Annotated in this window: 51 protein-coding genes and 3 pseudogenes (1 of these 54 cut by a window edge); 27 read left to right on the top strand and 27 right to left on the bottom strand. The window is 71.6% G+C overall.

The genetic code is table 11. From position 1 onward, the window contains the following. Positions 1-463: the 3' portion of a uracil-DNA glycosylase gene (locus ABT070_RS39590; protein ID WP_351767794.1), read on the top strand. It extends 299 nt beyond the left edge of the window; 463 of the gene's 762 nt are visible here — the last part of the coding sequence; the start codon falls outside the window, past its left edge; the stop codon is at positions 461-463. A gap of 7 nt (positions 464-470) precedes the next feature. Here ABT070_RS39590 and ABT070_RS39585 read toward each other — a convergent pair whose 3' ends face one another. Beyond that, positions 471-1,928, bottom strand: coding sequence for a LamG domain-containing protein (locus ABT070_RS39585; RefSeq protein WP_351767778.1), 1,458 nt, complete (start codon positions 1,926-1,928; stop codon positions 471-473). Positions 1,929-1,985: 57 nt separating this feature from the next. Further along, on the bottom strand, positions 1,986-2,684 hold the full coding sequence (locus tag ABT070_RS39580; RefSeq protein WP_351767777.1) for a GntR family transcriptional regulator: 699 nt from the start codon (positions 2,682-2,684) through the stop codon (positions 1,986-1,988). 152 nt (positions 2,685-2,836) lie between these two features. Between ABT070_RS39580 and ABT070_RS39575 the strand changes: the two genes are divergently transcribed. The 5 genes from ABT070_RS39575 (at position 2,837) to ABT070_RS39555 (ending at position 8,855) form a co-directional block, all read left to right on the top strand. Then, on the top strand, positions 2,837-4,315 hold the full coding sequence (locus tag ABT070_RS39575) for an NCS1 family nucleobase:cation symporter-1 (protein ID WP_351767776.1): 1,479 nt from the start codon (positions 2,837-2,839) through the stop codon (positions 4,313-4,315). 14 nt (positions 4,316-4,329) lie between these two features. Continuing rightward, positions 4,330-5,109 carry an aspartate/glutamate racemase family protein gene (locus tag ABT070_RS39570; RefSeq protein WP_351767793.1) on the top strand — a complete coding sequence of 260 codons (780 nt, stop codon included), beginning with the start codon at positions 4,330-4,332 and terminating at the stop codon, positions 5,107-5,109. 256 nt (positions 5,110-5,365) lie between these two features. Next, positions 5,366-5,626 carry a hypothetical protein gene (locus tag ABT070_RS39565; protein WP_351767775.1) on the top strand — a complete coding sequence of 87 codons (261 nt, stop codon included), beginning with the start codon at positions 5,366-5,368 and terminating at the stop codon, positions 5,624-5,626. Positions 5,627-5,701: 75 nt separating this feature from the next. Further along, the gene (locus ABT070_RS39560; protein WP_351767773.1) at positions 5,702-6,433 is read left to right on the top strand and encodes a DUF7873 family protein; all 732 of its coding nucleotides are present in this window, start codon (positions 5,702-5,704) and stop codon (positions 6,431-6,433) included. Positions 6,434-6,965: 532 nt separating this feature from the next. Next, on the top strand, positions 6,966-8,855 hold the full coding sequence (locus ABT070_RS39555; RefSeq protein ID WP_351767771.1) for an FUSC family protein: 1,890 nt from the start codon (positions 6,966-6,968) through the stop codon (positions 8,853-8,855). A 100-nt stretch (positions 8,856-8,955) separates the two neighbouring features. Here the strand turns inward: ABT070_RS39555 and ABT070_RS39550 are convergent, their stop codons facing one another. Beyond that, the gene (locus ABT070_RS39550) at positions 8,956-9,930 is read right to left on the bottom strand and encodes an endonuclease/exonuclease/phosphatase family protein (RefSeq protein WP_351767770.1); all 975 of its coding nucleotides are present in this window, start codon (positions 9,928-9,930) and stop codon (positions 8,956-8,958) included. A 288-nt stretch (positions 9,931-10,218) separates the two neighbouring features. Between ABT070_RS39550 and ABT070_RS39545 the strand changes: the two genes are divergently transcribed. Next, the gene (locus tag ABT070_RS39545) at positions 10,219-10,866 is read left to right on the top strand and encodes a DUF899 domain-containing protein (RefSeq protein ID WP_351767769.1); all 648 of its coding nucleotides are present in this window, start codon (positions 10,219-10,221) and stop codon (positions 10,864-10,866) included. A gap of 154 nt (positions 10,867-11,020) precedes the next feature. Next, positions 11,021-11,197: a DUF8839 family protein gene (locus tag ABT070_RS39540; RefSeq protein ID WP_351767768.1), complete on the top strand. Its 177-nt coding sequence runs from the start codon at positions 11,021-11,023 to the stop codon at positions 11,195-11,197. 4 nt (positions 11,198-11,201) lie between these two features. Here the strand turns inward: ABT070_RS39540 and ABT070_RS39535 are convergent, their stop codons facing one another. The 3 genes and pseudogenes from ABT070_RS39535 to ABT070_RS39525 form a co-directional block, all read right to left on the bottom strand. After that, positions 11,202-13,115 (bottom strand): ABC transporter ATP-binding protein, encoded by a 1,914-nt coding sequence (locus tag ABT070_RS39535; RefSeq protein WP_351767767.1) that lies wholly within the window; start codon positions 13,113-13,115, stop codon positions 11,202-11,204. 300 nt (positions 13,116-13,415) lie between these two features. Next, the gene (locus tag ABT070_RS39530; RefSeq protein ID WP_351767766.1) at positions 13,416-13,862 is read right to left on the bottom strand and encodes a hypothetical protein; all 447 of its coding nucleotides are present in this window, start codon (positions 13,860-13,862) and stop codon (positions 13,416-13,418) included. A gap of 263 nt (positions 13,863-14,125) precedes the next feature. Beyond that, positions 14,126-14,851, bottom strand: a pseudogene (locus ABT070_RS39525) (ATP-binding protein); the annotation flags it as partial. Positions 14,852-15,092: 241 nt separating this feature from the next. On the opposite strand from ABT070_RS39525, the gene ABT070_RS39520 reads away from it, so the two are divergent. From ABT070_RS39520 to ABT070_RS39510, 3 genes and pseudogenes are all read left to right on the top strand, one after another. Further along, positions 15,093-15,953: a Sco1979 family transcriptional regulator gene (locus tag ABT070_RS39520; protein ID WP_351767764.1), complete on the top strand. Its 861-nt coding sequence runs from the start codon at positions 15,093-15,095 to the stop codon at positions 15,951-15,953. After that, positions 15,954-16,229: a DUF397 domain-containing protein gene (locus ABT070_RS39515; protein WP_351767763.1), complete on the top strand. Its 276-nt coding sequence runs from the start codon at positions 15,954-15,956 to the stop codon at positions 16,227-16,229. A 192-nt stretch (positions 16,230-16,421) separates the two neighbouring features. Further along, positions 16,422-17,072: pseudogene (locus tag ABT070_RS39510) on the top strand (SAM-dependent methyltransferase). A gap of 83 nt (positions 17,073-17,155) precedes the next feature. Here ABT070_RS39510 and pdxR read toward each other — a convergent pair. Next, positions 17,156-18,601: a MocR-like pyridoxine biosynthesis transcription factor PdxR gene (gene pdxR / locus ABT070_RS39505; RefSeq protein WP_351767762.1), complete on the bottom strand. Its 1,446-nt coding sequence runs from the start codon at positions 18,599-18,601 to the stop codon at positions 17,156-17,158. A 47-nt stretch (positions 18,602-18,648) separates the two neighbouring features. Between pdxR and ABT070_RS39500 the strand changes: the two genes are divergently transcribed. Beyond that, a complete protein-coding gene (locus ABT070_RS39500; protein ID WP_351767761.1) occupies positions 18,649-19,176 on the top strand; it encodes a carboxymuconolactone decarboxylase family protein in 528 nt (175 codons plus the stop codon). 62 nt (positions 19,177-19,238) lie between these two features. Here the strand turns inward: ABT070_RS39500 and ABT070_RS39495 are convergent, their stop codons facing one another. From ABT070_RS39495 to ABT070_RS39485, 3 genes are all read right to left on the bottom strand, one after another. Beyond that, the gene (locus ABT070_RS39495; RefSeq protein WP_351767792.1) at positions 19,239-20,726 is read right to left on the bottom strand and encodes a glutamate synthase subunit beta; all 1,488 of its coding nucleotides are present in this window, start codon (positions 20,724-20,726) and stop codon (positions 19,239-19,241) included. A 179-nt stretch (positions 20,727-20,905) separates the two neighbouring features. Further along, positions 20,906-21,385 (bottom strand): anthrone oxygenase family protein, encoded by a 480-nt coding sequence (locus tag ABT070_RS39490; protein ID WP_351767760.1) that lies wholly within the window; start codon positions 21,383-21,385, stop codon positions 20,906-20,908. A 124-nt stretch (positions 21,386-21,509) separates the two neighbouring features. Continuing rightward, positions 21,510-22,241: a DUF2293 domain-containing protein gene (locus ABT070_RS39485; protein ID WP_351767759.1), complete on the bottom strand. Its 732-nt coding sequence runs from the start codon at positions 22,239-22,241 to the stop codon at positions 21,510-21,512. Between the two features lie 318 nt (positions 22,242-22,559). On the opposite strand from ABT070_RS39485, the gene ABT070_RS39480 reads away from it, so the two are divergent. Both ABT070_RS39480 and ABT070_RS39475 read left to right on the top strand, forming a co-directional pair. Next, a complete protein-coding gene (locus ABT070_RS39480) occupies positions 22,560-23,201 on the top strand; it encodes a nucleoside/nucleotide kinase family protein (RefSeq protein ID WP_351767758.1) in 642 nt (213 codons plus the stop codon). A gap of 251 nt (positions 23,202-23,452) precedes the next feature. Beyond that, positions 23,453-23,887: a CBS domain-containing protein gene (locus tag ABT070_RS39475; RefSeq protein WP_351767757.1), complete on the top strand. Its 435-nt coding sequence runs from the start codon at positions 23,453-23,455 to the stop codon at positions 23,885-23,887. A gap of 50 nt (positions 23,888-23,937) precedes the next feature. Here ABT070_RS39475 and ABT070_RS39470 read toward each other — a convergent pair whose 3' ends face one another. Further along, a complete protein-coding gene (locus ABT070_RS39470; protein ID WP_351767756.1) occupies positions 23,938-25,065 on the bottom strand; it encodes a magnesium and cobalt transport protein CorA in 1,128 nt (375 codons plus the stop codon). Between the two features lie 281 nt (positions 25,066-25,346). Here ABT070_RS39470 and ABT070_RS39465 point away from each other — a divergent pair, with 281 nt between their 5' ends. Continuing rightward, positions 25,347-26,141, top strand: a complete 795-nt coding sequence (locus tag ABT070_RS39465) for a methyltransferase (protein WP_351767755.1) — start codon at positions 25,347-25,349, stop codon at positions 26,139-26,141. Between the two features lie 138 nt (positions 26,142-26,279). Here the strand turns inward: ABT070_RS39465 and ABT070_RS39460 are convergent, their stop codons facing one another. Continuing rightward, on the bottom strand, positions 26,280-27,209 hold the full coding sequence (locus ABT070_RS39460; RefSeq protein ID WP_351767791.1) for a carbohydrate kinase family protein: 930 nt from the start codon (positions 27,207-27,209) through the stop codon (positions 26,280-26,282). 209 nt (positions 27,210-27,418) lie between these two features. Next, a complete protein-coding gene (locus ABT070_RS39455) occupies positions 27,419-28,327 on the bottom strand; it encodes a pseudouridine-5'-phosphate glycosidase (RefSeq protein ID WP_351767754.1) in 909 nt (302 codons plus the stop codon). Between the two features lie 98 nt (positions 28,328-28,425). Here ABT070_RS39455 and ABT070_RS39450 point away from each other — a divergent pair, with 98 nt between their 5' ends. After that, complete coding sequence (locus tag ABT070_RS39450) at positions 28,426-28,869, top strand: VOC family protein (protein WP_351767753.1); 444 nt, start codon at positions 28,426-28,428, stop codon at positions 28,867-28,869. A 121-nt stretch (positions 28,870-28,990) separates the two neighbouring features. Here the strand turns inward: ABT070_RS39450 and ABT070_RS39445 are convergent, their stop codons facing one another. The 3 genes from ABT070_RS39445 to ABT070_RS39435 all read right to left on the bottom strand — a co-directional run bounded on the left by ABT070_RS39445 (position 28,991) and on the right by ABT070_RS39435 (position 31,911). Continuing rightward, positions 28,991-30,310 (bottom strand): MFS transporter, encoded by a 1,320-nt coding sequence (locus ABT070_RS39445; protein ID WP_351767752.1) that lies wholly within the window; start codon positions 30,308-30,310, stop codon positions 28,991-28,993. Between the two features lie 68 nt (positions 30,311-30,378). Next, on the bottom strand, positions 30,379-30,933 hold the full coding sequence (locus tag ABT070_RS39440) for a methylated-DNA--[protein]-cysteine S-methyltransferase (RefSeq protein WP_351767751.1): 555 nt from the start codon (positions 30,931-30,933) through the stop codon (positions 30,379-30,381). Positions 30,934-31,038: 105 nt separating this feature from the next. Next, a complete protein-coding gene (locus ABT070_RS39435; protein WP_351767750.1) occupies positions 31,039-31,911 on the bottom strand; it encodes a glycerophosphodiester phosphodiesterase in 873 nt (290 codons plus the stop codon). Between the two features lie 273 nt (positions 31,912-32,184). Here ABT070_RS39435 and ABT070_RS39430 point away from each other — a divergent pair, with 273 nt between their 5' ends. The 7 genes from ABT070_RS39430 (at position 32,185) to ABT070_RS39400 (ending at position 40,970) form a co-directional block, all read left to right on the top strand. Beyond that, positions 32,185-33,048: an MHYT domain-containing protein gene (locus ABT070_RS39430; protein ID WP_351767749.1), complete on the top strand. Its 864-nt coding sequence runs from the start codon at positions 32,185-32,187 to the stop codon at positions 33,046-33,048. A gap of 87 nt (positions 33,049-33,135) precedes the next feature. Next, positions 33,136-35,280, top strand: coding sequence for an excinuclease ABC subunit UvrB (gene uvrB / locus ABT070_RS39425; protein ID WP_351767748.1), 2,145 nt, complete (start codon positions 33,136-33,138; stop codon positions 35,278-35,280). Positions 35,281-35,440: 160 nt separating this feature from the next. Continuing rightward, complete coding sequence (locus tag ABT070_RS39420) at positions 35,441-36,019, top strand: TerD family protein (RefSeq protein WP_020131883.1); 579 nt, start codon at positions 35,441-35,443, stop codon at positions 36,017-36,019. 55 nt (positions 36,020-36,074) lie between these two features. Continuing rightward, entirely contained in the window at positions 36,075-38,090 is a 2,016-nt protein-coding gene (locus tag ABT070_RS39415) for a TerD family protein (protein WP_351767747.1), read from the top strand. A gap of 225 nt (positions 38,091-38,315) precedes the next feature. Then, positions 38,316-39,317, top strand: a complete 1,002-nt coding sequence (locus tag ABT070_RS39410; RefSeq protein ID WP_351767746.1) for a TerC family protein — start codon at positions 38,316-38,318, stop codon at positions 39,315-39,317. Between the two features lie 125 nt (positions 39,318-39,442). Continuing rightward, positions 39,443-39,757 (top strand): hypothetical protein, encoded by a 315-nt coding sequence (locus tag ABT070_RS39405; RefSeq protein ID WP_351767745.1) that lies wholly within the window; start codon positions 39,443-39,445, stop codon positions 39,755-39,757. Positions 39,758-39,869: 112 nt separating this feature from the next. Beyond that, positions 39,870-40,970, top strand: a complete 1,101-nt coding sequence (locus ABT070_RS39400; protein WP_351767744.1) for a calcium:cation antiporter — start codon at positions 39,870-39,872, stop codon at positions 40,968-40,970. On the opposite strand, the gene ABT070_RS39395 is transcribed toward ABT070_RS39400, so the two are convergent. Beyond that, positions 40,960-42,231, bottom strand: a complete 1,272-nt coding sequence (locus tag ABT070_RS39395; RefSeq protein WP_351767790.1) for an MFS transporter — start codon at positions 42,229-42,231, stop codon at positions 40,960-40,962. The two genes, ABT070_RS39400 and ABT070_RS39395, sit on opposite strands and share 11 nt — an antisense overlap. 103 nt (positions 42,232-42,334) lie before the next feature. Further along, positions 42,335-43,381: a S66 family peptidase gene (locus tag ABT070_RS39390; protein ID WP_351767743.1), complete on the bottom strand. Its 1,047-nt coding sequence runs from the start codon at positions 43,379-43,381 to the stop codon at positions 42,335-42,337. A 98-nt stretch (positions 43,382-43,479) separates the two neighbouring features. Between ABT070_RS39390 and aroQ the strand changes: the two genes are divergently transcribed. Then, the gene (gene aroQ, locus ABT070_RS39385; RefSeq protein ID WP_351767742.1) at positions 43,480-43,953 is read left to right on the top strand and encodes a type II 3-dehydroquinate dehydratase; all 474 of its coding nucleotides are present in this window, start codon (positions 43,480-43,482) and stop codon (positions 43,951-43,953) included. Between the two features lie 37 nt (positions 43,954-43,990). On the opposite strand, the gene ABT070_RS39380 is transcribed toward aroQ, so the two are convergent. The 4 genes and pseudogenes from ABT070_RS39380 to ABT070_RS39365 form a co-directional block, all read right to left on the bottom strand. Beyond that, the gene (locus ABT070_RS39380) at positions 43,991-44,743 is read right to left on the bottom strand and encodes an amino acid ABC transporter ATP-binding protein (protein WP_351767741.1); all 753 of its coding nucleotides are present in this window, start codon (positions 44,741-44,743) and stop codon (positions 43,991-43,993) included. Continuing rightward, on the bottom strand, positions 44,740-45,672 hold the full coding sequence (locus ABT070_RS39375; protein ID WP_351767740.1) for an amino acid ABC transporter permease: 933 nt from the start codon (positions 45,670-45,672) through the stop codon (positions 44,740-44,742). Before ABT070_RS39375 ends, ABT070_RS39380 begins: the two co-directional genes overlap by 4 nt. Continuing rightward, positions 45,669-46,553: an ABC transporter substrate-binding protein gene (locus ABT070_RS39370; protein ID WP_351767739.1), complete on the bottom strand. Its 885-nt coding sequence runs from the start codon at positions 46,551-46,553 to the stop codon at positions 45,669-45,671. Before ABT070_RS39370 ends, ABT070_RS39375 begins: the two co-directional genes overlap by 4 nt. A gap of 297 nt (positions 46,554-46,850) precedes the next feature. Then, positions 46,851-47,030, bottom strand: a pseudogene (locus ABT070_RS39365) (MBL fold metallo-hydrolase); the annotation flags it as partial. A 36-nt stretch (positions 47,031-47,066) separates the two neighbouring features. On the opposite strand from ABT070_RS39365, the gene ABT070_RS39360 reads away from it, so the two are divergent. Continuing rightward, entirely contained in the window at positions 47,067-48,569 is a 1,503-nt protein-coding gene (locus ABT070_RS39360; RefSeq protein WP_351767738.1) for a recombinase family protein, read from the top strand. A gap of 81 nt (positions 48,570-48,650) precedes the next feature. On the opposite strand, the gene ABT070_RS39355 is transcribed toward ABT070_RS39360, so the two are convergent. Next, positions 48,651-49,451 carry a hypothetical protein gene (locus tag ABT070_RS39355; RefSeq protein WP_351767737.1) on the bottom strand — a complete coding sequence of 267 codons (801 nt, stop codon included), beginning with the start codon at positions 49,449-49,451 and terminating at the stop codon, positions 48,651-48,653. A 290-nt stretch (positions 49,452-49,741) separates the two neighbouring features. On the opposite strand from ABT070_RS39355, the gene ABT070_RS39350 reads away from it, so the two are divergent. Further along, positions 49,742-50,056 carry a hypothetical protein gene (locus tag ABT070_RS39350; protein WP_351767736.1) on the top strand — a complete coding sequence of 105 codons (315 nt, stop codon included), beginning with the start codon at positions 49,742-49,744 and terminating at the stop codon, positions 50,054-50,056. A 73-nt stretch (positions 50,057-50,129) separates the two neighbouring features. Here ABT070_RS39350 and ABT070_RS39345 read toward each other — a convergent pair whose 3' ends face one another. Genes ABT070_RS39345 through ABT070_RS39335 form a run of 3 tightly spaced genes read right to left on the bottom strand, consistent with a single transcriptional unit; the run spans position 50,130 to position 52,112 of the window. Further along, positions 50,130-50,753 carry a hypothetical protein gene (locus tag ABT070_RS39345; RefSeq protein ID WP_351767735.1) on the bottom strand — a complete coding sequence of 208 codons (624 nt, stop codon included), beginning with the start codon at positions 50,751-50,753 and terminating at the stop codon, positions 50,130-50,132. A 9-nt stretch (positions 50,754-50,762) separates the two neighbouring features. Further along, positions 50,763-51,413, bottom strand: coding sequence for an MBL fold metallo-hydrolase (locus ABT070_RS39340; RefSeq protein WP_351767734.1), 651 nt, complete (start codon positions 51,411-51,413; stop codon positions 50,763-50,765). A gap of 9 nt (positions 51,414-51,422) precedes the next feature. Beyond that, a complete protein-coding gene (locus ABT070_RS39335; RefSeq protein WP_351767733.1) occupies positions 51,423-52,112 on the bottom strand; it encodes a maleylpyruvate isomerase family mycothiol-dependent enzyme in 690 nt (229 codons plus the stop codon). 223 nt (positions 52,113-52,335) lie between these two features. On the opposite strand from ABT070_RS39335, the gene uvrA reads away from it, so the two are divergent. Beyond that, positions 52,336-55,416, top strand: a complete 3,081-nt coding sequence (gene uvrA, locus ABT070_RS39330; RefSeq protein ID WP_351767732.1) for an excinuclease ABC subunit UvrA — start codon at positions 52,336-52,338, stop codon at positions 55,414-55,416. A gap of 144 nt (positions 55,417-55,560) precedes the next feature. On the opposite strand, the gene ABT070_RS39325 is transcribed toward uvrA, so the two are convergent. Continuing rightward, positions 55,561-56,059 (bottom strand): PfkB family carbohydrate kinase (locus ABT070_RS39325; protein WP_351767731.1); only part of this gene is annotated, 499 nt, incomplete at its 5' end.

The following is a 56,059-nucleotide window of genomic DNA, read 5'->3' as shown; positions in this document are numbered from 1 at the left end:
GGAACTCTACGGCGTGCGGATCACGTCGCCCGTGCACTGTGCTCCGCCCGCCAACAAGCCGACCCCGGGGGAGCGGGACGCCTGTCGGCCCTGGCTCGTGGAGGAGCTGAGGTTGCTGCGGCCGACGTTGCGCGCGGTCGTCGTACTCGGCGCTTTCGGTTGGCAGGCGGCGCTGCCCGCGTTCGCCGAGGCGGGCTGGACGGTGCCCCGGCCGCGGCCCCCCTTCGGACACGGGACCCGGGTGCGGCTCGCCGGTCCGGGCGGTCCGGGCGATTCGGGTGGTCCGAGCGATTCGGGTGATTCGCGTGGTCCGAGGGGGCCGGGTGGTCCGGGAGTCGTCGGCGGTCTCGATGTCTTCGGGTGTTTCCACGTCAGTCAGCGCAACACCTTCACCGGCCGGCTCACCCCCGAGATGCTGCGCGATGTTTTGCGCACGGCTGCGGGGGCGGCGGGGCTGTCGTGAGCGCCGGTCAGACGACGCGTGCCGCGGTGACCGGCCGTGACGCGACCGGGTAGGCCTTGTCCCGGGCGGTGTTGACGCTCCAGCGGTAGCGGGAGAACTCTCCGGTGGTGTCGGAGGCGTAGAACATCATGTGGCCGATGCCGACGCCCTCGAACTGTTCCTCCGCGACGAGGCCGACCATGCGGGTGTCGGGGTACTTGGGGTAGTTGGTCAGCGCGTACACGCCGTGCGGTTCGGCCGTGCAGTCGACGACCTCGACGGCGTACTGGGTCTCGCCGGTGAAGTCGGCGACTCCGCTGAAGACGCCCTTGACCTCGCGGACCATGACGATGTGGCCGGTGTTGTCCTCGACCTGACCGTTGTAGTCCACCGCGATCAGATCGCCCGGGCGGAGGTCGGCGATCTTGCGGATCTGCTGGAAGCGCGGGCCGGCGGTGCCGGCGGTGAAGGCCTGTCGGTAGTCGGCGGCCTCGGGGACGCGGTCCTGGAAGTACTGGGTGAAGTAGGCGTCGGTGGCCCATCCGTAGGTGTGTTTCAGTGCCCAGGTGACGAAGGACGAGCAGCGGGCCCGGGCGATCCAGCTCGGCAGGTCGTCGGGTGTGCCCCAGGTGACGGTCGAGGGGGAGCCGATCAGGTAGACGTTGTTGAGGCGGGCCGTGCGGCCGCTGATCAGGGAGATCTCGTCGGCGCTCAGGGCGCGGCCGTATGCGCGCACCTCGTCGACGGAGCCCTTGAGGTGGTTCACGTAGGCGCCGTTCCAGCGGGCCCGGCCTATGTTGAAGCCCTGGGTGGCGGCCCAGGACAGGGTGGCGTCGGCGGTGCCTTCGAGTACGCCGTTCACGTACAGGTGGACTCGGGCGCCGTCCCACACTCCGCTCAGGTGGGTCCACTTGCCGGGCGTGGGGGTGGTGGTGGCGAGGGCGGAGATCTTGACGCTCTGGTCCTCGGCGCGCACCTTGAACGCCCAGGCGCCTGCGGTGTCGTCGTACTGGAGCAGGAAGCGGCTGCAGCCGGTGCCGTCCTGGCTGACCGCCGTGTACATGTTGGTCAGGGCTGCGTCGTCCGCGAGACGTACCCAGGCGGAGACCGTGAACGGGTTCGTGGTGTCCAGCACGGAGACCGTGGCGGCGTGGGCCGCGTCCAGGGTGAGTTCGCCGCCTGCCCGCAGGGTGGTCCAGCTCGCGCCGGTGCCGGGGGAGACGGGGTGGTCGTGGCCGGAGCGGTCGGCGCCGGAGCCGTCCAGGGGCCAGTGCCCGGTGAGGCCGGCGGGCAGGTAGCCGGCCGCGAGGAGGCGCTGGTACTGGACCATCTGCTCGGCCTGGGCGAGATGGGGTGCGGCGACCGGTGTGAACGGGGTGTCCAGTGGGGCGTCGGCGGCCGCGTTCCCGGCGGCGCCGAGCACGCCGGTCACCGCGCCCGCCCCCACGAGTGCGGCTCCGCTCAGCAGTCCGCGTCTGCTCACCATGGTTGTTGTCCCCGTTCCGTTCGGCGTGTGTGCGCCTTCGGACACCTGTCCGAAGGGTCAGGGGATTCTAGGCGGAGCGTGATCGGGGGAGGGTGGCGCTGCCGGGAGGTTCGCTTCGCCGAACAGGTGCCGGACCGTGGAGCGGTAGTTGGCCTGCACGTGGTTCAGGGCGTGGGCGCGGGCGCGGGCCGGGTCGCCGGAGGCGATGGCGTTGTAGAGGTCCTGGTGTTCGGTGAGGAGTTGGGGCCATTCCTCGTTGCGCCGGGTGAGCCATTGCAGGCGTCCGGCGACGGGTTCCATGACCGAGATCAGCAGGGTGTTGCCGGCCATGGCGAGGAGCCGGTCGTGGAAGCGGGTGTTGATGTCGGTGATCGCCTCGGCGTCTCCGGCGTCGGTGGCGTTCGCCGCGCTCGCGAGGAGTTCCCGTAGTTGTGCGAGGTCGTCCGGGGTGGCCCGGGCGGCGGCCAGTCCGGCCGCGTACACCTCCAACGCCTCGCGCAGTTCGAAGAGTTCCTTCACGTCGGTGGGGCTCAGCGGTCGTACGACCGTACGGCGTGGGGTCTCGAACAGGACGAAGCCCTCGGCGACGAGTGCGCGGATGGCCTCCCGGACCGGGACCCTGGAGACGCCGAACCGGTCGGCCAGCTCGCGTTCGACGAGTCGGTCTCCGGGACGCAGCCTGCCGGCGATGATCTCCTGCCGCAGGGACCCCAGGACGCGCTCGCGCACCGCTCCGAGGGGTTCGATCTTCGTCATGGGCCCATCTTCGTCGATGCGAGGGGGCTTTTACGGAGCCGTAACGGGACGGACATCGGTCGGAACGCTTGACGACGGGACCATGTCCGCAGTTTGGTATACCAAATGATCCGGCAGTAGTCCTCCTCCGTCCCCTCGCCCATGGAGGCCCCGTGTCCCTCGCCGACCGTGCCGAAGCCACCGGCGCACCAGTGTTCGTCCCCGACCCCCGGCTCACCAACGAAGACCTCGCGCCCGCGGAGAAGCGGAACTGGAAGGTCTTCGACCTCTTCGCCATGTGGATGTCGGACGTCCACAACCTCGGCAACTACACCTTCGCCGCCGGACTGCTGGTCCTCGGCATGAACGTGTGGCAGATCTTCACGTCCCTCCTCGTCGGCTTCGTGCTCATCTACGTCGGCATGAACTGGATGGGCCGGATCGGCCAGCGGCACGGTGTGCCCTTCCCGGTGGTCAGCCGCATCAGCTTCGGCGTCTGGGGCGCCAACATCCCGGCCCTCATCCGCGCCGTGATCGCCATCATGTGGTACGGCATCCAGACCTACCTCGCCTCCGTCGCCGTCAACGTGATGCTGCTGGCGGCCTGGCCGGGCCTGGAGTCCTGGACGCACAGCTCCTTCCTGGGCCTCGACGCGCTGGGCTGGCTCTCCTTCGTGTCCCTCTGGTTCGTCCAGGCGATGATCATCAGCCAGGGCATGGAGTCCGTGCGCAAGTTCCAGGACTTCTGCGGCCCCGCGATCTGGCTGGTGATGATCGCGCTGGCGGTGTGGGTGCTGTCCAAGGCGGGCTGGACCATCTCGCTCACCTCCACCCCGCACCCGGTCTCCGTTGGGGAGCAGTGGCGGCAGTGGTTCGGCGCGATCGGGCTGATCCTCGCCACGTACGGCACGCTGATGCTCAACTTCTGTGACTTCTCCCGCTTCGCGCCCGACTACAGGACGGTCCGCCGCGGCAACTTCTGGGGACTGCCCCTCAACTCGACGGCCTTCGTGGTCGTCTCCGTGATCGTCACCGCCGGCTCGCTCGAGGTGTTCGGCGAGGCCATCACCGACCCGGCGGAGCTGGTCGCGAAGGTCGGCAACACCTGGGTGCTCGTCCTGGGCGCACTGACCTTCGCCATCGCCACCATGGGCGTCAACATCGTCGCCAACTTCGTGTCGCCGGCGTACGACCTCGCCAACGTCTGGCCGCAGAAGATCACCTTCAAGGTCGGCGGCATGATCAGCACGGTCGCGGCGCTCGTGGTCACCCCGTGGAACCTGTTCTCCAACCCCACGGTCGTCAACTACTTCCTCGGCGGGCTCGGCGCCTTCCTCGGCCCGCTGTTCGGCGTGATCATGGTCGACTACTACTGGGTCAAGCGCGGCCGCGTCGACATGAACGAGCTGTTCGACGCCACCCCCGGCTCCCGCTACTACTACCGCAGGGGCGTCAACCCCAAGGCGCTGTGGGCGTTCCTCCCCTCCGCGGCGGTCGCGGCGGTGCTCGCGCTGGTGAAGACCTTCAGCGATGTGGCGCCGTACTCCTGGTTCATCGGGACGGCCCTCGGGGCCGGGCTGTACGTGCTGCTGTGCCGCGGTGAGCGGACCGCCGGGTCCGTGGCCGCCGCCGAGAAGCCCATGGAGGTCTGAGGGGCGTGCGGAACGTGCGGATCGTCGTCACCAACTGCAACACCACGCAGGAGATGACCGAGGAGATCGTGCGAGGCGCCCGGGCCGCGGCAGGCCCGGGCACCACCGTGACCGGACTGACCCCCGCCTGGGGGCCCGAGTCGGCGGAGGGCTGGCTCGACAGCTTTCTCTCCGCCGCGGCGGTCATGGACGCGCTGCGGACCTACGACGGGCCGCCCTACGACGCCGTCGTCATGGCGGGCTTCGGTGAGCACGGACGTGAGGGCGTACGGGAGCTGGTGGACGTGCCCGTCGTCGACATCACCGAGGCCGCGGCGCATCTGGCCTGTCTGCTGGGGCGCCGGTACGGGGTCGTGACCACGCTGGAGCGGTCCTGCGGCCAGATCGAGGACAGCCTGGAGCTGGCCGGGGTGGGCCGCAACTGCGCCGCCGTCGTCGGCACCGGGCTCGGCGTCCTCGACCTGGGCGACCGCGACCGTACCGGGGCGGCCTTCCTGGCGGCCGCCGAACGGGCCCGGGCGGCGGGGGCCGAGGTGCTGGTCCTCGGCTGCGCCGGGATGACGGGACTGCAGCGGATGGTGGGCGACAAGCTGGGCCTGCCGGTCGTCGATGGCGTGGGCGCCGCGGTGAAGCTGGCCGAGGGACTCGTCGGACTGGGGCTGACGACCAGCCGGACGGGCAGCTTCGCGAAGCCGGTGCCGAAGCGGAGGGTGTGGCGGGCCGAGCCGCAAGGACACGCCCTGCGGATCGGCGAGGCGCCGGACCGGGGGGACCCTTCCTGTCCGGGTGAATAACCGTTGGACAACCCCGGGCCGCGCTCGCCAGGCTCCCTCCCATGCGCAGCACCTGCCTCGGCCGGTTCACGGGGGCGGACTTCCAGCGGCCTCGCCGGAAGTTCCGGCGGGCCCTCGGAGGTCCGTCATGTCCCGTACCGTCCACCACGTCCGTCTCCGGCACCGCGTCCACCCCGACCGACGGCCGTCCCGGTGTCCGGGCCTCGGCCTCGACACCGGTCACCGTCTCACCGAACTCCGTTATAGCGTCCAGGAGTTGGCCCGCGCGCGACACGAGCGGCGGCGACCCTTGCCCGACCCGCTGGTGCGCGCGTTCCGCGCCTACACATTCCCCCGGTCCCTGAACCAGCGGATCGCCGGCCCGTACGAGTCCCGTGCGCGGGCCGCGCTGTCCGTGTTCCGCTCGACCGCGCGCAACCACCTCCGCGCCGCCCCGCCGGGCGCGCTCCTCGCCGTGGCCGAGGACCTGGATCACCCGCCGACCCGCCACCGTCACCAGGACGTGTGGGACGGCTGAACAGGGAAGGGCCGGCCGTCTCTTCGGTCGATAACCCTTTGGGGTGATGGTGCTGGAGCCGCTACCGTGCTCGGCGTGGCGAAACTCAATCAGATCATCGCAGTCGAGAAGGGCATCAAGTCCAAGGCCCACCAGGACTTGAGCACGGCTCAGCACGGACTCCAGAAGCCCGCGCTGCTGGCCGGTATCTCGCGCACCTACCAGCCCAAGGACGAGGAGGGCGAGCAGCTGCCGCCCGAGTCGACGCGGGTGCAGGTGAAGGCCGAGGACGTGCTGCGGGAGACCGCGGCCACGCTGACCCGGCTGTTCGACGTGACCGCCACGAAGGACTGGGCCAACTGCACCGCCCGCGCCGACGTGACGGTCGACGGCCGTGTTCTCGTCGCCGAAGTGCCGGTGTCCTACCTGCTCTTCCTCGAGAAGCAGCTCGTCGACCTGACCGCCTTCGTGCGCAGGCTGCCCGTGCTCGACGCCTCCGAGTCCTGGGCGCAGGACCCGTCCACCGACGCGTGGAAGACCGAGCCGGTACGGACGCTGCGCACCAAGAAGGTGCCGCGTAACCATGTGAAGGCGGAGGCGACCGACAAGCACCCGGCACAGGTCGAGGTGTACTACGAGGACATACCGGTCGGTTACTGGACGACCGTGAAGTTCTCGGGAGCCCTTCCCGCCCGCCGGGTCAACGAACTCCTGGCGCGCCTGGAGAAGGTGCAGCAGGCGGTGAAGTTCGCCCGGGAGGAGGCGAACGGCACCGACGTCGTCGACCAGCGGGTCGGTGACGCCGTGTTCGGCTATCTGTTCGGGTAGCCTTCGAGACTCCCCGGTCCTTCGTGACCGGGGTGCGCGAGGAGCGCAAGCTGAACCTGAAGCTTGTCGTGACGAGCGAACCGTACCCGCCGAGAAATTCAGGGACGGATCGCGATGAATCTCAGACTCTTGCTCCAGACTCAGCATTCGCCGCCGATCGCCGGAGCGACCGGGCCCAGGCCCCCGGACGTCGAATTGCCGGTTCAAGTCCGGCCCGCGCAGCTCGATGCGCGGTGGTCCAAAGGCAGGACGCGACGACATCACGACTGACCTGGGTCCTCAAGTGCGCCGGTGTGCGACATGGGCGGCTCCACAGGGGCCGGGGGCAGGCTACGCCCCCGGCCCCGCTCCCGTTTCCGGCCTTGCGTTCATAAAGAACGCGGAATCCGGGCCAGGCGTCACCTCGTCGAAACACAACCGCCCCCACCTCTCCAGGACCGCCCCGTACCGTGGACACCACAGCTCACAGCTGACAAGCCCCGGCCACCGTCGCCCGAAGGCACACCCCCGCCCTCGCCCCGACAGGAGCTCCGTGTCCCCGCGCCCGCACCTTCCCGCTCGCGCACTCCGTCCGCTCGCCGCCCTGCCGCCCTGGCTCGCCCACGCCCTGCGCGCCCAGCGCGGGCCCGTTCCCTGGAGCGCGGTCACGCGTGGGGCGCTGGCCGCCGGGCCGCTGCTCCTCGTGTCCGTCCTCGTCGGCCGGATCTCACTCGGGGTGGTCGCCGCGATCGCCGCGATGCTCGCCGGGATCAACGACCGGCCCGGCAGCAGGCGGACCGCCGTGAAGCGGCTCGGAGCGCCCGCGCTCGTGGGTGCGGGAGGACTGCTCGTCGGGACCTACGTCGGGGATCACGTCGGCGCCGTCGCGCTGACGGCCGTCCTCACCGGGCTCGGGCTCCTCGCCGGAGGGATGAGCGCCATCGGGCCCGTCGCGTCCGGCGCCGGGACGCAGCTGCTGGTCGCCTCGGCGATCGGCGCCGGGATGCCGGTCGCGGACGCCGGGTGGACGCGCGCCCTCGCCTTCCTCGCCGGCGCGGGCTGGCTGCTCGCGCTGCGGCTCGTGCTGCCCACGCCCGGCTCGATGACCGGCGACTTCCGGTTCGACGGTGAACGGGACGCGGTGGCCCGGGTGTACGACGCCGTCGCGGAGCTGCTCGACGCCACCGGGACCGAGCACGCCACCGCCCGCCGCGCCGCGCTCACCGCGGCCCTCGACCAGGCCCAGGACGCCCTCGCCGGACCCCGGCTCCGGCGCGGTGCGAGCTCCGCCTCCGAACGGCGGCTGCGCGCCCAGTACGCCGCCGCACTGCCGCTCGCCGAGGCCGCGACCGCCCTCGCCTGGGCCGCGGAGCGCCTCTCCGAACGGGCCTCGGCCGGGCCCCGGCGGCTCGCCGCCGCCGTCCGCGAGAACACCCACACCGGGCCGCTGCCCGCACCCTCCCGGTCCGCCCCCGCGCTGCGCGCCCTCGACGACGCCCTGCTGCACGCCGCCGACGCCTTCGACCAGGGCGGCGGCGGCAACCTGCACGCCCGCCGGCGCGGCGTCCGCGACCTGCTGCGCACCGGGTTCGGCGCGGGCGGCCGCGAGTACGGGCTGCGGGTCGCCCTCTCCTTCGGGGCCAGTGCCGCCGTCGCGCAGGCCCTGTACCACTCCCAGTGGTACGGCCGGCACACGCACTGGTACTGGCTGCCCGCCACGGCCGTCTTCCTGGTCAAGCCCGATCTCGGGCCCCTGGTGTCCCGGGTGCTGTGCCGGGCCGCGGGGACCGTGCTCGGGGCGCTGCTCTTCGCCGGCTTCGCCGCCGTGCTGCCCCGGCCGGAGGGGCTCGTGGCGCTGGTCGCCCTGTGCGGCGCGCTCATCCCCGTGTCCACCCGGCACTTCGCCGCCCAGACGGCCGTCGTCACCGTCCTGGTGCTGTCCCTGGTGATGGTCGGCGGAGAGCCCCAGGCCTCCGCCGGCCGGATCGTGGAAACCCTGCTGGCCTGCGCGATCGTGCTGATCGTCGGGCATCTGCCGATGCCGGGGGAGCGCGGCGGCCAGGTACGTGCCCGGCTCGGCGCCGCCGCGGGCGCCGCGCACGCCTACCTCGCCCATGTGCTCGACGGCTCCGACGACCGCGCCGCCCGCTGGACCCTGCGCCGCGAGGCCTACCGGGCCCTCGCCGAGGCCCGCACCGCCATCGCCCTCGCCGCTCACGAGCTGCCCGCCCTCGCCCGGCACACGGAGGGCACGGACGAGGTCGCGGCCGTCCTCGAACGGCTCGTCGACACGACCACAGCCTGCGCCGTCCACCTCGACGACAGCGGACGGCTCACCGCACGGCACCGGGAGCGGCTCGCCGAACTCCTCGACGAACTCGCGGCGGGGCGGGAACGGGTGGGGCTGCGGGCGCCCGTGCCGGACCTGCCGGTGGCCGGGTAGCCCTGCGCTGCGCTTCCCTGTGCTGCGATTCCCTGCCCTTCCCCGCGCTGCCCTTCGCTGCTATCTCCTGCGCTGCCCTTTCCCGCGTTTCCCTGTTCCGTCAGTCGATCCGCACCCATACCGGCGCGTGGTCCGACCCCGGTTCGTTCCTGCGCGCCGCCGGATCGAGCCCCACCGAGGGGAGCCGCAACGCCTCCTGCGACCCCGGATCCGTATCCGTGCCCGTATCCGTGCCCGTGCCCGCCGACGTCAGCCGGTGGACCAGGCGGTGGCTCGTCAGTACGTGGTCGATCAGCTCGCGGCGACCGGAGTTGATCCGCGAGTAGCGGCGGTCGGCGGGGATCAGCGGGGCCACGTCCCACAGGCGGGCCGCGTCGCCCCGGTCGGGCGTCTCGAACCCGCGGGTGCCGATCTCCGAGCCGGGCGGGCCGAGCAGGATCTGCGTGGTCGCCGCCTGCACCTCGTCGTTCAGGTCGCCCAGCACCGCCACGTCCCGCTCGCGGCCGTCACCGGCCAGCAGGTCGTCGGCGAGCGCGCGCAGCGCCGTCGCCTCGGCGGCCCGACGGTAGAGGGCGTAGGCGCCGTAGCGGGCCCGTTCGCCCTCGTCGCGCGGGAAGAAACGATCACCCGGGTAGGACAGCAGCTTCGACTTCAGATGGGCCACCGCCACCCGCAGCGGCCCGGCCGACGTGACCGTCTCCACCGCGAGGAAGCCGCGCCCCGCTCCGTCCGAGACGGCCCCCGAGTCGTCCGCCTGCACGGGGCGCAGTCCCGCCGGGTACGCGCGCGTGTCGGCCAGTACCTCCAGGGGCGTACGGCTGATCACACCGACCCGGATGCCCCGGCCGTCGGGGTGCGCGGACAGTGCCGCGTGCCAGGTGCCGCCCACCGTCTCCAGCAGGTCCGCCAGCGCCTCGGGCTCCCCGACCTCCTGCACGCCGAGCACGCCCGGGTCCAGCGCGGTGACGACGGCGGCGAGCGCGGCGAGTTTCGTCTCGTAGGCGGCCTTGTCCTTCGGACCGAACGGTCCGCCGGGCCGGTACAGGTTCTCGAGGTTCCAGGTGCCGAGGAGCATGCCGGGCTCCTTCCAGGAGGTGTCCTGGGGCCAGAGTGCCCGTCCCGTCGGGCCCGGCGACAGGCTCGGGACAAGATGCGCGCCATGGCTCACTCGCGGGCACGACACCGTCGTACGTCGACGCGACGACGTCTTCTCCGCCGCTCTCCCGGACGCCGGTGTGCGTTCCCGCGCCGCGGCCGGGGGGACGCCGTGTCCCGCTCGGTGAGGTACGTTCCGCGCCGGCGATGAGTTCCGCGCCGCACGCGAGTCACCCCTTCGACGGACCGTCACACAGGAGGGGCAGCCATGGTGCATCCGGAGCTTCCGGAGATCGTCTCGCGCGAGGAGTGGCGCGCCGCGCGCGAAGAACTGCGGGTCAAGGAGGAGGCGGTGGCACGCGCGCGTGACGCGCTCGCCGCCGAGCGGCGCGGGCTGCCCGTGTCCGAGGTCGCCAAGGAGTACGTCCTCGAGGGCGGCGACGGCAAGGCCGGGCTCCTCGACCTCTTCGACGGCCGCCGGCAACTCGTCGTCCACCACTTCATGTTCGCCCCCGAGTGGCGGACCGGCTGCCGCTGCTGCGCGGCCTTCCTCGACCAGGTCGGTCACCTGGCGCACCTGAACGCGTACGGCACCTCGTTCGCCGTGGTGTCCAGGGCGCCGTTCCCGAGGATCCTGCCGTTCAAGGCGCGTATGGGCTGGGCGGTGCCCTGGTACTCCTCGTACGACGACGACTTCAACGGTGACTTCGAAGCGACGGTGGGACGGGACGGCGGCCTCGCCGAGCGGCCCGGAGTCAGCTGCTTCCTCCGGGAGGGCGACCGGGTCTTCCACACGTACTCGGTGTTCGAGCGCGAGCTCGACCGGCTCGGCCCGGCCATGAGCTTCCTGGACCTGACGGCGCTGGGGCCGCCGAGCGGCGCGCGGGTCCGCTACCACGACGAGTACGAGTGCTGACACGGAGCGTGCCCGAGATGTTCGTAAGGTGACCGGATTCTCACACTCTGCGTTGAACGGGTGTCAACTACGTCTCAGTCCCGCAACCGGCCGAGGCCTTCGACCTCCCCAGAGCGTTAACTCCTACAAGTACGACGCTGATCGGAGGTGCGAGATGGTGAACGGGCGGACCGTGCTCGAACGCTTTCCCGCGGGTGGGCCGCGGGGCTCGTGGCCGGCGGAGGAGTTCGCGCACGCGCGACGTATGGAGGGTCTGGCCGCCGAGGTCGTCATGGACCTCGCCACGGACACGTTCCTGGTGGTCGTCCGGGGCGGCGACACCGCGCGGTGAGCCGTCAGCCCGCCTGTGACGGGGCGGGCACGTGCGCCGTGAACTGCTCGGCCTGAAGCGTGTACAGCTCGGCGTAGACGCCGCCGCCCGCCAGCAGCTCGTCCGGGGTCCCGGACTCCACCAGCCGGCCCTGGTCCAGGACGTGCACCAGGTCCGCGTGCCGGACCGACGCCAGCCGGTGGGTGATCAGCACGACCGTCTGGCCGCTGTCGGCCAGCGCGCGGATCTTCTCGAACACCTCCAGCTCGGCCCGGGCGTCCAGGGCCGCCGTCGGCTCGTCCACGATCAGGATGCGCCCGCGCCGGTACGCCGCCCGGGCGATGCCGAGGCGCTGCCACTGACCTCCGGACATCTCGTGACCGCCGCTGAAGTGGCGGGCCAGCAGGGTGTCCAGCCCGCGCGGCAGGTCGTCGACCACCTCCTGGGCGCCCGCCTCCGCGATCGACGCGGCCAGCCGTTCCTCGGTGAGCGGCGCGGCGGAACGGCCGATCGAGACGTTGACCCGGGCCGTGAACGGCCACCGCTTGAAGTCCTGCGCCACCATCGCGATGCGCTCGGCCAGCTGGTGCCGGTCCGCGTCCGCCGCGTCCACGTCGTCCCACAGGATCCGGCCCCGGTCCGGCTTGTAGAGCCCCGCCAGCAGCTTCACCAGGGTCGTCTTGCCGGAGCCGTTCTCGCCGACGAGCGCGATGATCCGGCCGAGGGGGAGCGAGAGGCTGACGTCGTCGAGGGCGGGACGCGCCGACTCGCCCGGATAGCCGAACGTGACGTTCTCGAAGCGGATCTCGCGTGGCTCCTCCGGCAGGGCCGCGCCGCCCACCGGGATCGCCCGTTCGGCCGCCTCCACGTAGAGGCGTTGGAGGTCGCCCACGAACAGGGCCTCCTCGTGCAGCTGGTTGACCTCCAGGACGAGGGTGTTCAGGCTCGCGGAGCCGCCGCGGATCGCGATCACGGCCGTGCCCGCCACCGCCAGCGCCATCGTCCCGGTGAGCAGCAGCCCGCCCAGCGTGGCGTACGTGGCCAGCGTCGCCAGGCCCGTCCAGGTCGCCGCGAACAGTCCGGTGCGGGCCGCGAGCCGGGCCAGCCGGGCCTGCTCCGCCTCCGCCGTCTCCGACATCGCGCGGAAGTGCCGCAGCAGGAACGGGCCGACGCCGTGGACGCGGATCTCCGGCGCGGCCGCCGGTTCGGTGAGGAGCTCGGCTATCAGGTGGCCCGCGCGCGCGTGCTGCACCCAGGTGTGGAAGGACTCGTAGCGGCGCCGGGCGTTGGTCAGGGCGCTCCAGGCGCTCGGCAGCGTCATCGTCACCAGCAGCGGCAGCAGAAGCGGGTGCAGGACCGTGAGGACGCCCGCCGACGCGGCCAGCGAGATCATCGCGTTCACCACGCGCGTGCCGTGACTGATCATGTAGCGGCTGGACCGGGCTCCGTACTGCGCGGTGTCCAGCAGCTTGTGGAAGGCGTGGTCCTCGATCGCGGCGAGCTCGACGGCGGCGGCCCGTTCCAGGTACAGCTCGGTCGCCACCCGCTCCACCTTGGGCTCGAGCCGCCCGGTGGCATACGTCGACGCGGCCCGCAGCAGCGCCCCGATCAGGAGGACGACGGCCATGGCGGCCAGCGCGGGGGCGGCGCCGCGCAGGCGGTCCTCGATGGGGCCGCCGGTGAGGAGCCGGCCCAGCACGGCGTTCATCGCGAGCAGACCGATGGCCTGCGCCACGCCCCGGGCGATCTCGGCGGACAGTACGATCCGGGCGGCTTTCGGGTCGGCCCGCCGGGCCAGAAGGAGGCTGGTGCGCAGGAGGGACGGCAGCCGGGTGACCATGGCGCGGAAGTTCAGCTCCAGGAAGGCGTCTTGGTGCTGGTTCCAGCCCGTGTCGTAGCGCAGCGGGCCGCCGAAGAGCAGCCGCTCCGACTCGGACACGTCACGCTCGTCGGAACTCTGGGGTTTCCGTGCCCTGTCCGTCTTCCGTGCCGTGTCCGTCTGCGGCGCCTTGTCCGTCTCCGGTGCCGTGTCGGCCTCTCGTGCCTGGTCCGCCCCCCGTGCCGTGCCGGCCTCTCGTGCCTCTCCCACCGTCGGCGTCCCCCGATCGCGATAGTCGACGAACGGCCACTATCGCGGGACGAGACGGGTGAGGGGCAGGGCGTGGGGCGGGAGAGCCGGGACGCGCGGGCGTGCGCCGGACGGCCCTGGGATCGGCTTCGGCTCGGGGAGGGCGGCGGGCTAGGCGCTGATCGCCCGTGACCAGGTGGGCGTCGTGCCCGTGAGGCGGCACAGGGCCAGGTAGAGGGGGATCGGCGGGGTGTACGGAAGCGTGCCGTCCGGCCGGTGGATGAGGCCGGGGATGTGCGGGGAGTCCGGCAGGAGCGCACCCGTGGCGTAGTGCGCGGGGGCGGGCCACTCCAGGGCGTAGTCGGAGTCGGAGGGCACCAGCCACCACCAGCGCGCCTCGTCGGCGTAGACGCAGCCCACGCGCGGCAGGCGCGGCATGAGCAGCGGGCCGAGGCGGGCGGGGACGGAGACGGCGTCGCAGCCCAGCGGGGCCGTCATGCCGTCGGGCACGGCCAGTCGGCGCGGGGGCTCGGGGGCGTGCGTGCCGACCGGCCCGCGCCGGAGGCGGACGAGTGTGTCGAGGGTCAGCAGCGGAGTCCTGCCGGGGACCGCGCTCATGCCCTTCCCCGCTCGCGGCCGTGCTCGAGCGGGAGGGGGCCGGCGGAGTGCCCGGCCGGCCGTGCGTCGCGGCCGGCCTCGTACCCGGCGTGGCCGCCGGCGGCGCGGTGCCACTGCGGCCCGACGCGCGGGGCCGGACCGTCGGGTGCGGGTGCGGGTGCCGGTGCGGGTTTGGCGGAGGTCGCGGCGGGTGCGGCCCGCGGCACGGGGTGTGGCCGTCGGGCGGCCCGGCCGGCCATGGCGCGGTACCACTGCTCGGCCTGCTCGTCCTCGTCACCCGGGCCGTCGGACGGCGCCGGCTTCGGGCGGGAGCCCCAGCCGAGGTCGTTGCGGGGTCCGGCCGGGTCGGTGTGCGGTTCGGCGGGACCGTCGTGGAACTCGTCGAGGGTGTCGAGGAGCTCGGCCAGGTCGGCGTGGTGCGGTGCGGCCGTACCGAGGCTGTTGCAGGGTTCGGCGGGATCGCGGGGAGCGTCGGCCTTGCGGGTCAGGTCGGCCCAGACCAGCAGGCCGGGCCCGTGTTCCTGGGCGCCCCAGGCGTGACAGAGGGCTTCGACGAGGAGCAGTCCCCTCCCGTGCTCCTCCTCGGGGCGCTGCGGGGAGGGATGGGGGTCACCCGGCGCGCATCCCTCGTCGCGCACGGCTATGCGGACCAGGTCGTCGCCGTCGTGCAGCTCGCAGACGACGACGTCGCTCGCGGTGTGCACGATCGCGTTGGTGACCAGCTCGGATATGACCAGGGCGGCGGTGTCGCAGGTGTCCTCGCACACCGACCAGCCGGTCAGCCGGGCCCTCGTCAGGCGTCTGGCCTGGGCGGGGGAACCCGGATGGGCGGCCAGTTCGAATCGGAACCGGCGCTCGGCAGCGGCCTGGTCTGGGCCTGCTCCCGCGCTGGCACCGAGACCCTGGGGGCGGCCTGCGGCGGCGTCTGTTCCTAAGGGCGCGGACGGAATCACGCTTGCCACTATCTCCCCGCCGTGAACACTTGGCAAGTGTCACTCTGAAAAATGCAGAGTGCTGTGTGACGCGGTGGGGGGCCGTGGCACACTGCTCGCAACAGCACGTTGAACGGCGCCAATTGGGATCGCTGAAGATCCGTACGGATTCGTACAGACCTTCGAATCGATCGTCGAGTGGCGCCGTAAGGCTGTCGGGATTCTTTTCGTGACCGGCCGGGTCGGGGCTCGTGCGGCCCCCGCGCGTGACCGGCCGGGCTCTTCGTGGAGGTGGAGCGTGAGCGAACCGCGGTCCGCGCCGACGGTCGGGCAGGTCGTCCTCGGTCGGCGCCTGCTGGACCTGCGGGAACGCGCCGGGCTCAAGCGCGAGGAAGCCGCCCGTATCCTGCGCGTCGCGCCCGCCACGGTCCGGCGCATGGAGATGGCCGAGGTCAGCCTCAAGATCCCGTACCTCCAGCTGCTGCTGAAGGCCTACGGGGTCACCGACGAGGAGGCCGAGGGCTTCGTCCAGCTCGCCGAGGACGCGAACAAGCCGGGCTGGTGGCAGCGGTTCCACGACGTCCTGCCCGGCTGGTTCTCGATGCACGTCAGCCTCGAGGGCGCCGCCGCCCTGATCCGCCAGTACGAGCCCCACTTCGTGCCCGGCCTGCTCCAGACGAAGGACTACGCGCGCGGCGTCCTGAAGTCCGGCGCCATCGGCCAGACCCGCCCGGAGGACATCGAGCGCCTCGTCGACCTGCGCATACAACGCCAGGACCTGCTCACCCGTCAGGACGCGCCCCGGCTGTGGGTCGTGATGGACGAGACGGTGCTGCGTCGCCCGGTCGGCGGCCCGGAGGTGATGCGCGCGCAGATCGACACCCTGCTCGAGGCCGCGAGGCTGCCCAATGTGACGTTGCAGGTCGCCCCGTTCGAGAACGGGCCGCATCCGGGCACGTACGGGCCCTTCGTGCTGTTCCGATTCGCCATGCCGGAGCTTCCGGACATGGTCTACAGCGAGTACCTGACCGGCGCCGTCTATCTCGACGCCCGCAGCGAGGTGGCGACCCACCTCGAGGTCATGGACCGCATGGCGGCGCAGGCCGCTACAGCACATCGCACGAAGGAGATCCTCCGGGATCTCCGCAAGGAGTTGTGAATGAATCACATCAGGATCCAGTCCAGGCCGAGGGTCCGCGCCCAGCGGATCTACAACGGCATGCCCGCCCGCGAACTGGGCAGCGAGGGCTGGCACAAGCCGTGGAGCGGCGGCAACGGAGGCAACTGCCTGGAAGCGATGAAGCTCGCCGACGGCCGGATCGCCGTCCGGCAGTCCACCGACCCCGACGGGCCGGCGCTGATCTACACCTCCGACGAGATGACGGCCTTCATCGAGGGCGCCAAGGCGGGGGAGGCGGACTTCCTGCTGTCCTGAACGGACCTGTCTGGCACCTTTTGCTCAGCTCACCCCCCACCCGTCCTTTCCCCACCGGTCCTTCCCCATCCCCGCTCACCCGTCCTTCGTCCTTCGTCCTTTTCTTCGCTCACCCGCCCTTGTCTTCGCTCAACTTCCCTAATTTGGTAATGACTTGAACAGTATCCGCGTCTCATGCTTACGGAGTGCCTCATGACCGGGCAGGACCCCACCGGAGCCGTCGAGACCGACACCGGCAAGCCCCGTCCCGCACGGATGTACGACTGGTACCTCGGGGGGAAGGACAACTGCCCGGTCGACGTGTGGGGGTACCGCCCATGCCTTTGAGGCAGTGGGGGAGGGCCGGCAGATGCTCGCCCTCGACCCGCGCGTGCCGGTGATGGCACGAGTCAACCGGGCCTTCATGCACCGCTCCACCCGCCGGCCGGCCGAGAACGGCGTACGGCGGTTCCTGGACCTCGGCCGGCCGGTGGCGCTGTCACCGGTCGCGCCGCTGCACTTCGTCTCCGACGAGGACGGCGCGCACGAGCCGGTGGCCGGCTGTTCGCCGCACTGCCCTCCGGCAGCTGTCTGATGACGACCCATGCCACCGCCGACTTCTCCCCGCAGGAGTCGGCGGCGGCCACGGCGAAGCCGAAGGCGGCGGGCGTCACCCTCGCTCTGCGCTCCCGCGAGGAGTCCAGCCGCTCCCGCGAGGAGTTCAGCCGCTTCTTCGACGGGCTCGACCTGGTCGAACCCGGCGTCGCGGTGGTTCCCGAGCGGCACCCCGAGCTCGGCGAACCGGTGCCGGGGCAGGACGACGGCGTGATCCCCGGCCGCGGGGCGGTGGGCCGCACGCGCTGAGGTTCGCCGTATCCGGGGCCGTGCGCGCCGTGGGACGTCCTCGGGACGCCCCACGGCGCGCCTCGTCCGGGGTCGGGCGCGCCTCACCCGGACGCGGAGCGCCACCGCGCGTCCGGCGGCGGCAGGATCCGGCACAGCGCGTCCAGCGCCGCCCCGTAGGCGTGCTCCGCCGGGGTCGCGTAGCCGACGACGAGTCCGTCCTCCGGCGCCATGTCGGTCGCCGGATGCCGGAAGGCGGCCAGGCCGTCCAGGGCGACGCCCTGCCAGGCGGCCGCCTTGAGCGCGGACCGCTCGGTGCCGGGCGGCAGCCGCAGCACCGCGTGCAGGCCGGCCGCGATCCCGGTGACCTCGACGTGCGGCGCCTGCGCGGCGAGCGCCTCGACCAGCCGGTCCCGGCGACCGCGGTACCGCTGCCGCATACGCCGCACATGACGGTCGTACGCCCCGGACACGATGAGGTCGGCCAGGCTCAGCTGGTCCAGGACGCTCGCCCAGGCCTCCCGCTCGCCCTTGGCCGCGAGGACGCCGTCGACATACCGCTCGGGCAGCACCATCCAGCCCAGGCGCAGCGCGGGCGACAGGCTCTTGCTGACCGAGCCGACGTAGATCACCCGTTCGGGATCGAGCCCCTGGACGGCGCCGACGGGCTTGCGGTCGTAGCGGAACTCCCCGTCGTAGTCGTCCTCGACGAGGACCCCGCCACGCGCGCGTGCCCAGTCGATCACAGCGGTCCGGCGGCTCGCGTGCAGGGGACCACCGGTCGGGAACTGGTGCGCGGGGGTGAGCAGCACCGCCCGCTCCCGATCCAGCCCCTCCACGCGCGCCCCGTCCGCGTCCAGCGGCAGCGGAGTCGTCCGCACGCCCGCCGCCGCCAGCAGCCCCCGGTGGAAGTCCAGGCCGTACGCCTCCACGGCCAGCGGACCGCGCGGGAGCCCGCCGCCCGGGGCGAACAGGAGACGCAGCGCATGGGCGAAGCCCGAGCAGATCACGATGCGCTCGGGCTCGGTGCGCACACCACGCGCGCGTGCCAGGTACTCGGTGAGGGCCTCCCGCAGTTCCCGGCGGCCGGCGGGGTCACCGGGACCGAACGCCTCGTTGGGTGCCTGCTGGAGGGCCCGCCGGTAGGAGGCCAGCCAGGCCGCGCGCGGGAACGACGACGCGTCCGGGGTGCCCTGCCGCAGGTCGTGCCGGGGGCCACGCGCGCGTGGCGGCGCCTTGACGGGCGTGCGCTCGGCGGGCCGCAGGGGCCCGGTCCGGTCGGCGACCCGTGTGCCGGAGCCCTGCCGGGCGGTCAGCCAGCCCTCCGCGACGAGTTCCGCGTACGCGTCGGCCACCGTGTTGCGCGCGACGCCGAGGTCGGCGGCGAGTGAACGGTACGGCGGCAGCCGGGTGCCGGGAGGCAGGCGCCCGCCGCGTACGGCCTCGCGCAGCGCCCGGATCAGAGCGGCCCGCCGACCGCCCGGACCGGCCAGCTCCACATGCAGGTCGGCGCCGATCCGCTCCGCGGAATTGACCCACGAATCCACCATGGAAATGCACCCTACAGGGGGTCTTTCCGGCCCGTAGGTTGAGGGACATGACGACGAACGCGACGACGGACACGACGACCGGCACGACCGGCACGACCGGTACCGGTGCGGCGGCGGTGGCCGGACGGTCCCGCCTCGACTTCGGGAAGGCCGCGGGCAAGGCGTTCCGCGCCCTCATCGGCTTCGACGCCGCCGCCCGCGAGGGCCTCGACCCGGCGCTCGTCGAACTGATCCAGATCCGCGCCTCGCACCTCAACCACTGCGCCTACTGCCTTCACCTGCACACGAGCGACGCCCGCAGGGCCGGCGAGAGCGAGGAGCGGCTGCACATGGTCGCCGTCTGGCGCGAGGCCCGCCACTTCTTCACGCAGAAGGAGCAGGCGGCCCTCGCGCTGACGGAGGCCGTCACGCTGGTGGCCGACGGCGGCGTCCCGGACGAGGTCTACGCCGAGGCCGCCGCCCGCTTCGACGAGCGGGAGCTCGCGCAGGTGCTGGCCCTGATCTGCACGATCAACACCTGGAACCGGGTGGCCCTGGCGACGGGGAAGCTGGCCGGCACGGACGAGCGCCGCTGAGACGACCCGGCCGGGCGCCGCCCCGGAGCCCGGCCACCCGGCGCCGGTCGCCGCGTCCGGGACTAGGTGCTCATCGGACGGTCGTACGGGCCGATCGGCGTCGGCAACCGTGAACTCCCCGTCAGATGGCGGTCGACGGCCGAGGCCACCGCCCGCCCCTCCGCGATGGCCCACACGATCAGCGACTGCCCACGCGCCGCGTCCCCCGCGGCGAACACGCCGGGGACGTTCGTCGCGAAGTCGGCGTCCCGCGCGATCGTGCCGCGCGGCTCCAGCGTCAGCCCCAGCTGCTCGACGAGCCCGTCCTCCCGGTCGGGCCCGGAGAAGCCGAGGGCGAGCAGCACGAGGTCGGCGGGGAGCGCCCGCGCGGTGCCGTCCACCGGCCTGCGCCGCGCGTCGACCTCGACGAGGTGCAGCGACTGTACGTGGCCGGCCCCGTCGCCGGTGAAGCGGAGCGTGGACGCCGCGAACAGCCGCGCGTCCGCGTCCGCCGCCGGCGCCGACTCCAGATCGCGCGCCTCCTCGTGCGCCGCCGAGAGCCGGTAGATCTTCGGATACGTCGGCCACGGGTCGGTGTCCTCGTCGCGCTGCGCACCGGGCTGCGCGTAGATGTCCAGCTGGGTCACGGACGCGGCGCCCTCGCGCACCGCCGTGCCCAGACAGTCGGCGCCCGTGTCGCCACCGCCGACGATGACGACGTGCTTTCCGGCGGCGGACATCGGGGACGACTCCAGGTCCCCCTCGCCCACCCGGTTGGCCAGCGGCAGATACTCCATCGCCTGCTGTATGCCGGTCAACTCCCGCCCCGGAACGTGCAGTTCCCGCCAGTCGGTCGCCCCGGTGGCGATCACCACGGCATCGTGGCGGATCCGCAGATCCGCGGCCATGACATCGCGCCCGATGGTGGTCGAGGTGCGGAACTTCGTGCCCTCGGCCCGCATCTGCTCGATCCGGCGCTCCAGGTGGTGCTTCTCCATCTTGAAGGAGGGGATCCCGTACCGCATCAGTCCGCCGATCCGGTCGTCCTTCTCGTAGACGGCGACCGTGTGCCCGGCCCGGGTCAGCTGCTGTGCCGCGGCGAGCCCGGCGGGCCCGGAACCGATCACCGCGACCGTCTTGCCGGACAGCCGGTCCGGCGGCCGCGGCGGCGTGAGACCGTCAGCCCAGGCCCGGTCGGCGATGGCGACCTCGACGTTCTTGATGGTGACGGCCGGCTGGTTGATGGCGAGGACGCACCCGGCCTCGCACGGTGCCGGGCACAACCGGCCGGTGAACTCGGGGAAGTTGTTCGTCGCGTGCAGCCGGTCGCTCGCCGCCCGCCAGTCCTCCCGGGACACCAGGTCGTTCCACTCGGGGATCAGGTTGCCGAGCGGACAGGCGTCGTGACAGAACGGGACGCCGCAGTCCATACAACGGTCGGCCTGCTTGCTCACGATGGGCAGCAGCGCCCCGGGGACGTACACCTCGTCCCAGTCCCGCACCCGCTCCTCGACCGGCCGCCGGGGCCAGTCCTCGCGGGGCGTGGTCATGAATCCCTTGGGATCGGCCATGGGCGTCTTCCTCGCGTACGCGTACGACAGGCCGAGCGTCATCGGGCGGCACTCTTCCGGCCACGATACGTCGCGTCGGCCGCCCGTGCAGAGCGGCGGACAGCGCTTTCCGCGGTGGGCGTCCGGTACGTCGCCGGTGGGCGTCCGTTACGTCGCCGGGCGTCCGTGTCCGCGTCCGGTCAGACCAGGGCCAGGACGTACACGACCGCCGAGGCCCCGGACGCGACCGCGCGCACGTGGTTCCACCGCGTCCACTCACGCAGATAGGCCGGCCAGTACGTGACGGCCTCCGGCGTGCCCGGGTCCAGCTTCGCCAGTGCCTCGTTGCGCGGCACGTTGGCCGTCACGGTCACCCCGAACGCGCCGCACAGGTACAGCGCGCTGCCCAGCAGCAGGTGGACCGTGCCCTCGTCCGGCCACAGCACGAAGGTCACCACGGCGATCACCGCGCACACCGCCGCCGCACCGAGGAACAGGACCATGAACACGGGGGTCGTCGCCGAGGAGTTGATCGCGTTCATCGCCGCGACGCCCTGCGCGGGCGGCAGCGCGGCGAGCCCCCGCATCACCAGGACCGAGAAGGCGCAGAAGACCCCGGCCATCAGCCCCGCGGTCAGAGTGCCCGCCAGCGCGAGCGCCTCATAGGGTCCATCGATCATGACAACGTCAACTCCCACCCGTAGTGCCGAGATCCTGCCCGGGTCCGTCCCCCACCTCAAGTGAAATCCCGTTTCATGATCGGCGACCATGGCCGAAACCCGCCGGGGCATGTGCGGACGTCCATCAAGGTCGCCGTTCGGACTCCCGAACCGTCTCGTACGTCCCGTCGCCTCCCTCCCGCCACATCCGTATCCGGGCCTCCACGTCCGCCGCGATCCGCCGGCGCGCCTCGTGCCGGGGCATGCCGCTCATCAGCAGCCGGTCGTACGGCGTGTCCAGATGCCGTACGGACGCCACGACCGCGGAGACGACGGCTCCCTCGGACAACGCCCGCCCGGCGGAGCTGCGTCCCACCCGGCCACTGCCCCGCAGGGAGGCGTGCGCGGCGATCCCGCGCGCCCGGTCTCCCGGGCAGCCGGGAAGCAGCCGCAGGATCTCCGCCGCGAACGCCTCCGCGAAGCGCTCGTCCTGCGCCGCCCGGCGCCGCGCGTCCCGGGCCCGGCGCCGCCGCCGTGACTCGGCGTCCGCCAGGCACCGCTCCTCGGCCCGCGCGAGCGCCGCCTCCTCCACCAGGACGCCCTGGCGCTCGTAACGCCCCTTGCGCCGGTTGAACCGGACCACCACCGCCGACAGCCCGCTCTCCTCCCGCGACCTGCGGGTCAGCGCCGTGTCACCGCGCGGCAGGAACACCAGGTGTCCCAGATCGGCGCAGTCGAGGCAGCGCGGCGCGGCGTCCTCGAGGACCAGCATCGGCAGCGGCCCGCGACGGCACCCGGCGCAGTACTTGCGCCGGAGCGGCTGGACGACGAGGAACCCGGTGCGGGGCGCGGGAGCGGTGAGGGCTGCGGCTGCCATACGGCCTTCATGCCCCCTGGCGCACACGGCAGCACCTGGCCACCGGCCCGTGGCCGGATGAACGGCGGCCGATGCAAATGGCCGATGAACGGCGGCCGATGCAAGCAGCCGGTGCTAATGGCCGATGGCGGGCGCCGATGGAAGTGGTCGATGGAGGCGGCCGCGGGGCTCAGGTCGCGGACGAACGATGGCCGCCGGGTGCAGGTCGCCGGACGCAGGCCACAGCGGGCGAGGCGGGCGAGCCGGGGACGAGGGGACCGAGCCGGGGGCGAGGGGCACGTCCGCCGCGGACGTGGTCGGACCGGCGTTTGACGCATCATGGGCCGGGTGCGACTCGAAGCGATCACCTGGGAACGGCTCGGCGACCTCCTCGCCGAGCGGCTGCTCGACCTGAAGCCCGACGACGGCATCCGTTGGCCACGCATCGCCTTCGACGCCGCCCCGGCCGCCCGTCCCGGAGACCTCGCCGAGCGGGTCGCCGGGGCACTGCACACCCGTGGCCGCCCCTCACGGGTCGTGGACACCCACGGCTTCCTGCGCCCCGCCTCCCTCCGCCTGGAGTACGGCCGTCACGATGTGGACGCCTACTACGACGGCTGGTTCGACACCGGCGCCCTGTGGCGCGAGGTGTTCGATCCCCTCGAACCCGGCGGCGACGGACGGATCCTGCCCGATCTCCGGGACCCCGTCACCGACCGTGCCACCCGCAGCCCCTACGTCCCCCTTCCGCCCGGCGGCTTCCTGCTGCTGCACGGCCCCTTTCTGCTGCGGCACTGGTTCCCCTTCGACCTGACCGTCCACGTCCTCCTCTCCCCGCCGGCCCTGCGCCGGCGCACCCCGGAAGCCGACCGATGGACGCTGCCCGCCTTCGAGCGATACGTCCAGGACACCGATCCGGCCGCCGCGGCCGATGTCCTCGTCCGCGCCGACGACCCCCGCCATCCGGCCTGGGGCGGCTGACCCGTAGCCGGCGAACCGCGGGACGACACCGCTCTGTTCCGAGGGGCCGCGGGAGCCGGTGGGGGCCAGGGGGAGCCAGGCGGGAGCCACGGGGAGCCGTGGGGGAGCAGCGGGGGAGCCGTGGGGCGGAACGCCGATGCCTGCTGCCGTGCTCCGGGTGCGGGCGCAGGGTGGCGCGGCAAGAATGAAGGGCGCCGGGACTAGCGGTGCCCCCCGTGCCGCGCCGGCCGTCCGGCACCGGGAGATACTTCATGACCACCGCCGCAGACATCATGCACCGGGGCGCTCAGTGGATCCCCGCCCACGAGACCCTCGACCGCGCCGCCCAGCTGATGCGCGAACTGAACGTCGGCGCGCTGCCCATCAGCGACGAGAACGAGCGGCTCTGCGGGATCCTCACCGACCGGGACATCGTCGTCGGCTGCGTGGCCATGGGGCACGACCCCGCCAAGGTCACGGCAGGCGAGATGGCCCAGGGCACACCGCGCTGGATCGACGCGGGCGCCGACGTCGGCGAGGTGCTCCAGGAGATGCAGGAACACCAGATCCGCCGGCTGCCCGTCATCGACAACAAGCGCCTGGTGGGCATGATCAGCGAGGCCGACCTCGCCCGGCACCTGCCCGAGGAGCAGATCGCCACCTGGGCCGAGACCGTCTACGCCAGGTCCGGCCCCGTCCGGCACTGACATCCGGCCCCGTCCGGCACTGACAGCGTTGCCCCGGCCGGAGCGGTCGCTCAGAGCCAGCCGTTGCGCCGGAAGCCGCGGTAGAGGACCCAGCAGGCGACGGATATCACGCCGAGGACCAGGGGGTAGCCGAACCTCCAGTGCAGCTCCGGCATGTGGTCGAAGTTCATGCCGTACACCCCGCAGACCATGGTCGGCACGGCGATCACCGCGGCCCAGGCCGTGATCTTGCGCATGTCCTCGTTCTGCGCGACCGTGACCTGCGCCAGGTGCGCCTGAAGGATCGAGTTGAGCAGCTCGTCGAAGGCGGCGATCTGTTCCGTGGCACGCAGCAGGTGGTCGGAGACGTCCCGGAAGTAGGCCTGTATCTCCGGATCGATCACCCGGACCGGCCGGTCCGCGAGGTCCAGCAGTGGACGACCGAGCGGTACCACCGCCCGTTTCAGCTCGAGGAGTTCACGCTTGAGCTGGTAGATGCGACCCGGATCCGCCCGTGCGCCGTTCGCCGCGAAGACGTCCGTCTCGACCTTGTCGATGTCCTCCTGTACGGAGTCGATGACATTGAGGTAGTCGTCCACCACATGGTCCGCGATCGCGTGCAGCACCGCCGAAGGCCCCTTGCCCAGCTGAGTCGTGTCGGACTCCAGCTCCTCGCGCAGCGGGCCCAGCGAACCGTGCCGCCCGTGGCGCACCGTGATCACGAAGTCCCGGCCGACGAACACCATGATCTCGCCGGTGTTGACCACCTCACTGGTCTCGGTGAGCTCCTCGTGCTCGACGTAGCAGACCGTCTTGAACACCGCGAACAAGGTCTCCCCGTACCGCTCGACCTTCGGTCGCTGATGAGCCTCGACGGCGTCCTCGACGGCCAGCGGATGCAGGTCGAAGAGCTCGGCGATGCCGGCGAACTCGTCGTTCGTCGGCTCGTGCAGGCCGAGCCAGACGAAACCGTGGCCGTGCTTGCGCACCCGTTCCACCGTGTCGACCAGATCGCCGCCGCGCGGGGCCCGGACGCCGTCCCGGTACGCCACGCAGTTCACCACCGAGGAGCCCAGCGGGGACCGCGCGGGGTGACTCAGGTCGACCTTCGGACGTCGCCGGGCCAACCGCGCCACCCTGCGCAGGCCGCCGACCCCTCCGAGGCCGGTGACCTTCCGCAGATTCCCCGCCATGGTCATCTGGGTCTCCTTGCGTGTATCTCCGCGGACCGCGCTCCCGCGTCCTGGCGCGCCAGTCTGCCAGGCCCGCGTATGCCGAGGGTAAGCCTGTGGAAAGGGGTGGTTCCGCCGTGTTCCCGCCTGTGGACGACGGGTACCGCGGACCGTTCGCGGGACGGGTGACCGGCCGTTCCCGGTACGGGTTCCCGGTGTCGCCGACCGCACCGGGCCGGGCTGTCCCGTACCCCGTCCCGGCCGCGTCGACGACCTCCGCGGAGCGGGACAACTGGGATGATCGGCGCATGACGCGATCCGACGGGTACCTCCTCGACAACCGGCAGCCCGAGACGGGGGAACGCTTCGACGCCTTCGCCGCCCTCTTCGACGCCACGACGTTCCGTCACTTCGAGGCGCTCGGGGTCGGGCCCGGCTGGCGCTGCTGGGAGGCCGGCGCCGGCGGCACCTCCGTGGTGTCCTGGCTGGCGAAGAAGGTCGGCCCGACGGGCAAGGTCCTCGCGACCGACATCGACACCTCCCTGCTGACGTCGCCCGCCCGCCCGCCGGTCGAGGTGCGCGTCCACGACCTCGGCACCGAGGAGCCGCCGATGGAGGGCTTCGACCTGGTGCACGCCCGGCTCGTGCTGGTCCATGTGCCGGACCGGGAAAGGGCGTTGCGATCGATGGTCACATCCCTGCGGCCGGGCGGACGGCTCCTGATCGAGGACGGCGACCCCGCCCTCCAGCCCCTGCTCTGCCCCGACGAACGCGGTCCCGAACAGCAACTGGCGAACCGCTTGCGGCACGGCTTCCGCAAGCTCCTGGCCGGCCGGGGCGCCGACCTCTCCTACGGTCGCAAGCTCCCGCGTCTGCTCCGCGAGGCCGGGCTCCGCCGGGTCGAGGCCGACGCGTACTTCCCCGTCACCTCACCCGCCTGCGCGGCCCTGGAGTCCGCGACGGTCCGCCAGATCCGCGCCGGACTCGTCAAAGCGGGCCTCGCGACCGACGAGGACATCGACCGGCATCTGGCGAACGTCGCGTCCGGGGGCATGGACCTGGCCACGGCGCCCATGATCTCGGCGTGGGGACGCAAGGGATAGGGCGTGGGGACGCAAGGGGCAGGAGAGGGAAGCGGGTAGGAGGCGTGCGCGGTGACGGCGTGCGGGGCAGACGGCGTCAGCGGCGGGCGGGGTGGGACCCGCCGGAGGCGACCCGGTTCGCCGCCCGGCGCGGAGCCCTCAGCCGGCGTGGGCCCGGTACGTCGCCGTCGTCGCGCCGTCGCCCCGCGCGGGTGGTCTGCCGCCCACACGTTCCACCGCCCTGGCCCCCGCCCGGCACCCCTCGGCCGCCGCGGCACCCGTATCGGCGCCCGCGAGCAACGCGGCGAGGAACGCTCCCGTGAAGGCGTCGCCGGCCCCCGTGGTGTCCATGGGCGTCGCCGGAGCGGCGGGGACACGGGCGAGCACAGCGCCGTCACGGGCCACCAGCGCGCCGTCGGCGCCCTCCTTGGACACCACCAGCGGGACCAGGCGGCTCAGCGCGGCCGCCGCGCCCGCCCCGTCGAGCAGCCCGGTCAGCAGACAGGCCTCGGCGCGGCTGGGCAGCAGCACGTCCACCCCCTCGACCAGGGACAGCCAGCGGTCGACGCCCAGGTCCACCAGGAAGCCCGCCGACGCCGGATCGAGGCTCACCGGCACTCCACGCGCGCGTGCCGCCGCCTTCGCCGTACCCACCAGCGCACGCCCGGACTCCGAGAACAGCAGGTAGCCCGACAGGTGCAGTCGGCCGACCCCGTCCAGGAGCCCGTCCGACCAGTCGCCGGGCTCGAGCCGCAGGGACGCGCCGCTGTCGGTGAGGAACGTCCGCTCGGCCGCGGCACCGGTGTCGACCAGGCAGATCACCGTCCCCGTGGTCGCCTGCGGGTCGACGACGAGCCGGGGCCGCACCCCGCAGGCGGTCAGTTCCCGTTCGTGCCAGGCCGCCGACTCCGCGCCCACCCGGCCGAGGAGCCGTACGTCCGCGCACCCCCAGTGCGCCGCCCAGCACGCCACGTTGGCGCCCGCCCCGCCCGGCAGGGTCCGGATCACGGAGGCCGTGTCCGTGCCCGGAGCGAGCGGGCCGTGATGGCGGGCGACGATGTCCGTCACGACGTCCCCGACGACCAGCAGCGCCCCGCTTCCCGAGTCGCCGGCCGCGGTCGCCCCCTGCGCCCTTCCGCCCGGGCCGGAGCGCGAGCCCCTCCCCGTCCCCGGATCCGGCCCCGGATCACACCGCGACCCCGGCCTCGCATCCGCCTCCGCCTCCGCATCCGCATCCGCTTCCCGGATCGGCTCGCCGGGGTCGCCCCGGCCGCCGTCCGTCCCGTCCGGGCGCGCGGTCATGCCTCGGCCCACGCCGTCGCGATCCGCGCCGCCAGTCGCACATTGCCGCGCACCGCCGCCAGATTGGCGCTCAGGGACGCGCCGTCGGTGTGCCGGACCAGGTAGTCGAGCAGGAACGGCGTGACGCCCTGGCCGGTGACGCCGGCCTCCTCGCACGCGTGCAGCGCGTCGGCGAGCACACGCGCGTGCAGCTCGGGATCCAGCTGCTCCTCCTCGGGGACCGGGTTGGCGACGATCAGCGCGGACTGCGGTACGCCGAGCGCGTCCTGAGCCCGCATCACGTCGGCCACCTGCCGCGGGGACCGCACCGTCCAGTCCACGGGATGTCCCGAGTCGGACAGGTAGAACCCCGGGAAGCGCTCGGTGCCGTACCCGGCGACGGCGACGCCCAGTGTCTCCAGCCGCTGGAGGGTCGCCGGCACGTCCAGGATCGACTTCACCCCCGCGCACACGACCGTGATCCGGGTGCTCGCCAGCAGGCCCAGGTCGGCCGACTCGTCCTGGGTGACCGTCCACTCCCGGTGCACCCCGCCGAGCCCGCCCGTCGCGAACACGCGCACCCCCGCGAGCGCCGCCAGCAGGGCCGTGGCCGAGACGGTGGTCGCCCCGCTCGCCCCCGAGGCCACGGCGAGCGGCAGGTCGCGATGGCCCAGCTTGCGGAACCCGTCCTCGTTGGCGACCCGATCCAACTGGTCCTTGTCCAGGCCGACATGGGGCCGTCCGTCCAGCACGGCGATCGTCGCCGGCACGGCGCCCTCCGCCCGTACGACCGCCTCCAGCTCCAGCGCCACCTGGAGGTTGCGCGGGCGGGGCAGCCCGTGCGAGATGATCGTGGACTCCAGGGCCACCACGGGTCGACGCGCGTCGACCGCGTCCCGCACCTCTTCCGACACCACCAGCACCACGCGCCCGCCTCCTGTCCGTCGGTCTCCCCTCATCTCTGGCGGGCGGCGCGCCCGGTCAAACCCTTGCGGCCTGTGGGGCAGGACACCAGCCTGGACGTATGACGGACAACACGACACGTCTCGACCACGTCGTCCTGTGGGTGCACGACCCGATCGCCGCCGCCGACTTCTACGAGAAGGCCGTCGGCCTGGAGCCCGTACGGCTCACCGAGTTCGCCGCCGGCGAGGAACCGTTTCCCTCCGTACGCGTCAACGACGAGGCCCTCCTCGACCTCATGCCGTTGTCGATGGCCGAGCGGATGAGGATGCTCCCCGGCGCCGCCGAGAGCGCGGGGCACCCGGTGAACCACGTCTGCCTCGCCCTGCCGCAGGGCGGCTTCGACGCGCTGCTCGCCCGCCTGGAGGAGCGCTCCGTCCCGGTCTCGGACGTCTCGCAGGGATCCTTCGGCGCCCGCGGCGAGGCCACACGCAGCTTCTACTTCCGTGACCCGGACGGCAACGTCATCGAGGCACGGCACTACGACCGACCTCGCCACGACTGACCCTGCCCCGACTGCCGTACCTCGGCTGTAGTACCTGCGGCTGCCGTACCCCGGCTGCCGTTCCCGCGGGTGCCGTACCCGCGACCGGCACAGCCGGCTGTCGTACCTGCAGCTGTCGTACCTACGGCTGTCGTACGCCCGGTGGGCTGTCCGCGACCGTCCCGGTCCTGTCCTCGTTCCTGCTCCCGGTCCGGGTGAAGAGCACCAGGGCGGCCAGCGGGACGAGCAGAACCGCCGCGGCGAGGTTGAGCCACGCGTAGCTCGCCTGCGCGACGATCAGCCCCGCGAGCGCTCCGCCGAACCCCGCCGAGGTGTTCATGGTGAGGTCGGAGAGCCCCTGGGCGGCGGCCCGCGCGGACTGCGGAACCGCGTCCGTCAGCAGCGCGGAACCCGACACGAGCCCGGCCGACCAGCCCAGCCCCAGCACGAAGAGCCCGGCGGCGGTCTGCCCGTGGCTGCCGCCCGCCGTCCCCGCCAGGAACATCGCGACGGCCAGCAGCCCGGCCGCGAGTCCCGCCACCGAGAGCCGTCCCACCCGGTCCGCCAGCCGTCCCATCAGCGGCGCGAACGCGTACATGCCCGCGATGTGCCCGCTGATGACCAGTCCGATCAGATCGATGCCCGCGCCGTGGTGGGCGAGGTCGAGCGGGGTCATCGACATGACCGAGACCATCGTCGTGTGCGACACGGCCACCGTCACCAGCGCGAGCCGTGCGCGGGGCGAGGCGGAGACGGCAGCCAGCCCGGCGCGCAGGGAACGGGCCTGCGGGGACCGCTCCTCCTCCGGCGCGAGCGCGCGGGCCGTCAGCAGTGGGTCGGGGCGCAGCAGCACGGCGACCAGGACGGCCGATATGACGAAGATCCCGGCCGCCCACAGGAAGGGGCCCGCCGCCGCGGGTATCCCGAGTCCGGCGACGCTCCGGCCGGCCGGCGCGGCGATGTTCGGGCCCAGGACGGCGCCGATGGTGGTCGCCCACACCACGTTCGAGATGGCCCGGGCACGCCGCTGCGGTTCGGCGAGGTCGGCGGCGGCGAACCGCGCCTGGAGGTTCGCCGAGGAGGCCGCGCCGAAAGCGGCCATGCCGCACAGCAGCAGGGGGTACTTCCCGGCCCGCGCCGCCACCACGACGACACAGGCGCCCAGAGCGCCCACCAGATAGGCCAGCACCAGCCCGGGCCGGCGCCCGCGCGCGGTCATCAGCGCGGCCATCGGCATCGACAGCACGGCCGTACCGGCGACGGTGGCGGTGGGGGCGAGTCCGGACAGTGCCTCGGTGCCGCTGACCTGTTGGGCCAGTACGGCGGAGAGCGCGATGCCGGTGGCGACGCCGAGCCCGCCGAGGATCTGGCTCGCGACCAGTACCGCGGTGGTGCGGCGCCGCAGCGCGGGCAGGAGAGCGGCGTCGACGGGCGCGGCGGCGGCGCGCTCGACGGCGGTCACGGACCGCGCCGGACCGTCGTGAGGCGGTGGTGGGGACCTGGAGATGTGGTCACCGGCGCAGTGTCCCCTCAGAACAGCGGCTCGGGTAGTACCCCTTCCAGCGCGAGCAGCTTCCGCTTGGTCTCCAGGCCGCCGCCGAACCCGCCGATGCCGCCGTCTCTCTCCACCACCCGGTGACAGGGCACGACGACCGGCAGCGGATTGGCGCCCATCGCCACCCCCACCGCCTGCGCCGCCAGCGGCTGTCCCATCCGCCCGGCGAGATCGCCGTAGCCCACGACCGCGCCGTACGGGACGCCGGACGCGAGCTCGCGGAGCACCTGCCGGTTGAAGCCCGAGATGAGCGACCAGTCCAACGGCAGCTCGAAGGCCCGCCGCTCGCCGGCGAAGTAGGCCTTCACCTGGCGTATCGCCTCGGCCAGCAGCGGGGAGCCGGGCGCCTCGACGGGCTCCGTGCCCAGCCGGGCGGCGAGCCGGCCGAGCGCCTGGTCGCGTACCGCGTCGGTGGCGTGGAACACGACGTTGAGCAGGCCCTCACCGGTCGCGGCCAGCAACAGCGGACCGATGTCGGTACCGACGACGGTCCACACGACCCGCTGCTCGTACTGCCCATGGCTGTCCATGAGCCCACCGTACGGCTTGCCACTGACAACGCCCCGGGGCGTCCGGCACGGCCCGCCCCCGCTCCCGGTCCCGCGCCCGCACCGGCACCCCGGGGCCGCCGGGCGTCAGTACCCGTACAGGGCCCGGCGCACCGCGTCGGGCTTGTTGGTGATCACGCCGTCGACGTCGTACCCCGCGACGGCCTGGGCGGTCGCGGGGTCGTCGACGGTCCAGGCGAAGACCTTCACGGGCTTGCCGTGCGGTCCGGTGAGCGCGTGCACGGCGGAGACGTACGCGGGGGAGAGGGAGGCGTACGACGGGTTGATCAGGTCGGCGAAGCCCGCGTACCGGGGCAGGTCCGCGAGGGCCGGCATCCCGAGCAGTCCGGTCCGTACCCCTGGCTCCAGTTCGTGGACGGTCCGCAGGCTGTCGGCGCTGAAGCTCTGCACGATCAGCCGGTTCGTGAGGTGCCGCCGGTCCAGCCAGCCCTCGTTGCTCAGCAGCTTGAGGGTCTGCTGTTCGATCCCCGGATACAGCTCGGGGTTCTTGACCTCCAGAAGCAGCTTCTGATGGTGATGCTCGACACGGTCGACGTACTCCTTCAGCGTCGGCACGCGCGCGCCCGTGTGCGCGGCGTCGAACCAGCTCCCCGCGTCGAGCCGGGCTATCTCGGCCGCCGTGAAGTCCCGCACCTTCCACGGGGCCCGGCCGGGAAAGACCTCCTCGACGTCGGTCGTGCGGCGGAGACTGTCGTCGTGGATCACCACGAGCTCGCCGTCCTTGGTGCGCTGGACGTCGTTCTCCACCCACAGGATGCCCAGCGACGCCGCCTCGTCGACGGCGTCCAGGGTGTTCTCGGGCGCCTGGGCGGAGGCTCCGCGGTGGGCGATCACCGACGGCCGGAAGGCGTTGCCCGCCCGGGCGTCGTGACCGGGGAGCAGGAGGGCGACGGTGCCCAGGACCGCGGTGGTCGTGGCGGCAACTACGCGCGCGTGCATGCGTACTCCTCGCGTCGGGCCATCACATACAGCTCAACAGTGACAGCAGAGGGTCGACTGCGGAGGAGTGCAGGATGACCACACAGGGGAAGGAGACGCCGGAGGCCGCTCACCGGTGCCGCACATGTGCGGCAAGGGCGTGTTTCTTTGCCGGAAAATCGTTCGACCATTCCGGTGGGAGTCATACTCTCTCTCAGCCTTGACCGCGCTCAGCGGTCCCGGGGAGGGGCGAGTTCCAGGAAAGTCAAGCAACAGGGCGAAGGGCAACCGCGCATGCACGGCACGGTCGACGGTTTCAGCTACGGACTCGTCACACCGCTGGTGGCCTACCTCATGGCCTGCCTCGGCGGTGCCCTCGGTCTGCGCTGCACCACCAGAGCCCTGCTCGTCGCCCAGTCCTGGCGCCCGGGATGGCTCGCCCTCGGCTCGGCGGCGATCGGCTCCGGCATCTGGACCATGCACTTCATCGCGATGATCGGCTTCACGGTCGACGGCGCCCCGATCCACTACGACAAGCCGATGACCTACGCGAGCCTGGGCGTCGCCATCGTCATGGTGGGCGTGGGGATCTTCATAGTCGGCTACCGGGGCGCGACCGGAACGGCGCTGTTCACCGGGGGCACCATCACCGGCCTGGGCATCGCGTCGATGCACTACCTGGGCATGGCCGGAATGCGCTTCAACGGCACTTTCGAGTACAACACCCTCACCGTCGCCAGCTCCGTCGCCATCGCCATGGCGGCCGCCACCGCCGCCCTGTGGGCCGCGGGGCAGGTCAGGGGCTTCCTGTGGAGCGTGGGCGCCAGCCTGGTCATGGGGCTGGCCGTCACCGGCATGCACTACACCGGGATGGCCGCCCTGAGCGTCCATCTGCACACGGGCGCCCCGACCGCGGGCGACTCTCCCGCCGCGCTCCTCGCGCCGATGCTGATCGGTCCCCTCGCCTTCCTCTGCCTCGCGGGTGTCGTCGTCACGTTCGACCCGCTGATGGTCATGGGCAAGCCCGACTGGACGCCCGCCGAGCACAAACCCGGCGTCCCGGCGCACCCGCCCGCCCCGAGCCCCTCGGGCCGCTCCCCGGTCCGCAGCCGCCGTAAGGTGACCCACCGCGAGTCCCGGACCCCGCAGAACCGCTGACTCCCGCTTCCGCGCGACCTGGGGGCCGCCGCCCGCGAAAGCGCTGATCGGACCCCGTTGTCAGTGGGGGGTCGTACGGTGGAGGACATGCGGCCTGTTTCCCACATCGAACGCACGGTGGCGCCCTTCGAGGTTGTCAGCCCCTACCAGCCCAGCGGCGACCAGCCGGCGGCCATCGCCGAGCTGGCCAAGCGCGTCGAGGCAGGTGAGAAGGACGTCGTCCTGCTCGGCGCGACCGGCACCGGAAAGTCCGCGACCACCGCGTGGATGATCGAGAAGCTCCAGCGCCCCACCCTGGTGATGGCGCCGAACAAGACCCTGGCCGCCCAGCTGGCGAACGAGTTCCGCGAACTGCTGCCGAACAACGCGGTCGAGTACTTCGTCTCGTACTACGACTACTACCAGCCCGAGGCGTACGTCCCGCAGTCGGACACCTACATCGAGAAGGACTCCTCGATCAACGAGGAGGTCGAGCGCCTGCGCCACTCCGCGACCAACTCGCTGCTCACCCGCCGTGACGTCGTCGTGGTCGCCTCGGTCTCCTGCATCTACGGCCTCGGCACCCCGCAGGAGTACGTGGACCGCATGGTCCCGCTCCGCGTCGGCGACGAGCTCGACCGGGACCAGCTGCTGCGCCGCTTCGTCGACATCCAGTACACGCGCAACGACCTGGCGTTCAGCCGCGGCACCTTCCGGGTGCGCGGCGACACCATCGAGATCTTCCCGGTCTACGAGGAGCTCGCCGTCCGCATCGAGATGTTCGGCGACGAGATCGAGGCCCTGTCGACGCTGCACCCGCTCACCGGCGAGATCATCAGCGACGACCAGCAGCTGTACATCTTCCCGGCCACCCACTACGTGGCGGGACCCGAGCGGCTGGAGCGGGCCGCCAACGACATCGAGAAGGAGCTGGGCGAGCGTCTGGCCGACCTGGAGAGGCAGAGCAAGCTCCTGGAGGCCCAGCGCCTGCGCATGCGCACCACGTACGACCTGGAGATGCTCCGCCAGATCGGCTCCTGCTCCGGTGTCGAGAACTACTCGATGCACTTCGACGGCCGCGAGCCCGGATCCCCGCCGAACACCCTGCTCGACTACTTCCCGGACGACTTCCTGCTCGTCATCGACGAGTCCCATGTCACCGTCCCGCAGATCGGCGCCATGTACGAGGGAGACGCCTCCCGCAAGCGCACCCTCGTCGACCACGGCTTCCGGCTGCCGTCCGCCCTGGACAACCGGCCGCTGAAGTGGGAGGAGTTCCAGGAGCGCATCGGGCAGACCGTCTACCTGTCGGCGACCCCCGGCAAGTACGAGCTCTCGCGGGGGGACGGCGCCGTCGAGCAGATCATCCGCCCCACCGGTCTCATCGACCCCGAGGTCGTGGTCAAGCCCACCGAGGGCCAGATCGACGACCTGGTGCACGAGATCCGCACACGGGTCGAGAAGGACGAGCGCGTCCTGGTCACCACGCTCACCAAGAAGATGGCCGAGGACCTCACGGACTACTTCCTGGAACTCGGCATCCAGGTGCGCTACCTGCACAGCGACGTCGACACGCTGCGCCGTATCGAGCTGCTGCGCGAACTGCGCGCCGGCGAGTTCGACGTCCTGGTCGGCATCAACCTCCTGCGGGAGGGCCTCGACCTGCCCGAGGTGTCCCTGGTGGCGATCCTCGACGCCGACAAGGAGGGCTTCCTGCGCTCCGGCACCTCGCTGATCCAGACCATCGGCCGCGCGGCGCGCAACGTCTCCGGTCAGGTCCACATGTACGCCGACAAGATCACCCCGGGCATGGAACGGGCCATCGAGGAGACCAACCGCCGCCGGGAGAAGCAGGTCGCCTACAACACGGCGAACGGCATCGACCCGCAGCCCCTCCGCAAGAAGATCAACGACATCGTCGCCCAGATCTCCCGCGAGGAGGTCGACACCGAGCAGCTGCTCGGCTCGGGCTACCGAGCGAAGAAGGACGGGCGGGGCACCAGGGCCCCGGTGCCCGCCCTCGGCGACAAGGCGGCCAAGGGCGCCAAGTCCAGGTCGGCCAAGGGCAAGTCCCAGGAGACGGTGCCGACGGACCGTCCCGCGGCCGAACTCGCCGAGCAGATCGAGGAGATGACGGAACGTATGCGGGCCGCCGCCGCGGACCTCCAGTTCGAGGTCGCCGCCCGGATCCGTGACGAGGTCTCCGAGATGAAGAAGGAACTGCGCCAGATGAGGGAGGCGGGTCTGGCCTGACGGACCCCTGCGGTTGCTGTGCCCTCGCCACGCACGCGCTGTGTTGCAAGACCGACACAAAGTTCGGGCCTGGGTACGGCACTGTCAGTGCCTTTGCGTAGGGTTTCCGTCAACCGCGGGCTCGCGGCAACAGGGGACAGCTCGAGAGGGGAATCAGCGCGTGACCGTCAACATGACCAAGGGTCAGGCCATCAGTCTTCAGAAGCACGACGGGGGCAGCCTGACCGCGGTGCGCATGGGTCTCGGCTGGCAGGCGGCCCCGCGGCGCGGCCTGTTCGGCTCCCGGACCCGGGAGATCGACCTCGACGCCTCGGCCGTCCTGTTCGCCGACAAGCAGCCGGTCGACGTCGTCTTCTTCCGTCACCTGGTGAGCGACGACGGCTCGGTCCGTCACACCGGTGACAACCTGGTCGGCGGTGTCGGTCAGGGCGGCGACGACGAGGCGATCCTCGTCGACCTCGCGCGCGTGCCGGTCCACATCGACCAGATCATCTTCACGGTGAACTCCTTCACCGGCCAGACGTTCCAGGAAGTGCAGAACGCCTTCTGCCGTCTGGTCGACGAGACCAACGGCCAGGAGCTCGCGCGCTACACGCTGGCGGGCGGCGGCGCCTACACGGCCCAGATCATGGCGAAGGTGCACCGGGTCGGCGGAGGCTGGAACATGACGGCCCTCGGCGCGCCGGCCAACGGCCGGACCTTCCAGGACCTGATGCCCGCGATCCTGCCCGCGCTGTAAGGCGGAGAGCGGCACCCGAGACGACACCACACGCGACGCAGGGGGACGACAGGCGATGACGGCCGAGCTGGTGCGGGGGCAGAACCACCCGCTCTCCCAGGTCCGCCTCGAGATCCGGGTCTCGGCCGGCAGGCCGGTCATGGCGGTTGCCACACTCGGCGACGAGAGCGGCACGGTCCCCGGCGTCGAGTGGGTGGCCCACCCCGGCGTACCCACACTGCCCGGCCTGGAGGTCTCCCGGCAGGCGGCCGCCGACCATCGCCTCGCGGTGGACCTGGACGCCGTGTCGGCCGCCGTGCACCGGGTCAGCGTGCTGCTCGCGCTGCCCACGGGCGTCGGCGGGCCGGCCAGCTTCGGCTCGGTCGCGGCCCCCTTCGTCGCGGTCACCGGCCTCGACGGCACCGAGGTCGCCACGTACACCATCACCGGCCTGGAGGCGGAGTCGGCGGTCGTCGCGCTGGAGCTGTACCGGCGGCAGGGCGCCTGGAAGGTGCGCGCCGTCGGCCAGGGCTACGCGGGCGGCCTCGCCGAACTCCTCACCGACCAGGGCCTGTCGCAGGCGCACCGGCTCGCGGCCGGCATCAACGACGCCGTGGTGCAGGGACTGGCCCGCTCGGTGCCGGCGCCACCGCCGCGTACGGCCGACGGCGACCGCTCCCGGCAGGCGGCCGCGTCCGCCCTCGGCCCGGACCAGAGCGGCTCGCCGTACGGCACCCAGGGCACCCAGGGCGGCGCCGGTCCCTACGGGGCGAACCAGAACCCGCAGGGCCCCTCGGGTACGGGCTACCCGGCGGGCGCCACGCCGCCGGATCCGGACGCCGCCCAGCCGACGCCGACGACACCCGCCACCGGTGGCTCGATCGACTACAGCCACCCACGTCGGCAGAACGCCGCTCCGCCGCCGCCCGCGCCCACCGCGCCCCCGGCCCAGCCCGGCCAGCCCGCCCGGCCCGTCGCGGGTGACGCGACCGGCTGGTCCATGGAGGAGCGGCTCTACAACCAGGTCTGGGGCATGTTCGAGGACCTGGCCCGCAGCACGGCCGCGTACCGCAGTGCCGTCGACTTCGCCGACACGCGGATGGAGAAGGAGCTGGACCAGGTCCTGTCCGATCCGCGCAGCAGGATGGGCGGCCAGGGCGACGCCGCCCGCGAGGCGGCCCAGGCCAAGCACATCCAGCTCGTCGACCAGGCCCGGGAGGCCCTGGACCGGGATCTCGTCCAGCTCGGCGCCGAGGCCGACGTCGTCGAACCGGCGCTGCCCGCGGCGTACGCGCGCTGGGACAACCCGGTCTGGCACGCCTACCGCGTGCCCATGGAGATGCCCATGGCCGTGCGGCTGGGCGATCTCCATCTTCCCGAGAGCGACCCGCTGCGCATCCCGATGCTGGTCAGGCTCCCGCTCGAACGAGGCCTGTGGATCGACAGCGGGCGGTCGGGTTCGTCCGACGGGTCGTTCGCCGACTCCCACGAACTGCGCCGCCTCGCCATGGAGTCGGCCGTGGCGCACACGGCTCGGCTGCTGGCCGTGCATCCGGCGGACGAGTTCACCGTGCACGTCGTCGATCCGGCCGGTTCGGGTGCCAGGGAACTCGCGCCGCTGGTGCGCAGCGGCGTGCTCGCGGCCCCGCCCGCGGTCGGCGCGGCAGGTGTCGCGGCGGTCCTGGGCCGGCTCACCGAGCGGGTCGACCTGGTGCAGATGGCGGTGCGTGGCGGCATGGCCGACTCGCTGCCGCCCGGTTTCGACACGGCCCAGCAGCTCCTGGTCGTCAATGACTTCCCGCACGGCTTCGACGACCGTGCCGTGACCCAGCTGCGCTACCTCGCGGACGAGGGGCCCGGCGTCGGCGTCCACCTGATGATGGTCGCCGACCGGGAGGACGCCGACAGTTACGGTCCGTTGCTGGACCCGCTGTGGCGGGCGCTGCTGCGGCTGACGCCGGTGGCCGAGGATCACCTCGCCGACCCCTGGGTGGGGCATGCCTGGACGTACGAACCGAGCCTCGTGCCGTCCGGCAGCCAGGTGCTGCAGCAGGTCCTCGCCCAGGTGGCGGCGGCTCGTGCCAAGTGCTAGTAAAGCCCTCTGACCAGGGGATTTGGCCTTTCTTTTGCCAATCGCTTTACCTTTTCTTGGTGGTTGGGGTACTGTTTTCCTCACGGAGGGGAGTACTCCCTACTGCGGCGCACCCGTCAATACGGATCAGGCCTGATCCCGGGGCGTCGGCCCGTTCCGGGTGGAAGAGACCTCCGGCAGCGCGACGACGCTGATCACCTGCCGTTACGTACTGTCGGAGGCGCAGTGAATGTTTCCCTGGCCCTATGGGTCTTCACCATCGTGGGCCTTGCCGCCCTCATCGCGGTCGATTTCTTCATCGGCCGCAAACCGCACGACGTGTCGATCAAGGAAGCGGGGATCTGGACCGTCGTCTGGATCGCCCTGGCCGGGCTCTTCGGAGTCGGGTTGCTTCTCTTCAGCGGCGGTGAGCCGGCCGGCGAGTTCTTCGCGGGCTTCATCACCGAGAAGTCGCTCAGTGTCGACAACCTCTTCGTCTTCGTCCTGATCATGGCGAAGTTCGCGGTCCCGTCGCAGTACCAGCAGCGGGTCCTGCTCGTCGGTGTCCTCATAGCCCTGGTCCTGCGGGCGATCTTCATCGCCGCGGGCGCCGCGATCCTCGCCAGCTTCGCCTGGGTGTTCTACCTCTTCGGCGCCTTCCTCATCTGGACCGCCTGGAAGCTCATCCAGGAGGCCCGGGCCGACCAGGAGGACGAGGAGTTCGAGGAGAACAAGCTGCTCAAGGCCGTGGAGAAGCGGTTCGGCGTGGCCGACCGCTATCACGGCACGAAGCTGTGGATCGAGCAGAACGGCAAGCGGGTCATGACCCCGATGCTGGTCGTGATGCTCGCGATCGGCACCACCGACGTGCTCTTCGCCCTCGACTCGATCCCCGCGATCTTCGGCCTGACGCAGGACCCGTACATCGTCTTCACCGCCAACGCGTTCGCCCTGATGGGTCTGCGGCAGCTGTACTTCCTCATCGGCGGCCTGCTGCGGAAGCTGGTCCACCTCAGCTACGGCCTCTCGGTGATCCTGGGCTTCATTGGCGTGAAGCTGGTGCTGCACGCCCTGCACGAGTCCGGGGTCCACGTCCCCGAGATCAGCATCCCGGTCTCGCTCGGCGTCATCTGCTCCGTCCTGATCGTCACCACGCTCACCAGCCTGCGGGCTTCGAAGAAGCAGGCGGCGGCCGAGGCGGCGCGGACCGAGAGCGAAGGCGCTCCGAAGGACAGCATCGAGGCCTGACCACGGAGGACGTAGGAACAACCACCCCCGGGAGCGGTGCGCGGTGAATTGCCGAGCACCGCTCCCGGTGCTTCGTTGGAGCGGGGCGTTTCCACCGGGGGACGCCGGTTCCGGGTGGAGGCACCGTGGGCACATCGCAGAGGTTCGTCCAGATCGTCGAGTTCGAGACCGACCGCATCGAGGAGATGCGGGCGCTGGCCGAGGAGGGGGACCAGCGCGTCACGGGTGGAGCCGACGGCCCGAAGCGCCGCCTCGTCCTCAAGGACCGCAACCAGCCGAACCGCTACCTCGCGGTGATCGAGTTCGACTCCGAAGAGGAGGCCGTGCACAACAGCGACGACCCGGAGACGGGCAAGTTCGCGGAGCGGATGGCCGCGCTCTGTACCCGGCCCCCGTCCTTCATCGACTGCGACGTGCAGGACGCGACCGACTTCAGGTGAGCGCAGCCACGCACCCAGCCGGCGGGCCCGTCCCGCCCGTACCACCCGTACGGGCGGGACGGGCCCGCCGGGCCGGAATGCGGAGCCCCTGCGGCTCTGCGACGATCGCTGCATGATCGCTCGGCTCAGATCGGTCACGACCCGGTGGACAGCCCTCGTGCCGGCGCTGGCGGTCGTCCTGCTGGCCCTGACCTGGGGACGCGACCTGCCCGGCGCGGTGGTCGCCGTGGTGACGCTGGTCCTCGCCGGAGCGGTCCTGGCCGCCGTGCACCACGCGGAGGTCGTCGCCCACCGGGTCGGTGAACCCTTCGGCTCCCTCGTCCTCGCGGTCGCCGTGACGATCATCGAGGTCGCCCTGATCGTCACCCTGATGGCGGACGGCGGCGACAAGAGCTCGACCCTGGCCAGGGACACGGTCTTCGCGGCCGTGATGATCACCTGCAACGGCATCGTCGGCCTGTGCCTCCTGGTCGCCTCGCTGCGCCACGGCACGGCGATCTTCAACCCGGAGGGCACCGGCGCGGCGCTGGCGACCGTCGCGACCCTGGCCACGCTCAGCCTGGTCCTGCCGACCTTCACCACCAGCAAACCGGGCCCGGAGTTCTCCGCCGTCCAGCTCACCTTCGCCGCACTGTCCTCCCTGGTCCTGTACGGCCTGTTCGTGGCGACGCAGACCATCCGGCACCGCGACTACTTCCTGCCGATCACCCGGCAGGGAGATGTGATCACCGCCGACGACCACGCCGGCGTCCCCACCTCCCGGACCGCCTGGATCAGCCTCGGGCTGCTCGGCCTGGCCCTGATCGGTGTGGTGGGTCTCGCCAAGGGCGTCTCGCCCACGATCGAGTCCGGAGTGGACGCCGCCGGACTGCCCCAGGCGGTGGTCGGTGTGATCATCGCGCTGCTCGTGCTGCTCCCCGAGACGATCGCCGCGCTGCGCTCCGCCCGCCGCGACCGGGTGCAGACCAGTCTCAACCTCGCGCTCGGCTCCGCGATGGCGAGCATCGGTCTCACGATCCCGGCGGTCGCCCTGGCCTCCGTCTGGCTCTCCGGGCCGCTCGTCCTCGGCCTCGGCCCCACCCATATGGTGCTGCTCGTGCTGACCGTCGTGGTCAGCTCGCTGACTGTGGTCCCGGGACGGGCCACACCGCTGCAGGGCGGCGTCCATCTCGTGCTGTTCGCGGCCTACCTGGAGCTGGCGATCAATCCGTAACCGGCCGCACGGCGGCCACCCGCACCGGCCGGGTCTCCGGCAGCAGCGCGAAGCAGCCCAGGCTGAGCAGCGCGATCCCCGTCAGATAGGCGCCGACACCCCACGGGACACGCCCCGAGTGCTCGGCCAGCGCGGTCGCCACGATCGGCGTGAGCGCGCCCCCGAGAACGCCGCCCAGGTTGTAGCCGACCGCCGCACCGGTGCAGCGCACGCGCGGCTCGTAGAGCTCCGGCAGATACGCCGAGATCACCGCGAACATCGTGACGAAGGCGAGCAGCGCCCCCAGGAAGCCGAGGAACATCGGCAGCGGCTGGCCGGTCGAGAGCAGCGCGACCAGGGGGAACATCCACAGGGCGGCCGCCGCGCAGCCCACGAGGCACAACGGCCGGCGGCCGAAGCGGTCGCCGAGCATCGCCATCACGGGAGTCAGCGCACCCTTCACCACCACGGCGGCCATGATGCAGACCAGCATGACCGTGCGGCTGACCCCGAGCCGTTCCGTACCGTAGGCCAGGGACCAGGTCGTCACGGCGTAGAAGATCGCGTACCCGACGGCGAGCGCGCCGGCGGTCAGCAGGACGAGTCGCCAGTGGTCGCGCACGACCTCGGCGAGCGGCATACGCGCGTGGTCGTCGATCTCCAGGAACCGGGGGCTCTCGGGCAGCGACGACCGGAGCCACAGCCCGAGCACGGCCAGCGCCCCGGCCGCCCAGAAGGGCACCCGCCACCCCCACTGCGTGAACTGCGCCTCCGTCAGCGTCACCGACAGGACCAGCACCACCCCGTTGGCGAGCACGAAGCCCACCGCGGGGCCGACCTGCGGGAAGCTCGACCACAGCCCGCGCCGCTCGGCGGGCGCGTGTTCCGCGGTCAGCAGCACGGCACCGCCCCACTCCCCGCCGAGCCCCAGCCCCTGGAGGAAACGCAGGACGAGCAGCAGCAGGGGAGCGGCCACCCCGATCGAGCCGTACGTCGGCACGCAGCCGACCGCGACCGTCGAGGCGCCGGTCAGCAGCAGGGAGGCGACCAGGACCGGGCGTCGCCCGCGCCGGTCCCCGATGTGCCCGAACAGCACCGAGCCCAGCGGCCGCGCCACGAACCCCACGCCGAACGTCGCGAACGCGGCCAGTGTCCCCGCCAGCGGCGAGAACGTCGGGAAGAACAGTGGCCCCAGGACCAGCGCGGCGGCGGTCCCGTAGACGAAGAAGTCGTAGAACTCGATGGCCGTCCCGGCGAGGGAGGCGGCCGCGAGCCGTGGCATGGAGGGCGCCTTCACCGTGTGTACGTCGTGCATGCCGCGTCAACTACCCACAGTGATCGCGGGTTACGGGGGCGTGCGGGGGCGCGGACCGCCGCGAGGGGGCTCAGTAGGTCACGGTGATGCGCCGTGCGGGACCGTCGACGCGGATCGTGCCGCCGTAGGGGAGGACGAGCTGCGGGTCGGTGTGGCCGAAGTCCACGTCGAAGACGGCCAGGGTGTCCGGCGCGTACGTCCGCAGCGCGCGCTCCACCGCCGCGCGCTGCTCGGCAGCGTAACGGGCCGCCTCCTGCGGACTGTTGGGGTGCTCGAAGGACCAGCTCTTGGCCCTGGCCATCAGCAGCGCGGGGAAGCGCCGCAGCAGACCGCGCTCGCCCATGCCGCGCAGGATCCGGAAGACCTCCGTGGCGCTCGGCAGTTCCTCCGACGTCTCCAGGATCAGCACCCCGCCCTCGTACGCCGCCGGGTCGTGTGCGATCTCGCGGTCGGCCATCAGCAGCCAGGAGAGGATCTCCAGGTTGCCGCCCCAACTGCGGCCCTCCACCACGCGGTCGGCGTTGAGCCAGCTCCAGCCGGCGCCGGGCCGGGTGCCGGGCTCCGACTCGAAGGTCGCCGGGTCGGCCCAGTCGCGGTCGACGTCGTTCCAGCGCTCGGCGGGCCGCAGCTCGTAGGGGCCCGCGGTGAACAGCGCGGCGCGCAGCGAGTCGGCGGTCTGCGGGTGCATGGCTCCGGGGCGTCCCAGCTCGCACATCACGCTCGCGCCGTGGTAGCCGACGACACCGCAGTTGTACAGGAACGCCAGCAGGTTGGTGCTGTCGCTCCACCCGAAGAACGGCTTCGGGTCGGCGCGCAGCACCTCCCGGTCCAGCAGCGGCAGTGCGGTGATCTGGTCCTCGCCGCCGATCGACGCGATGACCGCCCGCACGCTCGGGTCGGCGAACGCGGCGTGGAGGTCGTCGGCACGCTCCCGCGCGGTCGCCCCCGTCCTGCGCGTCGTCGGGTACTCGACGATCTCCAGACCGAACTCCTCGCGCAGCCGCTCCAGCCCCAGCTCGTAGGGGCGCGGGAAGACCCCGGGCAGGCCCGCGGAGGGCGAGACGACGGCTATGCGGTCGCCGGGCGCGGGCTTCGGGGGATACGAGGGCGTCGTCATGCCGGCAGGGTACGGCCTGCTGTCCTGCGCTTTCACCGTGATAAACCGGTCCGAGCGGCGGTCCCCGACGGGCCGTCCACGAACGGACCGGAGGAACCGTGCCCCGCAGCCTGGCCAACGCCCCGATCATGATCCTGAACGGTCCCAACCTGAACCTCCTGGGCCAGCGCCAGCCGGAGATCTACGGTTCCGACACGCTCGCCGACGTCGAGGCGCTGTGCGTCGGGGCGGCGGCCGCGCACGGCGGCACCGTGGACTTCCGGCAGTCCAACCACGAGGGTCACCTGGTCGACTGGATCCACGAGGCGCGGCTGAACCACTGCGGCATCGTGATCAACCCGGGCGCCTACTCGCACACGTCGGTCGCGATCCTGGACGCCCTCAACACCTGTGACGGCCTGCCGGTGCTGGAGGTCCACATCTCCAACATCCACCGGCGCGAGTCCTTCCGGCACCACTCGTACGTCTCGCTGCGCGCCGACGGCGTCATCGCGGGCTGCGGCGTGCAGGGATACGTGTTCGGCGTGGAGCGCGTCGCCGCACTGGCGGGGGCGGGCAAGGCGGACACGTAAGCATCGCCCTCCGGACCGGAGCCCCTTACCGCACGCCCTAGAGGCGGCCGGCCTCCACGATCCGCCGCAGGAAGCGCCGGGTGCGCTCCTGCCGCGGGTCGCCGAAGAGCTGCTCGGCGCCGCCCCGCTCCAGCACGACGCCTCCGTCCAGAAAACAGACCTGGTCGGCGACCTCGCGCGCGAAGCCCATCTCATGGGTGGCGAGCACCATGGTCATGCCGTCGGCCTTCAGATCGCGGACGACGTTCAGGACCTCGCCCACCAGCTCCGGGTCGAGGGCCGCCGTGATCTCGTCGAGCAGCAGCAGCCGGGGACGCACGGCCAGCGCGCGCACGATCGCGACACGCTGCTGCTGGCCGCCGCTGAGCCGGTCGGGATACTCGTCGGCCTTGCCGGCCAGCCCGAGCCGCTCCAGGAGCTCCCTGGCGTGCGTCTCGGCCTGCGCGCGGGCGACGCCGTGCACCCGGCGCGGGGCAAGCGTGATGTTCTCCAGCACCGTCATGTGCGGGAACAGGTTGTACGCCTGGAAGACCACGCCGATCCGGCGCCGCACCGCGTCCTGGTCGGCGCGCGGGTCGGTGATCTCCTCGCCGTCCAGCCAGATCGCGCCGTCGTCGATGTCCTCCAGCAGGTTGGCGCAGCGCAGCAGCGTGGACTTGCCGGAGCCGGAGGCACCGATCAGCGCCGTCACCGTGTGCGGGGCGACCTCCAGATCGACGTCCCGCAGGACGACGGACCCGCCGAAGGTCTTGCGGACGGACTCCATCCGCAGCACCGGAGCGTCGCTCATGTCGTTCCTCCCTGGGCCCGCTGACGGTCCATCCGGGCCGTCACCCAGTCCGTGAAGCGGGTCATCGGGATGGTCAGGGCCACGAAGACCAGTCCCGCGACGATGTACGGCGTGTAGTTGAGGCTGCGGCCCACGATGATGTCCGCCGCGCGGACGGCGTCGATCGCGCCGCCGATCGAGACGAGACCGGTGTCCTTCTGGAGCGACACCAGGTCGTTCAGCAGGGGCGGCACCTGGCGGCGCACGGCCTGGGGGAGCACCACGAAACGCAGCGCCTGGCGGTTGTTCAGGCCCAGCGAGCGGGCCGCGGCACGCTGGGAGGGGTGCACGGACTCGATGCCCGCGCGGAACACCTCGGCGACGTACGCCGAGTACGTCAGCGTCAGCGCCGTACCGCCCAGCAGGACGGGGTCGACGGTCACGCCCTGGAGCCGCAGCGCCGGGACGCCCAGCACCACGATCATCAGGTTGATGATCAGCGGCAGCCCGCGGAAGAAGTCCGTGTACGCCGCCGCCAGCGCCCGCAGCGGGAAGAACACGGGCCCGCGCAGGGTGCGGGCCACGGCGATGAGCATGCCGAGGACCAGCACGGCGGCGCCGCAGATCAGCAGCAGTCTGACGTTCAGCCAGAGCCCTTCGAGGACCTTGGGGAACGCCTCGCGCGCGAACTGCCCGTCGAAAAAGGTCTCCTTGGCGCGCGGCCAGCCGGGCGCGCCGACGACCACCAGGTACAGGACGGCGCCCGTGACCAGGGTCGACACCGCGGCGATCGCGGTGGCGCGGCGGGCACGCGTGCGCCGGTAGCGCTCGCGCTCCAGCCGCCGCCGCGAGGGGACGTATCCGTCGTCGGGGGCGCCCTTGTCGCCCCCGGACATGTCGTCCTCGTCGTCCGCGCCTTCCCGGCCGGACTCGTCCTTCGTGACCGTCACTTGAGCACCGGGGCGTCGACGGCGTCGGAGAGCCACTGCTGTTCGATCTTCGCCAGGGTGCCGTCCTCGCGGAGCGCGTCCACGGCGCCGGTCACGCAGGAGGTGAGCGCGCTGCCCTTGTCGAGCACGAGCCCGAACTGCTCGGGAGTGCCGCCCTGGTTCTCGAACTGGCCGACGATCTCGGCGTCCGTGACCTCGGCGGACGTGATGTAGAAGGCGGTCGGCAGATCGGTGACGATGGCGTCGACCTGACCGTTCTTCAGCGCCGACTTGGCCTGGTCGTTCTTGGCGTAGACGGCCGCGTCCCGGCTCGGCTTCACCACGTCGTCGATGTAGTCGAGGCTGGTCGTGCCGACCTGGGCGCCCAGCTTGAGGCCCTTGAGGTCCGCGATGCCGGTCGCTTCGGCGGCCTTGGTGCCCTTCAGGGCGATGACGGCCTGGCGCACGTCGTAGTAGCCGGAGGAGAAGTCCACGGCCTTCTTGCGCTCGTCGCTGATCGACACCTGGTTGATGTCGAAGTCGAAGGTCTTCGCGCCCGGGGCGAAGGCCTTGTTGAACGGCACGCTCTGCCAGACCACGGCGCTCTTGTCGTAACCGAGTTGCTGTGCCACGGCGTACGCCACCGCCGACTCGAAGCCCTCGCCGTTGGCCGGCTTGTCGTCCTTGAACCACGGCTCGTACGCGGGCTGGTCGGTCGCGATCGTCAGCTTGCCGGAGGTCTCGGTGGCCAGCTCGCCCTTGGCGCAGGTGTTCGCGCTCGAACCCGAAGGCGTCGAGGCCGCCTTCTCCTCCGGCTGCGGGGCACAGCCGACGGCGGTCGCGAGGAGGGCCACGGTGGCGCCGGCGACGGCGCGGCGCAGTACACGGGGGGCGAGGTGCATGGCGGGAGAGTGGCAGCGAAAACCCCTGTTTGTCGAGGTCACATCCGCACCTGTCCGCATACTGGGAACGGGTGTTGCGTTCTTGTGAACAGGCTCGGCAAACCCGGCTGGGCCGCCGGCCGAGGGCGGGGATCGTAGACCGGCGGCCCGATCCGCGCCGGAGCCGTCATCCCGCGCGGAACTGCCACCAGTCGACCGCGCGACCACGGGTGCGGGGAGCGCGTGCGGGGGACCGGCGCGGGCGCACGAATCACACGGGGCGCGCGTTCGGCAACGCACGCCCCCTGCGATGAGAACTCACCACCCGCGCGCGTGCCACTCCGGAAGGTGCGGCCGCTCCGCGCCCAGCGTGGTGTCGTCGCCGTGGCCCGGGTAGACCCAGGTCTCGTCCGGCAGCACGCCGAAGGTCTTCGTCTCGACGTCGTGGATCAGACTGGCGAACGCCTTCGGGTCCTTGCGGGTGTTGCCCACGCCGCCGGAAAGCTCTTAGGGTTCTCTGTAGTGAACACTAAGATGCTTCCGCGCCGTACCCTCGTCTTCTTGTACGCGCGGATCTCCGAGGACCCCCGCGACCGCCGACGGGGCGTCAATCGGCAGATGAGCGACCTGCGCACGTTCTCCGAGGAGAACGGCTGGGAGGTCGGCGGCGAGTACATCGAGAACGACGTCTCCGCCCACTCGGGCGAGGAACGCCCCGAGTACGACCGGCTGATGGCCGACGCCATCGAGGCCGCCGCCCGCGAACCCGGTGTCCGGGTCATCGTCGCGGGCTACCACCCATCGCGCGTGTGGCGGCGCCGTGTTGAGCGCGCGCAGGCTATCGAGGACTTGCGGCACGCGGGGTGCTGGGTCGCGTTCGAGTCGGGCGGCCTGTTCAACATGGCGAAGGCATCGGACCGGTCGCAGCTCGCCAACCTCGGCGAGTCCGATACCGCCGAGTCCGAGGTGAAGAGTGAGCGGGTGGCTCGGGCCGCCCTGGAGCGCGCCCAGGAGGGCCGGGCGAACGGCGCCGTGGCGTACGGGTGGCGGCGTCAGTACGAGTACGACGCGCGAGGCCAGGTGAGCGGATTCCATGACGTCGAGGACCCGGTACAGACCGAGATTGTCCGGGAGATCGTCACCCGCCTGCTGGCTGGCGGCAGTCTCATCGGCATCACGGCTGACCTGAACGAGCGTGGTGTGCCGTCGCCCGGTGCCGGGATGCAGCTGAAGCGGCGAGCTGTCGGGCAGAACGCGGACGGGTCGCTGTGGAACAAGACCAGCGTGAAGAAGCTCGCGCTGCGACCGGCGAACGTGGGGCTTCGCATGCACCAGGGTGCGGAGTACAAGGCGGCATGGCCGGCGCTCGTCACGGACGAGCAGTACGCGCAGCTGCGGAACCTGTTCGCTGAGCGGGCCGTGGTGCGGGAGCTGCCGGGGGCGCGGAAGCACCTGCTGACGTGGGGGGAGGTCGCCACGTGTGGGCCGTGCGGCTCGGTGTTCCGGGTTGCGCTGAAGGGGAACGCGAAGCGGGGCAGGAAGCAGCCGACGTACGTCTGCGACGCGGGAGGCTGCGTCGGCCGGAATGAGGAAGCGCTCGACCAGTACGTGGGGCGGGTGGTTGTGGGTGTGCTGTCGCGGCAGGCGACCGAGGTGTTCCGCGGGGACGACTCGGCGGCCCTGGCGGCCCTGGAACGGGCGGAGGGGCTGAAGGCGCGCCAGGAGGCGGCGGCGGACGACTACGCGGACGGGATCATCACCCGTGAACAGTTGCGGCGCATCACTGCGAAGCTGGCGAAGCAGATCACAGACGCGCAGAACGAGGCGCGCCGGTTGCGGCCGGCCTTCGACCTCAACGCTTTCGACGGCCTCGTGGGGCCGCGTTCGGGGGAGACGTGGGAAGCGCTCGCGGTGCCGCAGCAGCGGCGCGTCCTGGACGGCCTGGGCCTGCGGTTGAGGGTGCATCCGGTAGCGCGGCGCGGCCCTGGGTTCGACCAGACCACCATTGAGCTCCACTGGGCGCGGACGAGCGACTGAGACGCGGATGCCGTAAGGGCCCGGCAGGATCATTTGCGACACTGGCGGCGAATCCGGCAGGGGGCTCAGGGTGCCAGGTACTCAAGAACGGCTGCGTAGCAGTCGCAGGCGGCAGTACCACCTTGTGCCGGGCAGGACGCGAACAGTGCCTCGAGGGCCGTCCAGGGCGGGAGGACCGGCCAGCCAATCCCCCGCAGCCGTCACGAACTCCTCACGGCCTGCGTCCATGGCGTGGCGCGCCTCTTGATCGCGCTGCCTCAGCTTCCCGAGCATCTCCCGGCGCTGCGCCGACCCCAATACCACTCCCACTTGGAGCCAGCCGGGCTTTCCCAGCCCTACCAGATCGCTCTCGATCATGTGCAGTTCCTGTTCCCTGTCCGACTCTGGCCTTCCGTCCTTCACCGCCTGGTCGTCCTCAGCCCGGAGCTTCATCACCTCCTCCAGTACCCACCCCAGCGCCGGCTCGGCATCGTCACCGCGCTCTTCGATCATCGCCGTTTCGCGCTGCACGTCATCGCGCAGCTTGTGAAGCATCCGCTCCTCCTCGGACGGATTGAGCTCGTCTTTCCCCGCGAGGTTCTCGACCGCGGCAGTGATCTGCTTCGCGATGTGGACCGGCGGGCCCCCGGGGTGGAACACGACCCGTACCCGTAGGAACTCCGACTTCACCCTGGCGCGCGTGTCCGGCGTGGGATCGTCCAGCACCGCATCCACGGAGTCCAGAAACCGGCCCACCACGTCCAACCGGTCCTTGGTGTATGACGACTGAAACGTCGTACGCGAGGACAGATCTGCCGATCGGAGGGCGACCACGGCCGCGACTAAGGCGGCCAGCGCCGTGGCGGCCGCTGTGGCCAGGGGAAACCACTCAGGATTCGTCATATCGGCATGGTCGTCACCGGGGCGTCAACTCATAGGCTACTTGAGGGAGTTCAGAGGAAGAGGCCCCCGCCGAGAAACCGACACCCGTCCTAAAACGCAACGTTGGCTTTCACGATCACAGCGGGGTCGTGAAAGCCGATATCGCGTTCAGTCCCAGGATTCGCCAACAGTGTCAGATCATGTAGTCGGCGGCCGGGACCAGGACGTCACTTGTCAGGACGGCGTCAGGCGGCCCACGTTGCTGTGCGTGTCGGGCTCCAGCCGCGAACTTCTACAACGACACCCTTCAGATGCTCCGGGACACCAGCCGCCTGTACGTTCTGGCGTCCTTCGCGCGGGAAGTCGACGCCCTGGTCCGCTTCGCGCTGGCGGCGCATGAGTTCGCCGTCACCACGACCGCCCGCCAACTGGCCTGGGGCGAGCTGACGATGCGAGTGCTGATCGATGGCGGGTCGATGGATGTCCGCGACCGCATCCACACCCTGGCCGTCTACGCCCTCCTCTTCGTCTCCCTGAGTCGCAAGAGGGTCCAGCAGATGCTCGACAGAGCCGCCGACATGACTGAGACAGGCGGCGGACGACCGAGGTCGTACAGTGTCGCGTGACGCCGCCCGGCGCGAGGTCGCCCTCGAACAGATCCGAGTATGTACCGCTCGGGGTCTACGCGTTCGACATGGCCTATGTAGCGGAGGGCGCAGCGCCGGGCGTCTGAAAGCTGTCGAGGTGATTGCCGACCCCGTCCAGATTCAATGCCGCAGACGCCATCACGGAGAACCGCGTCAGCTCCCGGACGAGATTGACACGAATGTCGACGGCCGCCTGCAGCGCCTGCTGCCTGCCGTCGTCATCCAAGGACTCGTCGTAGATCGCCGACACGGCGCTCGCAAGTCTGTACGGGATGCGGCATAGCTCCGCGGCCTGGCCAGCGACTGCCTGCGGCCCGTCGATCATCACCGTGTTGCGGGCCGTATCGATGTCGCCAGCGGCTTCGGCCATCTCCGCGAGGTGCTGGACGATTTGGCCGGTCAACCGAGCACCGTCAATTCTGTCGTCTCGCGTGGCCTGGACCAGTGTCGACACCGCCTGCATGAAGGCGATGTATGTCGCCCGACGGTTCTCCAGACGCCTGCCCACGTGATCGACGTACAGCTGCGTGCGAGCCTGTTCCTTCGACTGATCCAGCTCCTGGCGCTTGCTGCCTGCAGCTATTCGCGCTTGCCAGGTCGTACCTATTAGCGCCAGGGAGGCGCCGAGGCCAGTGCCAACGACGCCTACCACTGCCGTGATGATCTGAGTTCTCATTGCCTGCGGCTACCAGCCCCGAGCCCGCCACTCCTGAATGTGCGGGCGCTCCGCCCCGAGGGTGCTGTCGTTGCCGTGCCCGGGGTAGATCCAGGTCTCATCTGGCAGGCTGAACACCTTCTCCTCGAGCCCGCTCATCAGGCTCTGGAAGTCCTCGGGCCGTGTTGTCCGTCCAGGCCCGCCGGGGAAGAGACAGTCGCCGGTGAACACGTGGGGGTGGCCGTGCGGGTCGTCGTAGACCAGGGCGATCGAGCCGGGCGTGTGCCCGACCAGATGGCGCGCGGTGAGCTCCACGTGCCCCACCCTGATGACGTCGCCGTCGTCGACCGGGACGTCGGTCGCCACGGGGATGCCCTCGGCGTCCTCCCGGCCGGCGTAGGTACGCGCGTGCGTGGCCGCCACGACCTCCGCGAGCGCCTGCCAGTGGTCGCCGTGCTGATGGGTGGTGACGACGGACGCGATGCCGTCGTCACCGATCGTGCCGAGCAGCGCGTGCGCGTCGTTGGCCGCGTCGATCAGCAACTGCTCGTCCGTGGCCCGGCAGCGCAGCAGATAGGCGTTGTTGTTCATCGGGCCGACCGCGATCTTGGTGATCATCAGGTCCTTGAGCTCGTGCACGTCCGCCGGTCCGCCGACCGTCACCTCTCCGCTGTACGTCATGGCGGCAGCCTATAGCGGCGGAAGGACCGGCAGCGGCCCGCCGTCCGTCGTCAGCCCCGAGCCGTCGCGGCGCCCGGCGAGCCAGCCCAGGAGCTCCGGGGCCGGGCCCCTGACGCCGACGGGGCCGCCGGGAGCGCCGCCGCCCGTGGTCCAGGCCCCGCCGTCGTCGCTCCTCAGGTCCGTCGACGGCACGGCCCGGTGCCCGGCGAAGCGTTCCGCGAGGAAGTCGATCTCCCGGACGACGAACTCCCGCGGCAGATCCTCCAGCTCGTAGCCGATGCCGAGGTCCACCGCGTGCAGCTCCACCTCCACCCACCGCCGGAACGGCACGCGGGCCGCCGCGTCGACGACCCCGTTGCGCAGTGCCACCGTGCGCGACCAGTCCGCGGGCGCGGCCCCCGTCGCCTGGAAGCGGGCCGCGCTCTCCCGTACGTCCGCGAGCTGGACGTCCAGGGGGCGCGGGGCGTCCCGCTCGATGTCGGCGTCGCGGGCCTGCGCATCGGGGTACATCGGACGGCCCTCGAGGACGTTCACGAGGGCGTCCGCGTTGCGGGCGATGTGGGACAGGACATGTCCGCGGCTCCAGCCGGGCAGGCGTGACGGCTCGGCCGCCGACGCGTTGTCCAGTTTGGCGACTGCGGTGAGGAGCCGCTCGGTCGCGTCACGTACAGACTCCAGGTCATGAGCGTGATCAATCATGGTGCTGACCCTAGCCGCGCCATCCCTTCGGGTGAAGGTGGTCGAGCAAGCCCGCAAATCGAATGCGCGTGCTATAAGGTCGGTGACGGCGTCGGGCATGCTGGAAGGCCGGGGATTGTTGTGAACCGGTGAATCCCGACCGGCGTTGTCAGTGGCTCGCCCTAGTCTGAAGAAGACGGGGGCCCCGCCCCTGTCACTTCTCTCAAGAAAGGTGCGGACCGGCGTGGCCGACCGTCTCATCGTCCGTGGCGCGCGCGAGCACAACCTCAAGAATGTCTCGCTCGACCTGCCTCGCGACTCGCTCATCGTCTTCACGGGCCTGTCGGGGTCGGGCAAGTCCTCGCTGGCCTTCGACACCATCTTCGCCGAGGGCCAGCGGCGCTACGTCGAGTCCCTCTCCTCGTACGCCCGCCAGTTCCTCGGCCAGATGGACAAGCCGGACGTCGACTTCATCGAGGGCCTCTCCCCGGCCGTCTCCATCGACCAGAAGTCGACCTCGCGCAACCCGCGCTCCACGGTCGGCACCATCACCGAGGTCTACGACTACCTGCGCCTGCTCTTCGCGCGCATCGGCAAGCCGCACTGCCCCGAGTGCTCCCGGCCGATCACGCGCCAGTCGCCGCAGGCCATCGTCGACCGGGTCCTGGAGCTGCCCGAGGGAAGCCGCTTCCAGGTGCTGTCGCCACTGGTGCGCGAGCGCAAGGGAGAGTTCGTCGACCTGTTCGCCGACCTCCAGACCAAGGGCTACTCCCGCGCGCGGGTCGACGGCGAGACGATCCAGCTGTCCAGCCCGCCCACGCTGAAGAAGCAGGAGAAGCACACCATCGAGGTGGTCATCGACCGCCTCACGGTGAAGGACTCCGCCAAGCGCCGGCTCACCGACTCGGTGGAGACCGCCCTCGGCCTCGCCGGCGGCATGGTCGTGCTCGACTTCGTCGACCTCCCCGAGGACGACCCCGAGCGCGAGCGCATGTACTCGGAGCACCTGTACTGCCCGTACGACGACCTGTCCTTCGAGGAGCTGGAGCCCCGCTCCTTCTCCTTCAACTCGCCCTTCGGCGCCTGCCCCGAGTGCTCCGGCATCGGCACGCGCATGGAGGTCGACCCCGAGCTGATCGTCCCGGACGAGGACAAGTCCCTCGACGAGGGCGCCATCCACCCCTGGTCGCACGGCCACACCAAGGACTACTTCGGCCGGCTGATCGGCGCCCTCGCGGACGCCCTCGGCTTCCGTACGGACATCCCCTTCGCGGGGCTGCCGGTGCGAGCCAGGAAGGCCCTGCTGCACGGTCACAAGACGCAGATCGAGGTCCGCTACCGCAACAGGTACGGGCGCGAGCGCGTCTACACGACCCCCTTCGAGGGCGCCCTTCCGTTCGTGAAGCGCCGGCACGGCGAGGCCGAGAGCGACGCCAGCCGCGAGCGCTTCGAGGGCTATATGCGCGAGGTGCCCTGCCCCACCTGTGAGGGCACGCGCCTCAAGCCGCTCGTCCTCGCGGTCACGGTCATGGGGAAGTCCATCGCCGAGGTCTCCGGGATGTCCATCAGCGACTGCGCGGACTTCCTGGGCGAGCTCAAGCTCGACGCCCGTGACAAGAAGATCGCCGAGCGCGTCCTGAAGGAGGTCAACGAGCGACTGCGGTTCCTCGTCGACGTCGGGCTGGACTACCTCTCGCTCAACCGCGCGGCCGGCACGCTCTCCGGCGGCGAGGCCCAGCGCATCCGCCTGGCCACCCAGATCGGCTCCGGCCTCGTCGGCGTCCTGTACGTCCTCGACGAGCCGTCCATCGGCCTGCACCAGCGCGACAACCACCGGCTGATCGAGACCCTGGTCCGGCTGCGGGACATGGGCAACACGCTGATCGTCGTCGAGCACGACGAGGACACCATCAAGGTCGCCGACTGGATCGTCGACATCGGTCCCGGCGCCGGCGAGCACGGCGGCAAGGTCGTGCACAGCGGCGGCCTGAAGGAACTGCTCGCCAACAGCGAGTCGATGACCGGGCAGTACCTGTCCGGCAAGAAGGCGATCCCGCTGCCCGACATCCGGCGCCCGCAGGACCCGTCCCGCCGGCTCACCGTCCACGGCGCCCGCGAGAACAACCTGCAGGACATCGACGTCTCCTTCCCGCTGGGCTTGTTCACCGCGGTCACCGGCGTCTCCGGCTCCGGCAAGTCGACGCTGGTCAACGACATCCTGTACACGCACCTGGCCCGCGAACTGAACGGCGCGAGGAGCGTGCCGGGGCGGCACACGCGCGTCGACGGTGACGACCTCGTCGACAAGGTCGTGCACGTCGACCAGTCGCCCATCGGCCGCACCCCGCGGTCCAACCCGGCCACGTACACCGGTGTCTTCGACCACGTCCGCAAGCTGTTCGCGGAGACCACCGAGGCGAAGGTCCGCGGCTATCTGCCGGGCCGCTTCTCCTTCAACGTCAAGGGCGGCCGCTGCGAGAACTGCGCGGGCGACGGCACGATCAAGATCGAGATGAACTTCCTCCCGGACGTCTACGTCCCGTGCGAGGTCTGCCACGGCGCCCGTTACAACCGGGAGACCCTGGAGGTCCACTACAAGGGCAAGTCCATCGCCGACGTCCTGAACATGCCGATCGAGGAGGCGACGGAGTTCTTCGAGGCCGTCCCCGCGATCGCCCGCCACCTCAACACCCTCAAGGACGTCGGCCTCGGCTACGTCCGGCTCGGGCAGGCCGCGACCACCCTGTCCGGCGGCGAGGCCCAGCGGGTGAAGCTCGCCAGCGAGCTTCAGAAGCGCTCCACCGGCCGTACGGTCTACGTCCTGGACGAGCCGACCACGGGTCTGCACTTCGAGGACATCAGCAAGCTCCTGACGGTGCTGGCCGGCCTGGTCGACAAGGGCAACACGGTCATCGTCATCGAGCACAACCTCGACGTGATCAAGACCGCCGACTGGGTCGTCGACATGGGTCCCGAGGGCGGAGCCGGCGGTGGCCTCGTCATCGCCGAGGGCACGCCGGAGGAGATCGCGGGCGTGTCGACCAGCCACACCGGCAAGTTCCTGCGGGAGGTTCTCGGCGCCGACCGGGTCAGCGACGCGGCTCCGGTGAAGGCCCCGCGCAAGGCGGCGGCGAAGAAGACGGTCGCGGCGAAGACGACGGCGCGCAAGACCGCGACCGCCAAGACGACGACGGCCAGGACGACCACGGCCAAGACGACGACGGCCAGGACGACCGCCGCGAACAACACGGCGGCCGAGAAGGCCGCCGGGGCGACGACGAAGGCGACCCCGGCGAAGAAGGCCACGCGGGCCCGCAAGGCCTGACGGGACAAGAGCGGCGAGGTCCGCCGGACGACCCGGGCCGCGAGGCCCGGCGAACCGCGTGAGAAGTACGGCGCCCTGCGGGAACTCCCCGCGGGGCGCCGTTCGCCGTTCCGTCGGCCGTTCCGTCGGCCGTCCCGGCAGTCCCTAACGCAGGTCCGGGAAGCCGCCCAGTTCGGAGGCGTAGGGCGGCTGTGCGCCGGCCCGGGAGCAGGTGAGTGCGGCCGCGCGGGCGGCGTAGCGCAGCAGTTGCTGCCAGTCGTCGGCGCCCAGGTCGGTGAGGCCTGTCGGGGTGAGGGCGTTCCGGGTGGAGAGGCCGTGGAGCAGGGCTGCGTTCACGGTGTCCCCGGCGCCGATGGTGTCCACGACGTCCACCTGTTCGCCCGGCACCGAGTGGACGGCTCCGCCCTGGGTGAAGGCGGTCAGTCCGTCGCTGCCCTGGGTGATCACGACCGCCGAGGGGCCGGCGGACAGCCATTCGTGCGGGGTGCCGCCGAGCCAGCGGGCGTCCTCCTCGGAGAGCTTGAGCAGGGACACCGAGGGCAGCCAGCTCTTGAAGCGGGCCCGGTAGGCGTCGGCGTCGGGGATCAGCGCGGCCCGGATGTTGGGGTCGAGTGCCGTGAACAGGCCTTGTGAGGCGGCGGTC

Source organism: Streptomyces sp. NPDC002884, from assembly GCF_040295245.1.
Taxonomy (GTDB): domain Bacteria; phylum Actinomycetota; class Actinomycetes; order Streptomycetales; family Streptomycetaceae; genus Streptomyces.
Note: the sequence above shows the minus strand (reverse complement) of the source record. Positions and strands in the feature narration are given on the sequence as shown.

What these genes read in the sequence shown, in the direction of transcription:
- ABT070_RS39470 (WP_351767756.1), bottom strand. Translation starts at nt 25,065, where the DNA reads ATGACCATGGCGGGGAATCTGCGGAAGGTCACCGGCCTCGGAGGGGTC.
- ABT070_RS39360 (WP_351767738.1), top strand. Translation starts at nt 47,067, where the DNA reads ATGCTTCCGCGCCGTACCCTCGTCTTCTTGTACGCGCGGATCTCCGAG.
- ABT070_RS39540 (WP_351767768.1), top strand. Translation starts at nt 11,021, where the DNA reads ATGGTGAACGGGCGGACCGTGCTCGAACGCTTTCCCGCGGGTGGGCCG.
- ABT070_RS39415 (WP_351767747.1), top strand. Translation starts at nt 36,075, where the DNA reads ATGACGGCCGAGCTGGTGCGGGGGCAGAACCACCCGCTCTCCCAGGTC.
- ABT070_RS39585 (WP_351767778.1), bottom strand. Translation starts at nt 1,928, where the DNA reads ATGGTGAGCAGACGCGGACTGCTGAGCGGAGCCGCACTCGTGGGGGCG.
- ABT070_RS39500 (WP_351767761.1), top strand. Translation starts at nt 18,649, where the DNA reads ATGACGACGAACGCGACGACGGACACGACGACCGGCACGACCGGCACG.
- uvrB (WP_351767748.1), top strand. Translation starts at nt 33,136, where the DNA reads ATGCGGCCTGTTTCCCACATCGAACGCACGGTGGCGCCCTTCGAGGTT.
- ABT070_RS39430 (WP_351767749.1), top strand. Translation starts at nt 32,185, where the DNA reads ATGCACGGCACGGTCGACGGTTTCAGCTACGGACTCGTCACACCGCTG.
- ABT070_RS39485 (WP_351767759.1), bottom strand. Translation starts at nt 22,241, where the DNA reads ATGGCAGCCGCAGCCCTCACCGCTCCCGCGCCCCGCACCGGGTTCCTC.
- ABT070_RS39465 (WP_351767755.1), top strand. Translation starts at nt 25,347, where the DNA reads ATGACGCGATCCGACGGGTACCTCCTCGACAACCGGCAGCCCGAGACG.
- ABT070_RS39490 (WP_351767760.1), bottom strand. Translation starts at nt 21,385, where the DNA reads ATGATCGATGGACCCTATGAGGCGCTCGCGCTGGCGGGCACTCTGACC.
- pdxR (WP_351767762.1), bottom strand. Translation starts at nt 18,601, where the DNA reads ATGGTGGATTCGTGGGTCAATTCCGCGGAGCGGATCGGCGCCGACCTG.
- ABT070_RS39480 (WP_351767758.1), top strand. Translation starts at nt 22,560, where the DNA reads ATGGGCCGGGTGCGACTCGAAGCGATCACCTGGGAACGGCTCGGCGAC.
- ABT070_RS39530 (WP_351767766.1), bottom strand. Translation starts at nt 13,862, where the DNA reads ATGAGCGCGGTCCCCGGCAGGACTCCGCTGCTGACCCTCGACACACTC.
- ABT070_RS39395 (WP_351767790.1), bottom strand. Translation starts at nt 42,231, where the DNA reads ATGCCACGGCTCGCGGCCGCCTCCCTCGCCGGGACGGCCATCGAGTTC.
- ABT070_RS39380 (WP_351767741.1), bottom strand. Translation starts at nt 44,743, where the DNA reads ATGAGCGACGCTCCGGTGCTGCGGATGGAGTCCGTCCGCAAGACCTTC.
- ABT070_RS39390 (WP_351767743.1), bottom strand. Translation starts at nt 43,381, where the DNA reads ATGACGACGCCCTCGTATCCCCCGAAGCCCGCGCCCGGCGACCGCATA.
- ABT070_RS39475 (WP_351767757.1), top strand. Translation starts at nt 23,453, where the DNA reads ATGACCACCGCCGCAGACATCATGCACCGGGGCGCTCAGTGGATCCCC.
- ABT070_RS39495 (WP_351767792.1), bottom strand. Translation starts at nt 20,726, where the DNA reads ATGGCCGATCCCAAGGGATTCATGACCACGCCCCGCGAGGACTGGCCC.
- ABT070_RS39440 (WP_351767751.1), bottom strand. Translation starts at nt 30,933, where the DNA reads ATGGACAGCCATGGGCAGTACGAGCAGCGGGTCGTGTGGACCGTCGTC.
- ABT070_RS39545 (WP_351767769.1), top strand. Translation starts at nt 10,219, where the DNA reads ATGGTGCATCCGGAGCTTCCGGAGATCGTCTCGCGCGAGGAGTGGCGC.
- ABT070_RS39340 (WP_351767734.1), bottom strand. Translation starts at nt 51,413, where the DNA reads ATGACGTACAGCGGAGAGGTGACGGTCGGCGGACCGGCGGACGTGCAC.
- ABT070_RS39345 (WP_351767735.1), bottom strand. Translation starts at nt 50,753, where the DNA reads ATGAGAACTCAGATCATCACGGCAGTGGTAGGCGTCGTTGGCACTGGC.
- ABT070_RS39515 (WP_351767763.1), top strand. Translation starts at nt 15,954, where the DNA reads ATGAATCACATCAGGATCCAGTCCAGGCCGAGGGTCCGCGCCCAGCGG.
- ABT070_RS39400 (WP_351767744.1), top strand. Translation starts at nt 39,870, where the DNA reads ATGATCGCTCGGCTCAGATCGGTCACGACCCGGTGGACAGCCCTCGTG.
- ABT070_RS39355 (WP_351767737.1), bottom strand. Translation starts at nt 49,451, where the DNA reads ATGACGAATCCTGAGTGGTTTCCCCTGGCCACAGCGGCCGCCACGGCG.
- ABT070_RS39435 (WP_351767750.1), bottom strand. Translation starts at nt 31,911, where the DNA reads ATGCACGCGCGCGTAGTTGCCGCCACGACCACCGCGGTCCTGGGCACC.
- ABT070_RS39450 (WP_351767753.1), top strand. Translation starts at nt 28,426, where the DNA reads ATGACGGACAACACGACACGTCTCGACCACGTCGTCCTGTGGGTGCAC.
- ABT070_RS39580 (WP_351767777.1), bottom strand. Translation starts at nt 2,684, where the DNA reads ATGACGAAGATCGAACCCCTCGGAGCGGTGCGCGAGCGCGTCCTGGGG.
- ABT070_RS39335 (WP_351767733.1), bottom strand. Translation starts at nt 52,112, where the DNA reads ATGATTGATCACGCTCATGACCTGGAGTCTGTACGTGACGCGACCGAG.
- ABT070_RS39550 (WP_351767770.1), bottom strand. Translation starts at nt 9,930, where the DNA reads ATGCTCCTCGGCACCTGGAACCTCGAGAACCTGTACCGGCCCGGCGGA.
- ABT070_RS39370 (WP_351767739.1), bottom strand. Translation starts at nt 46,553, where the DNA reads ATGCACCTCGCCCCCCGTGTACTGCGCCGCGCCGTCGCCGGCGCCACC.
- ABT070_RS39350 (WP_351767736.1), top strand. Translation starts at nt 49,742, where the DNA reads ATGCTCCGGGACACCAGCCGCCTGTACGTTCTGGCGTCCTTCGCGCGG.